Source organism: Scytonema sp. HK-05 (assembly GCF_963872035.1).
In the GTDB taxonomy this organism is placed as follows: Bacteria; Cyanobacteriota; Cyanobacteriia; order Cyanobacteriales; family Nostocaceae; genus Kalymmatonema.
On the sequence record NZ_CAWMYC010000127.1, the window covers coordinates 1 to 57,671 of the forward strand.

The 57,671-nt window shown below is 44.5% G+C and carries 57 protein-coding genes and 5 pseudogenes (1 of these 62 running past the window's edge); 36 read left to right on the top strand and 26 right to left on the bottom strand.

The window, feature by feature from the left end:
• The 3 genes from tnpC to AACT52_RS27880 all read left to right on the top strand — a co-directional run.
• On the top strand, positions 1–1,401 hold a 1,401-nt coding region (tnpC, locus tag AACT52_RS27870; RefSeq protein ID WP_143172894.1), incomplete at its 5' end, for an IS66 family transposase.
• Positions 1,402–1,493: 92 nt separating this feature from the next.
• The gene (locus tag AACT52_RS27875) at positions 1,494–1,679 is read left to right on the top strand and encodes a hypothetical protein (RefSeq protein ID WP_073634139.1); all 186 of its coding nucleotides are present in this window, start codon (positions 1,494–1,496) and stop codon (positions 1,677–1,679) included.
• 134 nt (positions 1,680–1,813) lie between these two features.
• Complete coding sequence (locus AACT52_RS27880; protein ID WP_143172895.1) at positions 1,814–2,617, top strand: DUF4886 domain-containing protein; 804 nt, start codon at positions 1,814–1,816, stop codon at positions 2,615–2,617.
• An 11-nt stretch (positions 2,618–2,628) separates the two neighbouring features.
• Here AACT52_RS27880 and AACT52_RS27885 read toward each other — a convergent pair whose 3' ends face one another.
• The 4 genes from AACT52_RS27885 to AACT52_RS27900 form a co-directional block, all read right to left on the bottom strand.
• Complete coding sequence (locus tag AACT52_RS27885; RefSeq protein WP_073634093.1) at positions 2,629–3,330, bottom strand: carbonic anhydrase; 702 nt, start codon at positions 3,328–3,330, stop codon at positions 2,629–2,631.
• Between the two features lie 28 nt (positions 3,331–3,358).
• The gene (locus AACT52_RS27890; RefSeq protein ID WP_073634094.1) at positions 3,359–3,670 is read right to left on the bottom strand and encodes a P-II family nitrogen regulator; all 312 of its coding nucleotides are present in this window, start codon (positions 3,668–3,670) and stop codon (positions 3,359–3,361) included.
• 4 nt (positions 3,671–3,674) lie between these two features.
• Positions 3,675–4,649, bottom strand: coding sequence for a sodium-dependent bicarbonate transport family permease (locus AACT52_RS27895; protein ID WP_073634095.1), 975 nt, complete (start codon positions 4,647–4,649; stop codon positions 3,675–3,677).
• 1,181 nt (positions 4,650–5,830) lie between these two features.
• Positions 5,831–7,159 carry a glycoside hydrolase family 10 protein gene (locus tag AACT52_RS27900; protein ID WP_083630572.1) on the bottom strand — a complete coding sequence of 443 codons (1,329 nt, stop codon included), beginning with the start codon at positions 7,157–7,159 and terminating at the stop codon, positions 5,831–5,833.
• 587 nt (positions 7,160–7,746) lie between these two features.
• Here AACT52_RS27900 and AACT52_RS27905 point away from each other — a divergent pair.
• A complete protein-coding gene (locus tag AACT52_RS27905) occupies positions 7,747–8,727 on the top strand; it encodes an aldo/keto reductase (protein ID WP_073634098.1) in 981 nt (326 codons plus the stop codon).
• A gap of 372 nt (positions 8,728–9,099) precedes the next feature.
• On the opposite strand, the gene AACT52_RS27910 is transcribed toward AACT52_RS27905, so the two are convergent.
• The gene (locus AACT52_RS27910) at positions 9,100–10,422 is read right to left on the bottom strand and encodes a dihydroorotase (protein ID WP_073634099.1); all 1,323 of its coding nucleotides are present in this window, start codon (positions 10,420–10,422) and stop codon (positions 9,100–9,102) included.
• A 252-nt stretch (positions 10,423–10,674) separates the two neighbouring features.
• Here AACT52_RS27910 and lepB point away from each other — a divergent pair, with 252 nt between their 5' ends.
• The gene (gene lepB / locus AACT52_RS27915; RefSeq protein WP_073634100.1) at positions 10,675–11,319 is read left to right on the top strand and encodes a signal peptidase I; all 645 of its coding nucleotides are present in this window, start codon (positions 10,675–10,677) and stop codon (positions 11,317–11,319) included.
• A 61-nt stretch (positions 11,320–11,380) separates the two neighbouring features.
• On the opposite strand, the gene AACT52_RS27920 is transcribed toward lepB, so the two are convergent.
• On the bottom strand, positions 11,381–12,658 hold the full coding sequence (locus AACT52_RS27920; RefSeq protein WP_073634101.1) for a CCA tRNA nucleotidyltransferase: 1,278 nt from the start codon (positions 12,656–12,658) through the stop codon (positions 11,381–11,383).
• A gap of 86 nt (positions 12,659–12,744) precedes the next feature.
• Here AACT52_RS27920 and AACT52_RS27925 point away from each other — a divergent pair, with 86 nt between their 5' ends.
• Positions 12,745–12,993, top strand: a complete 249-nt coding sequence (locus AACT52_RS27925) for a Ycf34 family protein (protein ID WP_041035262.1) — start codon at positions 12,745–12,747, stop codon at positions 12,991–12,993.
• Between the two features lie 214 nt (positions 12,994–13,207).
• On the opposite strand, the gene AACT52_RS27930 is transcribed toward AACT52_RS27925, so the two are convergent.
• Positions 13,208–13,333: a hypothetical protein gene (locus AACT52_RS27930; RefSeq protein WP_158054790.1), complete on the bottom strand. Its 126-nt coding sequence runs from the start codon at positions 13,331–13,333 to the stop codon at positions 13,208–13,210.
• A gap of 209 nt (positions 13,334–13,542) precedes the next feature.
• Positions 13,543–14,751 (bottom strand): RNA-guided endonuclease InsQ/TnpB family protein, encoded by a 1,209-nt coding sequence (locus tag AACT52_RS27935; protein WP_073634140.1) that lies wholly within the window; start codon positions 14,749–14,751, stop codon positions 13,543–13,545.
• Positions 14,752–14,935: 184 nt separating this feature from the next.
• Between AACT52_RS27935 and tsaB the strand changes: the two genes are divergently transcribed.
• The 14 genes and pseudogenes from tsaB (at position 14,936) to AACT52_RS28000 (ending at position 23,103) form a co-directional block, all read left to right on the top strand.
• Positions 14,936–15,604, top strand: a complete 669-nt coding sequence (tsaB, locus tag AACT52_RS27940) for a tRNA (adenosine(37)-N6)-threonylcarbamoyltransferase complex dimerization subunit type 1 TsaB (RefSeq protein WP_073634102.1) — start codon at positions 14,936–14,938, stop codon at positions 15,602–15,604.
• Between the two features lie 1,146 nt (positions 15,605–16,750).
• A complete protein-coding gene (locus AACT52_RS27945; protein WP_073634103.1) occupies positions 16,751–16,942 on the top strand; it encodes a helix-turn-helix domain-containing protein in 192 nt (63 codons plus the stop codon).
• 12 nt (positions 16,943–16,954) lie between these two features.
• A pseudogene (locus AACT52_RS27950) lies at positions 16,955–17,269 on the top strand (helix-turn-helix domain-containing protein); the annotation flags it as partial.
• 298 nt (positions 17,270–17,567) lie between these two features.
• Positions 17,568–17,747 carry a hypothetical protein gene (locus AACT52_RS41540; protein ID WP_083630576.1) on the top strand — a complete coding sequence of 60 codons (180 nt, stop codon included), beginning with the start codon at positions 17,568–17,570 and terminating at the stop codon, positions 17,745–17,747.
• Positions 17,748–17,780: 33 nt separating this feature from the next.
• Positions 17,781–17,984 (top strand): annotated as a pseudogene (locus tag AACT52_RS41545) (transposase); the annotation flags it as partial.
• Between the two features lie 996 nt (positions 17,985–18,980).
• Complete coding sequence (locus tag AACT52_RS27960; RefSeq protein ID WP_083630578.1) at positions 18,981–19,304, top strand: transposase; 324 nt, start codon at positions 18,981–18,983, stop codon at positions 19,302–19,304.
• Entirely contained in the window at positions 19,301–20,065 is a 765-nt protein-coding gene (locus AACT52_RS27965; protein ID WP_073634105.1) for an SDR family NAD(P)-dependent oxidoreductase, read from the top strand. Before AACT52_RS27960 ends, AACT52_RS27965 begins: the two co-directional genes overlap by 4 nt.
• 232 nt (positions 20,066–20,297) lie before the next feature.
• Positions 20,298–20,552, top strand: coding sequence for a zinc ribbon domain-containing protein (locus tag AACT52_RS27970; RefSeq protein ID WP_073634106.1), 255 nt, complete (start codon positions 20,298–20,300; stop codon positions 20,550–20,552).
• A gap of 205 nt (positions 20,553–20,757) precedes the next feature.
• Positions 20,758–21,324 (top strand): quercetin 2,3-dioxygenase, encoded by a 567-nt coding sequence (locus AACT52_RS27975; protein ID WP_339375007.1) that lies wholly within the window; start codon positions 20,758–20,760, stop codon positions 21,322–21,324.
• A gap of 115 nt (positions 21,325–21,439) precedes the next feature.
• Positions 21,440–21,526 (top strand): annotated as a pseudogene (locus tag AACT52_RS27980) (catalase); the annotation flags it as partial.
• 157 nt (positions 21,527–21,683) lie between these two features.
• Positions 21,684–22,412, top strand: a complete 729-nt coding sequence (locus AACT52_RS27985) for an IS4/Tn5 family transposase DNA-binding protein (RefSeq protein ID WP_083630582.1) — start codon at positions 21,684–21,686, stop codon at positions 22,410–22,412.
• A gap of 37 nt (positions 22,413–22,449) precedes the next feature.
• Complete coding sequence (locus tag AACT52_RS27990) at positions 22,450–22,653, top strand: hypothetical protein (protein WP_073634109.1); 204 nt, start codon at positions 22,450–22,452, stop codon at positions 22,651–22,653.
• On the top strand, positions 22,644–22,814 hold the full coding sequence (locus tag AACT52_RS27995; protein WP_143172898.1) for a transposase: 171 nt from the start codon (positions 22,644–22,646) through the stop codon (positions 22,812–22,814). Before AACT52_RS27990 ends, AACT52_RS27995 begins: the two co-directional genes overlap by 10 nt.
• Before the next feature lie 64 nt (positions 22,815–22,878).
• A complete protein-coding gene (locus AACT52_RS28000) occupies positions 22,879–23,103 on the top strand; it encodes an IS4 family transposase (protein WP_445263931.1) in 225 nt (74 codons plus the stop codon).
• 124 nt (positions 23,104–23,227) lie between these two features.
• Here AACT52_RS28000 and AACT52_RS28005 read toward each other — a convergent pair whose 3' ends face one another.
• Complete coding sequence (locus AACT52_RS28005; RefSeq protein ID WP_073634111.1) at positions 23,228–24,493, bottom strand: aspartate aminotransferase family protein; 1,266 nt, start codon at positions 24,491–24,493, stop codon at positions 23,228–23,230.
• A 139-nt stretch (positions 24,494–24,632) separates the two neighbouring features.
• On the opposite strand from AACT52_RS28005, the gene AACT52_RS28010 reads away from it, so the two are divergent.
• Both AACT52_RS28010 and AACT52_RS28015 read left to right on the top strand, forming a co-directional pair.
• Positions 24,633–25,697, top strand: coding sequence for a potassium channel family protein (locus AACT52_RS28010; RefSeq protein WP_073634112.1), 1,065 nt, complete (start codon positions 24,633–24,635; stop codon positions 25,695–25,697).
• 183 nt (positions 25,698–25,880) lie between these two features.
• A complete protein-coding gene (locus AACT52_RS28015) occupies positions 25,881–26,891 on the top strand; it encodes an NAD-dependent epimerase (RefSeq protein ID WP_073634113.1) in 1,011 nt (336 codons plus the stop codon).
• Between the two features lie 22 nt (positions 26,892–26,913).
• Here AACT52_RS28015 and AACT52_RS28020 read toward each other — a convergent pair whose 3' ends face one another.
• The 3 genes from AACT52_RS28020 to AACT52_RS28030 form a co-directional block, all read right to left on the bottom strand.
• Complete coding sequence (locus AACT52_RS28020) at positions 26,914–27,474, bottom strand: methylmalonic aciduria and homocystinuria type D protein (RefSeq protein ID WP_073634114.1); 561 nt, start codon at positions 27,472–27,474, stop codon at positions 26,914–26,916.
• 532 nt (positions 27,475–28,006) lie between these two features.
• Positions 28,007–28,213: a hypothetical protein gene (locus AACT52_RS28025; protein WP_041035271.1), complete on the bottom strand. Its 207-nt coding sequence runs from the start codon at positions 28,211–28,213 to the stop codon at positions 28,007–28,009.
• Positions 28,214–28,290: 77 nt separating this feature from the next.
• Positions 28,291–28,413: a hypothetical protein gene (locus tag AACT52_RS28030; protein ID WP_272937121.1), complete on the bottom strand. Its 123-nt coding sequence runs from the start codon at positions 28,411–28,413 to the stop codon at positions 28,291–28,293.
• Positions 28,414–28,543: 130 nt separating this feature from the next.
• Between AACT52_RS28030 and AACT52_RS28035 the strand changes: the two genes are divergently transcribed.
• Positions 28,544–28,696, top strand: coding sequence for a lmo0937 family membrane protein (locus AACT52_RS28035; protein WP_096549466.1), 153 nt, complete (start codon positions 28,544–28,546; stop codon positions 28,694–28,696).
• A 78-nt stretch (positions 28,697–28,774) separates the two neighbouring features.
• Here the strand turns inward: AACT52_RS28035 and AACT52_RS28040 are convergent, their stop codons facing one another.
• From AACT52_RS28040 to AACT52_RS28065, 6 genes are all read right to left on the bottom strand, one after another.
• On the bottom strand, positions 28,775–29,524 hold the full coding sequence (locus tag AACT52_RS28040) for a DevA family ABC transporter ATP-binding protein (protein ID WP_073634115.1): 750 nt from the start codon (positions 29,522–29,524) through the stop codon (positions 28,775–28,777).
• A gap of 146 nt (positions 29,525–29,670) precedes the next feature.
• Positions 29,671–30,486 carry a class I SAM-dependent methyltransferase gene (locus AACT52_RS28045; RefSeq protein WP_073634116.1) on the bottom strand — a complete coding sequence of 272 codons (816 nt, stop codon included), beginning with the start codon at positions 30,484–30,486 and terminating at the stop codon, positions 29,671–29,673.
• 37 nt (positions 30,487–30,523) lie between these two features.
• Positions 30,524–31,690, bottom strand: a complete 1,167-nt coding sequence (gene devC, locus AACT52_RS28050) for an ABC transporter permease DevC (RefSeq protein ID WP_073634117.1) — start codon at positions 31,688–31,690, stop codon at positions 30,524–30,526.
• Between the two features lie 32 nt (positions 31,691–31,722).
• On the bottom strand, positions 31,723–32,085 hold the full coding sequence (locus AACT52_RS28055; protein ID WP_073634118.1) for a DUF2834 domain-containing protein: 363 nt from the start codon (positions 32,083–32,085) through the stop codon (positions 31,723–31,725).
• A 286-nt stretch (positions 32,086–32,371) separates the two neighbouring features.
• A complete protein-coding gene (locus AACT52_RS28060) occupies positions 32,372–33,658 on the bottom strand; it encodes an ABC exporter membrane fusion protein (protein ID WP_073634120.1) in 1,287 nt (428 codons plus the stop codon).
• Between the two features lie 16 nt (positions 33,659–33,674).
• Positions 33,675–34,268 carry a TetR/AcrR family transcriptional regulator gene (locus AACT52_RS28065; RefSeq protein WP_073634121.1) on the bottom strand — a complete coding sequence of 198 codons (594 nt, stop codon included), beginning with the start codon at positions 34,266–34,268 and terminating at the stop codon, positions 33,675–33,677.
• A gap of 139 nt (positions 34,269–34,407) precedes the next feature.
• Here AACT52_RS28065 and AACT52_RS28070 point away from each other — a divergent pair, with 139 nt between their 5' ends.
• Together AACT52_RS28070 and AACT52_RS28075 are read left to right on the top strand one after the other, a co-directional pair.
• Positions 34,408–35,196 carry a tryptophan-rich sensory protein gene (locus AACT52_RS28070; protein WP_073634122.1) on the top strand — a complete coding sequence of 263 codons (789 nt, stop codon included), beginning with the start codon at positions 34,408–34,410 and terminating at the stop codon, positions 35,194–35,196.
• Between the two features lie 369 nt (positions 35,197–35,565).
• Positions 35,566–38,493 carry a methyl-accepting chemotaxis protein gene (locus AACT52_RS28075; RefSeq protein ID WP_073634123.1) on the top strand — a complete coding sequence of 976 codons (2,928 nt, stop codon included), beginning with the start codon at positions 35,566–35,568 and terminating at the stop codon, positions 38,491–38,493.
• Between the two features lie 124 nt (positions 38,494–38,617).
• Here AACT52_RS28075 and AACT52_RS28080 read toward each other — a convergent pair whose 3' ends face one another.
• Positions 38,618–39,649, bottom strand: a complete 1,032-nt coding sequence (locus tag AACT52_RS28080) for an aldo/keto reductase (protein ID WP_073634142.1) — start codon at positions 39,647–39,649, stop codon at positions 38,618–38,620.
• Between the two features lie 280 nt (positions 39,650–39,929).
• Here AACT52_RS28080 and AACT52_RS28085 point away from each other — a divergent pair, with 280 nt between their 5' ends.
• Positions 39,930–41,720 carry an ABC transporter ATP-binding protein gene (locus AACT52_RS28085; protein ID WP_073634124.1) on the top strand — a complete coding sequence of 597 codons (1,791 nt, stop codon included), beginning with the start codon at positions 39,930–39,932 and terminating at the stop codon, positions 41,718–41,720.
• Between the two features lie 168 nt (positions 41,721–41,888).
• Here the strand turns inward: AACT52_RS28085 and AACT52_RS28090 are convergent, their stop codons facing one another.
• The gene (locus AACT52_RS28090) at positions 41,889–42,800 is read right to left on the bottom strand and encodes a LysR family transcriptional regulator (protein WP_073634125.1); all 912 of its coding nucleotides are present in this window, start codon (positions 42,798–42,800) and stop codon (positions 41,889–41,891) included.
• Positions 42,801–43,077: 277 nt separating this feature from the next.
• Between AACT52_RS28090 and AACT52_RS28095 the strand changes: the two genes are divergently transcribed.
• Positions 43,078–43,845 carry a glucose 1-dehydrogenase gene (locus tag AACT52_RS28095; RefSeq protein ID WP_073634126.1) on the top strand — a complete coding sequence of 256 codons (768 nt, stop codon included), beginning with the start codon at positions 43,078–43,080 and terminating at the stop codon, positions 43,843–43,845.
• A gap of 28 nt (positions 43,846–43,873) precedes the next feature.
• Positions 43,874–44,197 carry a hypothetical protein gene (locus tag AACT52_RS28100; RefSeq protein WP_073634127.1) on the top strand — a complete coding sequence of 108 codons (324 nt, stop codon included), beginning with the start codon at positions 43,874–43,876 and terminating at the stop codon, positions 44,195–44,197.
• Between the two features lie 55 nt (positions 44,198–44,252).
• Here AACT52_RS28100 and AACT52_RS28105 read toward each other — a convergent pair whose 3' ends face one another.
• The gene (locus AACT52_RS28105) at positions 44,253–45,332 is read right to left on the bottom strand and encodes an RNA-guided endonuclease InsQ/TnpB family protein (protein ID WP_073634128.1); all 1,080 of its coding nucleotides are present in this window, start codon (positions 45,330–45,332) and stop codon (positions 44,253–44,255) included.
• Positions 45,333–45,572: 240 nt separating this feature from the next.
• Here AACT52_RS28105 and AACT52_RS28110 point away from each other — a divergent pair, with 240 nt between their 5' ends.
• From AACT52_RS28110 to AACT52_RS28135, 6 genes and pseudogenes are all read left to right on the top strand, one after another.
• Positions 45,573–46,337: a gluconolaconase gene (locus AACT52_RS28110; RefSeq protein ID WP_233154092.1), complete on the top strand. Its 765-nt coding sequence runs from the start codon at positions 45,573–45,575 to the stop codon at positions 46,335–46,337.
• 143 nt (positions 46,338–46,480) lie between these two features.
• Positions 46,481–47,470, top strand: a complete 990-nt coding sequence (locus tag AACT52_RS28115; protein WP_073634129.1) for an aldo/keto reductase — start codon at positions 46,481–46,483, stop codon at positions 47,468–47,470.
• Positions 47,471–49,054: 1,584 nt separating this feature from the next.
• Positions 49,055–49,357: a TonB family protein gene (locus AACT52_RS41550; protein WP_443216670.1), complete on the top strand. Its 303-nt coding sequence runs from the start codon at positions 49,055–49,057 to the stop codon at positions 49,355–49,357.
• Positions 49,347–49,520, top strand: coding sequence for a hypothetical protein (locus AACT52_RS28125; RefSeq protein WP_158054794.1), 174 nt, complete (start codon positions 49,347–49,349; stop codon positions 49,518–49,520). Before AACT52_RS41550 ends, AACT52_RS28125 begins: the two co-directional genes overlap by 11 nt.
• A 162-nt stretch (positions 49,521–49,682) precedes the next feature.
• Complete coding sequence (locus AACT52_RS28130; RefSeq protein WP_083630583.1) at positions 49,683–50,171, top strand: hypothetical protein; 489 nt, start codon at positions 49,683–49,685, stop codon at positions 50,169–50,171.
• Between the two features lie 82 nt (positions 50,172–50,253).
• Positions 50,254–50,508, top strand: a pseudogene (locus AACT52_RS28135) (dienelactone hydrolase family protein); the annotation flags it as partial.
• Positions 50,509–50,589: 81 nt separating this feature from the next.
• Here AACT52_RS28135 and AACT52_RS28140 read toward each other — a convergent pair.
• On the bottom strand, positions 50,590–51,732 hold the full coding sequence (locus AACT52_RS28140; protein WP_073634131.1) for an RNA-guided endonuclease TnpB family protein: 1,143 nt from the start codon (positions 51,730–51,732) through the stop codon (positions 50,590–50,592).
• A gap of 125 nt (positions 51,733–51,857) precedes the next feature.
• Between AACT52_RS28140 and AACT52_RS28145 the strand changes: the two are divergent.
• Positions 51,858–52,340, top strand: a pseudogene (locus tag AACT52_RS28145) (dienelactone hydrolase family protein); the annotation flags it as partial.
• Between the two features lie 126 nt (positions 52,341–52,466).
• On the opposite strand, the gene AACT52_RS28150 reads toward AACT52_RS28145, so the two are convergent.
• On the bottom strand, positions 52,467–53,168 hold the full coding sequence (locus AACT52_RS28150) for an MFS transporter (RefSeq protein WP_073634132.1): 702 nt from the start codon (positions 53,166–53,168) through the stop codon (positions 52,467–52,469).
• A 516-nt stretch (positions 53,169–53,684) separates the two neighbouring features.
• Between AACT52_RS28150 and AACT52_RS28155 the strand changes: the two genes are divergently transcribed.
• The gene (locus AACT52_RS28155) at positions 53,685–55,844 is read left to right on the top strand and encodes an acylase (RefSeq protein WP_073634133.1); all 2,160 of its coding nucleotides are present in this window, start codon (positions 53,685–53,687) and stop codon (positions 55,842–55,844) included.
• A gap of 83 nt (positions 55,845–55,927) precedes the next feature.
• On the opposite strand, the gene AACT52_RS28160 is transcribed toward AACT52_RS28155, so the two are convergent.
• From AACT52_RS28160 to AACT52_RS28170, 3 genes are all read right to left on the bottom strand, one after another.
• Positions 55,928–56,155, bottom strand: coding sequence for an MbtH family protein (locus tag AACT52_RS28160; protein ID WP_073634134.1), 228 nt, complete (start codon positions 56,153–56,155; stop codon positions 55,928–55,930).
• A gap of 68 nt (positions 56,156–56,223) precedes the next feature.
• Complete coding sequence (locus AACT52_RS28165) at positions 56,224–56,541, bottom strand: hypothetical protein (protein WP_073634135.1); 318 nt, start codon at positions 56,539–56,541, stop codon at positions 56,224–56,226.
• A gap of 122 nt (positions 56,542–56,663) precedes the next feature.
• On the bottom strand, positions 56,664–57,671 hold the 3' portion of the coding sequence (locus tag AACT52_RS28170) for an aspartate aminotransferase family protein (protein ID WP_083630585.1). The gene runs 459 nt beyond the window's last position; the window shows 1,008 of its 1,467 coding nt (coding positions 460–1,467); its start codon lies beyond the right edge, outside the window; it ends in the stop codon at positions 56,664–56,666.

Here is a 57,671-nt window from a genome sequence, read left to right on the forward strand (position 1 = left end):
CAGTACTCGAGCCAACATCTATCACTGGTCAGTTATTTTTGCCAGCCTGCACTAGATAGTAAGACTTCCTCAAAACCGCCATCAAGTGACTTACTGAAAAAATCAGAAAACAAGAAAGCTGAAAGTGAATCGCAAACCAATGATCGAAAGCGAAAACCAGGGGGACAGTTAGGGCATACGGGAAAAACGCGTAAGGGATTTGGGAGAGTAGACAGATACGAAGTACTGCGTCCCCAAGTTTGCTTGGCTTGTGGTCATACAGAGTTTGTAGCTTCCGCAGTTAAAGTCGAAAAACAGCAAGTAGCGCAGTTAGTAGAACGTCCAATAGAAATAGTTGAGTATCATCGTCACAGTTGTCAGTGTCGGCATTGTGATGCAATACAAACTGCCGAGTGGTCAAACGAAATTATTCCAGGTCAAGATTTGGGAGTAAGATTACAAGCTTTTCTGGGATGGATAGGAAATTATGGTCATTTGCCCTACGAAAAACAACAAGAAATGTTGTGGGAGTTGGGACAAATTGACGTTGGCGTAGGAACTTTGGTTGCGACCAATCAACGGGTGGAACAAGCGATTGCATCTCCTGTCACACAGTTGGGTGAGTGGGTAAAACTGGAACAACCTAACGTACACGTCGATGAAACCCCTTGGTCAGTTAAGGGCTTAAAAGAATGGTTATGGGTGATAGCCCATCCGCAATTCTGTTTGTTCCGAGCGGCAGATACGCGTTCGCGTGCCGAATTAGAAACCTTCTTAGGAACAGAGTATCGTGGGGTACTTAGCAGCGACGATTACAGTGTTTACAACGGCTACAACGCTGCCGCCCAGCAGAAATGTCTGGCACATCTGCGTCGTCATTTTTTGAAGCTCATTAAACTTCCGGGACAACATAATCGCGCAATTGGCGTTCGCGTAGCGTGCGCTTTGCGCTCAGAATTTGTCAACCTGATTGACGAAGCTTTCCGCAATTATCGTCAATGGCAGTTTTCCAGAGATGCGCTCAGTTACAATGATTGGGCGCAGCAGTTTCAAACCAAGGTGCAATTGACGCTCAATCGATGGATTGAGCACGCCGGAGCAACCGCAGGCAATCTGTTACGGAACTTACACCAAAAAGCTAAACAATGGTGGTATTTTCTTAACCACCCTGAAGTACCTCCAGATAATAACTTGGCGGAGCGAGAGTCCTTCGGACACGCTTCGCGAACGCTACGGCTAGCGGTCACAAAACGTAAAGTTAGTGGTGGTTCCCGTTCAATGGAACGATTTCAACATACTGCTAATTTGTTGACGGTGGTACAAACTTGTCGCCGTCAAGGTCGGTCTGTGATTAATTTTTTCGTACAAGCTTTGAAAGCACACTCTGGTAGTTCTTTCCCAGGTCCGTCTCTTATGTTTTAATTCTAGACCTGAATCCTTACGTACTTCGTGGCAGATCTAATCACCTCCTTGTTTCTTATATACTATATTTAGCTTAATGCATGGTTCTAAAAGTGACAACCAGTAAAGGGAAAAAACGAGTAAAAAATAATCCAGTTCTCTATGATTCTTTGAAAAAACAGAAAGGCATATGGTTAACAACTGAAACATGGGGACTAATAGAACAACAAGCGGTCTTAAACAATCTAAGTCGTAGCGAATATATTGAGCAATTAATAAGAAAATATCACGGCAGATAAATCTGCCCGTGTCAGCATTCCACCCCGATATAAATAACGTAAGAGGTTCAATTCATTTAATTTATTGAACCTCTTACTTCGGGGCTATCTGCCTCCCGCATCATTTTAGGTATGTTACAAAAGTCTCAGCAGTCATGAAAAAAAGAAGGATAGGATATCGGATTGGGTTAATTCTATTTTCGGTGGTTACCTGCATGGGGATGATGGGGAAACAGGTTGATGCAAATGCTTTTAGAGTATCCAATGAGCAGCCGCTGAGAGTTTTATTTATTGGTAACAGCTATACCTATGTCAATGACCTTCCCTGGTTGACGCAACAGTTGTCCGTCTCGGCGGGAGAAACTAGAACGCTGGAAACTGATATGGTTACAGTTGGTGGGGCTACGCTGAAAAGTCATTGGGAGCGGGGTGAAGCACTTAGGCGAATTCAGAATGAGCGATGGGACTACGTAGTGCTGCAAGAACAGAGTACTTTACCCATTACCCATCCGAAGGTCATGTATCAGTATGCCCGTTTGTTTGATACCCAGATTAAGCGAGTTAACGCCCGAACGGTTTTCTACCTAACCTGGGCAAGGCAGAATCGACCAGAAACGCAACAAATACTGACCGATTCCTACACGAGGATTGCCAGAGAACTGAGAGCCAAGGTTGCACCTGTAGGACTTGCGTGGCAAAAAGTTCAGGAGGAGAATCCAAAATTGGATCTTTACTATCCGGATCAAAGCCACCCTAGTCCTATTGGATCGTATGTAGCAGCGTGTGTGTTCTATGCAACATTCTATCAAAAGAGTCCAGTAGGATTGAGTTATCGTATCTACGACACTCAATTTGGGACTCCACAAGAAGGAAAAACACTTGAGTTAGAGAGTTTGACGCAAATAGATGCTGCAATAGTTCAACGCTTGGCTTGGGATGTTGTCAGCAAGATGTTGTAAATTATGTAATTTTACGTAACAATAGTCACGCTTCCTGTATCTAAATCATAACGACCTCCGACAATTTTCAATTTGCCGGATTGCAACCGCTCAGTCAAGAGTGGCGATCGCTTCAACCGTTCAATTTGATACTGCACATTTGCTACCACAGCGTTTTCAACTGCGTCCCCCGACTGACCCTTGACTTTTTCCACGGCTGGCTTAATTGCCTTAACAAAGCTACTAATATCACCGAGTAGGGCTTCGTTTTGTACAGCTGCGGTAACTGCCCCGCATCGTTCATGACCCAGCACCATAAGCACAGGAGTACCTAACAGGACAACCGCATATTCAATACTACCGATTGCTTCGGGGATGGCAATATTTCCGGCAATACGAACATCAAAGATGTCTCCGATGCCCTGATCAAAAACAATTTCTGCCGGCACTCGTGAATCCGCACAACTCAGGATGGTTACAAATGGATGTTGAGCTTGAGCGACTTCCTGCAATCGAGCCTGAGATTGATCGGGATATTGAGGGTGATGCTGAGCAAACCGCTGATTTCCCTCCATTAGCTTTTGCAATGCGGCATCGGGACTGAGGGATTGAGGAGCCGCAGAGGGCAATTCGGCGGCTTTAACCTGTTCAACCTGCCACACCAAATCACTCGCAGTGACCACTAAACCAAATGCCCCCGTGACTCCCAACTTCAAGAAGTTACGACGTTCCATAAAATGCTTCATTGGCTTCATGATTGTCTTACATCGACGCGACACATCTTACAGAACGAACTTCCATGACATCCGAGATATAACAAGTACCTCCAAACTTATTAAGCAGGGGTTTGATCTTTTCCACAACAGGCTTGATTTGCTCAGGCATACAGAATGCAATCACATAAACATTATCAAGCATCGTCATGTCTAAATCTTCCCTCGTGCCTGATAATCCTTTGCCGGCAACATTTCGGATCACAATATGAGCATTTACACCAGACTTATCTAAACCATCTAAAATTTTGCCAAGCTCAAAGGAGTTAGCAATAATTTCTATCTTTTTAACTAAGTGCATATTATTACCTCCACAACAGGTTAATCCCGTACAGATATAGCGGAATTCCCACAATAATATTGAACGGAAATGTCACTGCTAAAGCAGTAGAAACATACAGACTGGGATTCGCTTCCGGGACAGTCATCCGGATAGCTGCTGGGACAGCGATGTAAGAGGCACTCGCACACAGCACAGCGAACAACAGCGCATTTCCCTGAGACATACCAATCAATCTGGCAATCAATAACCCAATAGTTGCATTGAGTATTGGAATTAGTATCGCAAATGAAATGAGGAAAAATCCGGTTTTTTGCAAGTCTTTAATTCTTCGAGCAGCAACCAGTCCCATGTCCAGTAAAAAGAAGGTAAGAACCCCATAAAACATCCCCTGAGTAAAGGGTTCCAAAACCTTCCAACCGCGTTCTCCCGTCAAAACGCCAATCACGAGGCTACCAACCAGGAGAAAGACTGAACTGTTTAGAAACGCCTCTTGCAAAACTTCAGACCAGGCAGTTTCCCGTGGTTTGCCTTGGTCAACAGTAAATAAATTTACCAGGATCAGACCAACAATGATAGCTGGAGATTCCATTAGGGCAAGAGCTGCCACCATGTAGCCATCAAAAGCAATGCCAAGCTGAGTTAAAAAAGCACTAGCTGTGATGAACGTGACAGCACTGATAGAACCATAGGTTGCGGCGATCGCTGCAGCATCATAAGTATCCAGCCTTAGTTTGAGGATAAAAAAGGTGTAAATTGGGACAAAACATGCCATCAACATGGCTGCCAAGAGCGTCAGGGCCACTTCCTGAGTGATTCCACTTTTGATCAGTTCAACTCCTCCCTTAAACCCAATCGCCAACAGCAGATAAAGCGACAGGAGTTTGGGTACAGGTGCAGGAATTTCCAAATCAGACTTGACAAAAACGGCTGTCATTCCCAGGAAGAAAAACAGGATTGGCGGATTCAGAATGTTGGATATGATCAAGCTGGCATCCATGTCTATCGCTCCTTGTGCTGATGAAACCGAAAATTAAAAAAACTTTGCATTGTAAGAAACTTAACCATAGACATTGAATTCATGAGTATCGTGTAGGGTGACCTCATGTCAATTGGGTGATGATGTATCTATAAAACGATCAGAATCGGAGGTCGGTTGCTTCAAGTACACAGATTCAGCTTAACAAGTTCGCTGCACTCCTATTTGGCTTTGTTTGTAAAGCGATCGCCTCGGATATTGGGGTGCGGGGCAGTATCAGTAGCTCTTGAAGATAACGCCCTTCCTTCATAGTGCAAGGAACTCATTCACATAAATTAAGCTGCTAACTGTCACTGGTGAGCTAAGCCGTTAGATTTTCCTGCAGTTGGGGAACACTAGAAATTGAGCAGCAAGTTGCCTAAAAGACTGATTTACTTTTGAGGAACGGTAAATTCTGTCGTTCCCTCCTAAGATCAGAAACTTTGTGCTGAGCTGTTGCAGTCGTGTCCCCTACTTCAGAATGAGGTTCAAAATGGCTTAACCAGAAAGAAAGCTAGAAAAGATGTCAATTACCCATGCTCTTGAGTACTACAAGAACCACTGTGAATTTTTGGGGTATTCTGTAGAGGAAGAAGATCAATTCTCTATTGTTTGTCGTCACCCAAGAAGGGATTTGCTCCAATTAATTCTACTGAAGCAAAATATTGGTGTGATGGCTCAAATTATTTATGCGTTTCCAAAAAGGTTTTACAATGACCTCATTCCGCTATATATGTACGTCAATGAACTAAATAGTATCTTCTTATTCGTGAAGGCACACATTTGTTCCTTCGAAGATAGTCCCCCTATTATTGTTTTGACTTCAGTTCTAGAGGGAGAATATAGCCGACAAAGCTTCGCTATCTTTTTGGACAATATTGATTATGATATGAAGAAATTCCACTCATATCCTAAAACTCCCGATATGTGGGGTAATTAGTAGAAGTTACGCACTTTACAAAGTAACCATTATGTGAATTCTAAGACTTGGTAGTTTCTGGCGCTTCAGGGCACCCTGAAGCGATTGGCTCCGGCACTGGCACCTTTGCGATCGCCTGTGTTACTCAGCTACCGACACATCAAGCAATCCCTCTGTTGTATGATCTTGGGCAAGAGCGATGGCGCGGAGCGCCCGCATAATTGCGATCGCTAATGACAAGCCGCTATGGTTCTTGTGCACGTGTGTCGAGTGATTCAATTCTGCCTCTAGCGCGAACCACGAAAGCGGGAAAGAGGGTTTGAAATCCAGCTTGCCGCTGTGCAACTGGCTCTGGAGCAGAGTTCCAGAGGCTTTCGTAGTAAAAGAAGGCTACGCCCAAGCCTCGTTGTTGGGCAGCCCGCACCTGGGACTGAATTTGTTGCATTGAAACTGGGTTAGTTCGTAACCCTGCCATAACACCAACTCCAGTTGGAATGATTTGTTGCGCTTCTTGAATTTCTGAACGGGAAATATTGGCGATAAAACTTTGGAGATTAGGACGATAAATTTGCACAATCAGCTCGTCCACAATATTCAGCCGCACCCAGGCAAGCCAGTCTTGGAGTTGGAACTTGTAAGCAAAGTCATAGTAATTGGGAGAAATGGAGAAAATCGCGTTGGGTTTTCTCGCTTTCACAGCTTGATTGAGTTGTACCATGAATGCCGTGATTTTATCTGCCCGCCAGCGCATCCATGCCGGATCTTGGGGATCAGTCGGAGGACTATTCTTGGTTTCCTGAGTATACAACGCAACTGTGTATTTATCGTAGCCAAATTCGTGGGGCAAACTCATGTGATCGTCAAACTGAATGCCATCAACATCATATTGGGTGACGGTTTCCAGTACGAGATCGGTGATAAACTGCTGCACTTTTGGATGGAAGGGATTGAGCCATGCAACCTCACCAGCCGCACTGATCGAAGTTTCGCTGCCATCCCGCTTTTGCGTGAACCAATCCGGATAATTCAAGGCAAGTTCCGACGTCGGGGGAGCCATGAAGCCAAACTCAAACCAGGGAATCACCAACAAGCCTTGGCGATGTGCCTGGGTAATCAGGTCTGCGAGAATATCACGTCCATCTGAACCTCGCAAGACAAACGGTTGGATACCAGCACGTTTTGCCACGGCGCTGGGATACATCACATACCCAGAATTCCACACCACTGGATAGATCGTGTTGAAGTTCAGCCGCCTCAATTGACTCACGCCATCCTGCACTTTGGCTCGATCCTTGAGGATGTCAAAATCATTGTTCGTCATCCAAACCCCGCGAATCTCCTGACGGGGTAGCTGGGCGATCGCAGGAGTGAGGCTATCGACCAACAGTACTGTAACGAACGATATCAGAACCAGGAGTGGAAAAAGACTCTTGAGCGATCGCCCTTTAGGGCGCTGCACAGAGTGCAATCGCCGCCAACCTTGAGCAATGAAACGTAATTTCATGGGCTTGAATGATGTATCAGCTACCCACACGCGCCATCGCATGCTTTTGTGATGAAATCTACTCGTCATATAGTCTACAAGTATTTATGCTTATTAGAGACTTGGTTAGTTGGTAGTTGTTCATTCAATGCGACCCATCAAATCGTTGCATCCGAAAAATTGAACCAGACTTAGCACAGTAAGATGGTAGACGCAGTTGGTAGGTTAGTAGTGCCCACTACAGCTTTCTTTGTAAATAGCGATCGCTAATAAGTCATTAGAACTTACGCCAGAAGTTTGCTGCATGTGAGTCTAGCCCTACCTTATTTGCTGAAGACCAGTTGAGCGAGTGAAAGCTTTGCTTGTTTAGCTTCCATCAAGTTCTCGAGTTTGACAAGGCAAAATAGTCTTTTTTAGCAGTAACTTAAAATCTGATTCAGTAGTAGGCTTTTTCCATGTCTCATATTTTACCATTAAATCTGTGAAACGAAGATACTGCGTTATATCCCAAAGATTAATTACTCACTCGTCGGCTGTTGTAACTATGCAAAAATATGGTCAGAGGGCGTTATCTCCTTGTTCCGGCAACCTCGCCCAGCCTGTAAGAGGGATGGGGAATTTCGCGGAATTACTTAAAAAGTATTTGTAAAGATTGTGAAAATCTACAAACAGTAAATATGCAAATTAGCCAAAAACTCTACCTTCCAACTATGGGCTGCGGAACTTGGGCATGGGGAAACCGTCTGCTCTGGGGATACGACGAAAGCATGGATGACCAGTTGCAAGCCGTTTTTAACCTTTGTGTAAGTAACGACGTAACCTTATTTGACACGGGTGATTCTTACGGAACTGGGAGATTGAATGGGCGCAGTGAGCAACTCCTGGGACGCTTTTCTAAGGAATATCTTGGTTCAGGTAAAGAAAATATTTGCATTGCCACAAAGCTTGCTGCTTATCCGTGGAGATTGACACGCTCCTCAATGGTGTCTGCTGGCAAGGCGTCTGCCAAGCGCTTGGGAAGAAATGTAGATCTGGTACAGATGCATTGGTCTACGGCAAACTATGCTCCTTGGCAGGAAGGAGCGCTTTTGGATGGTCTTGCGGATTTGTACGAGCAAGGACTGGTTAAGGGAGTGGGCTTATCCAACTACGGACCGAAACGGCTCAAACAGGTGCATCAAAAATTTGTTGAGCGAGGAGTTCCAATCGCTACTTTACAGGTTCAGTACTCTCTGCTGTCCACTTATCCTGTGACGACATTAGGGCTGAAAGACGTTTGTGATCAGCTTGGGATAAAACTCATTGCCTACAGCCCTCTGGCATTAGGAGTGTTGACAGGGAAGTACTCAGAAAACGGTCCTTTTCCAAAAGGCATCCGAGGTTTGCTGTTTAGGCAGATATTGCCAGGAGTGCGATCGCTTTTGTCATGTTTACGAGAAGTCGCTCAATCAAGAAACAAGACGATGTCGCAGGTGGCAACTAATTGGTGCATCTGTAAAGGAACCATTCCGATCCCTGGAGCAAAGAGTGTGGAACAGGCAAAGGAGAATATTGGTGCTTTGGGTTGGCAATTAGATTCTAGCGAGATTGCCGAGTTGGATAAAGCGGCTGTGACTGTGGATAAAAAAATGGTGCAAAATATTTTTCAGACTAAGTAAATATTCTATAAAAAATATCTTTTGTTACACTAAGATAATTTCTTTTGTTTGAGGTGTCGCTTATTATGAAACAAGATGTAGCGTCAAATATGACATATGCCGATGTCTCCAGAAGACGTTGAAAAAACAATACGACAAAATACCAGTTTCAGTGAGTTAATTGAGGTTTGGGCAAGAAATCATGACGGCTAAAAATAACGCCGCGTCGCATTTCCACCCCGATATAAATGACGTATGAGGTCAATTCCTTTAATTCCTTGACCTCATACTTCGGGGCGTGACCTCGCTCCCGCGTGATTTTAGGTGTAGCGGCTACGCCCTATGTCCCTATTCTGGATTGTTGACTGCACCAAGCGAAGCTCAGTGGCTTGACTAATGACGAAAAGTTAAGGCTTGACCCCGTACTTGTGTATGTACTTTTCCTTTTTCATACACAATCTGACCGCCTACTATAGTGGTCACAGGCCATCCAGTGAGGTTCCAGCCTTCAAAAGGACTCCAACCACATTTGGTCAACAATTCCTCGCGTAACACAGGGCGATAGGTATTCAAATCTACAAGCACTAAATCGGCATCATAGCCAGGAGCGATCGCCCCCTTATTTGGAATACCATATCCCTGAGCTACGGCTTGTGACATCCAGTGAGTCACTTGAGCAACAGTACATTTTCCCTGCATTGCAGCTGTCAACATCAGAGGTAGGGAAGTTTCTACACCAGGCATCCCGGAGGGAGTGTTTGGGTACTCTTGAGCTTTTTCTTCCAAAGTATGCGGTGCGTGATCTGTGGCAATGAAGTCAATCACCCCATCACGCAAAGCTTGCCAAAGGACTTCGTTATCGTGGGGCGATCGCAAAGGTGGATTCATCTGCGCCAAGGTGCCAATCTTTGCATACGCACTGGTATTGAGAAGTAAATGCTGGGGCGTCACCTCTGCTGTGACCCAACTTGGTTTATCATGACGCAGTAAGTCTGCTTCTTCTGCTGTTGACATATGCAGAATATGCAAACGACGTTGGTATTTTTTAGAAAGTCTTAATGCTTGCTGAGTTGCCAGGAGCGCTGCCTGATTATCTTGAATTTGGGAATGAACTGCAGGATCATGAATTCCAGCGAATTCCTTGCGGCGTTCCTTGATTCTAGCTTGGTCTTCAGCATGAACGGCAATCAAACGCTCGCCTTCAGAAAATATAGCTTCCAAGGCAGCATCTTGGTCAACCAGCAACTGTCCATGCATTGAACCCATGAAAATTTTGATCCCACAAGTTGGCTTTGCCTGAACTAAATCCGGCAAATTTTCTGCCGTTGCCCCGATAAAAAAGCCATAATTAACCAAGCACTTTTGCGAAGCTCGTTGTAGCTTGTCATCAAGAGCTTCCTGGGTGCTGGTTATGGGGCGTGTGTTCGGCATTTCCAAAAATGAGGTGACTCCCCCTTTGGCACAAGCGCAACTAGCGGTAAATAAATCTTCCTTGTGTTCCAGTCCTGGTTCCCGGAAGTGGACTTGTGGATCAATGACTCCTGGCAACAAAGTTAACCCTTCTGCGTCAATTTCTATGGTTGACGTTGCAGGAGAAATTTCTGGTGCAACTTCGACTATCGTGCGATCACGCGTCAGCACATCCCCAACAAACGATTCACCATTGGGTAATATTATGCGAGCGCGACGAATCAGCAAACTCCTAGGAGATGACATGCGGTCAACTGCGTTAAAACAAGAGTTGAGCTTAACACATAACTATGCTTATAGGTTAAACTTAGTTGAACTCTTCCCTGAAGATTTGTCTTGTTTATTACAAAAAGTTTATTCTTCTTAATTAACGGAGAACCTTGTGAAGATGAGTACATAACCTCAAGAGCTAATTTGTAAAGTTAAGATAAACAAATACACGATCTCTGCTTGAGCAAGTGAATCACCTGCTTCTATTGCCATTACTTTTGTAATTTCATGCAAAATCAAGTGTCTGATAATAACTCTAGCCACCCACAACCTAATAATTCTTCTTGGCTTGCAGAACTCAGTAGGACGGTTGTATTAAGCATCGTCCTAGCCCTGGGAATTCGCACCTTTGTTGCTGAAGCGCGTTGGATTCCCTCTGGTTCGATGGAACCAACCCTACACGGTACTCCAAACCAGTGGGAGGCAGACAAAATTATTGTCGATAAATTAAGTTATAAATTTTCTAACCCAGAGCGAGGCGATATTGTAGTATTTTCCCCTACACAAGAGCTACAAAAAGAACAATACCAAGATGCCTTTATTAAGCGTGTCATTGGCTTACCAGGAGAAAAGGTAGAACTTAGGAATGGCAAAGTTTATATCGATAACAAAGCCCTGCCAGAAAAGTACTTAGCAACTGGACAGCGTACAGCCATCGATGTTTGCACATCAGGTCAGCAACCACCTTTCCTATCGCAACCGGTCACCATACCAGCCAATTCATACTTAGTATTAGGAGATAACCGTAACAGTAGCTATGATAGTCGGTGCTGGGGTGTTGTTCCCCGCGAGAACATTATCGGACGTGCTGTTATTCGCTTTTGGCCTCTGAATCAAGTTGGAGGAATAGATAAATCACCGCTGTATCGCTAGATGAAATTTTTTTAAATTCAGAAATCGTGAAGGGGACTGTTGACTCTTGAGTGGGAATTCCCTAATCGCTAATCCCTAACAACCCAGATGCAAACTCTATCGCTTGTTCTGCCGTGGAAACCTTCCCCTCAATCTGTGCCACGGCAATTTCTGTAAGAAGTTGACCGACGAGTGGCGAAGCAGGAATTTTCAGTGCTAACATAAGATCTTTCCCACTAAGTAATACTGTGGGATGAGCAACCAGATCATCAGGGTTAAAGTAGCGGGTAATTAAGGGTGCGTACATATTTAAGGCGTTGTCGTCAGACATGGCGTCTACGGATATGGTGTGTGCGACTGCTAAAGTGGCGATCGCTGGAAACACAAGTCCCGCTTCTTGGAATAAGAAATATTCTTCTCGCAAGGACATCAGGGGTGCTTTAAGTTGCGGTAACAGCCTTAAGACGGTAGTTACCGCTTTTATTTCTGCACGACTATAGGTGAGTTCCACCAACTCTATTTCGGCTGTTTCTGGTTCCGGGTTGACTAGACTTGCAAGTTTAGCTATTCCCAACCAAGTTGTTTTGACGGTATCGCGTACATATTTGGCAAGTTCCACCCCAAGTTGTGGCCAAATTTCGGCAAGTTGAGAACCTGCTTTGTCAACCACCGCCAATGAAGTCACACTTTCTTTTGTGGCGGATTTAAAGAAAGGAGTAAGTAAACCATCTTCCCAAGCACTTGCAATCCAGGGACTTCCTTGAGCATTTGCCAGCATATAGCCTAATTCTACCCGCACTCTTTCGGGGGCAACTTTTGTGATGTGTGATGCCAAAGAGCGAATTACTGCCTGAGTATCTGGCTCAATTGTAAAACCGAGTTGGGCAGCTTGGCGATATGCCCGCATCAACCGCAAGGGGTCGTCTTCCAAGTTCGCAGGTGATATCATTCGCAAAAGACGCTGTTGCAAATCAATAGAGCCTTGCAGAGGGTCAATGATTTCTTGAGTGTGGGGATTGTATGCTATAGCATTTACTGTGAAATCCCGCCTATGCAAGTCTGTTTCTAAGCTATTGCCTTCAGCTTGTGCAAAATCTGCTGTAGCGTGGGGAAACACAACACGAGCAATTTGTCGTTGTGGATCTAATAACACAAAACCAGCTTTGTAATGTGTCGCTATTTTACGGGCGACTTCCACCGCATCAGATGGTAGAACAAAATCCAGATCCAAATATTCGCGAGTCCTTCCCAAAATCGCATCCCGCACAGCACCACCCACCATGTAAGTAGGTTGTGGCAATAATTCCAAACTAAAAGGCCAATTTTCTGGGGAAAGCATAGAAGGAACTGAACAGTCCATCGTAATAAAAATAAACCCAGCGACTAGTGAATAACAATGGGGCTTAAGCTAGATTATCAATAAAGATCCCCGGAGTTGGTTGAATTATGTGTGTTTGTGTCAATTGCCACTATGTAGACCGCTGTATTACCTACCATGCGGTAGAAACGCAGCACCAACAACCTCACTTGACCGAAACGCCAAATTTTGAGCCGAATGAACCCTCCATCAATGTCAACATCCGCACACGCGATGATGTCATTGAAATGGAATGGGATGTTGTAGGATGTCTCAGCTTTAAGCGCGAAATGGGTAAGTGGTCGAAGTTACGTCCTGGTGAGTTGGTGCCAACTTGATAATGAGTTGTGTTGTGTGTGTTAAACGCGGCTACTGCTGTTTAGTGTGGTAGTCGTGATTATTTTTATGTTTGAATCAATGCGCAAAGAAGTTCTAACGACAACTTTATGACTTCCTCAAACGAGTCAGAAGTGCTTTGAGTTCAGCAAGTTGAACAGATGGGCTTATTGGCTCTCCATTCATTGCAAGCATAGGAGTACCATCAACTCCAATCTATTGCGTCAATTTAACATCTTTCTCAATTACCGCACTCGCAGCACTGCTATGACAGTCCTGGTTAAACCGCTTGAGATCCAAATTCAGGGCTTTAGCAGTTGTGACATAGAGAGATCCACTCAACTTGTCTTGGTTTTCAAACAGGGCATCTCAGATAAACTTCACTCCATTCGTTCTGATCTCAGTTTTTGCCATCAACTGGTTATAGTCGATACAGCTAAGCTCTGGAAAAGTTTAGGTAAAGTTCAGGTAAGTCTTGCTGATTAAAGTTTCCACCTTAACAAGCGTGCCATTTGGTTCAGGTTGTTTGCCTTTTGACACTCTCCGCCCTTCTAGGGCGGAGATTCTTCGTTCACAGACCCAACTTGCTCAGGCAGGATTGCTCCAACCTGAGTAGAGGTCGAATCTCCCGAAGCGTTCCGGTCTTTGACCCAAGTTCCCACATGCCCTGTGGTACTTAAGGCTGACTTCAGAATATTAATGGCTGCATTCCAGTCTCTGTCTAACACAAATCCACATTTACAAACATGGGTTCTTGTTGACAAAGACTTTTGGATTAGAGTGCCGCAATTAGAGCATTGTTGGGAAGTGTAGGCAGGATTGACTGTTACAGTTATTCTGCCGAACTTAACTCCGAAATACTCCAGCCATTTTCTAAATTGATACCAACCTGCATCATTAATCGATTTGGCGAGACAGTGATTCTTGACTAAGTTCTTAATCCTCAAATCTTCGTAGGCAACCAAATCGTTAGATTGGATTACGCAACGTGCCACTCTCTTGGCATGTTCTTCACGCTGCCTACTTATTTTGAGGTGTACTCGCCCTAATCTATTAATGGCTTTCTTGCGGTTGGTAGAGCCTTTTTTCTTACGAGAAACGCGGCGTTGTCTAAACTTCAAGCGTTTTTCGCCAGTTCGATAAAACTTAGGATTCGGTTCGGTATGACCATTGCTATCAGTGTAGAATTCCTTGATTCCTACATCTAATCCAATAGTCTTGCCTGTTGGCTTCGTATCTATTTTGTTTTCGGCATCAACCAAAAACTGAACGTAGTAGCCATCGGCACGACGTACCAACCTTACTCGTTTTATCTGCTCTATTTGGTAAAAGTTTAGATCCCACGTCCCTTTGAGTTTAAGCTTACCAATTCCATTTTTATCCGTGAAAGTAATCTGCTTCCTATCTATCGAAAGTTTCCACCCTGAAGTTTTGTACTCAACTGAGCGGCAATTCTTCTTAAATTGTGGATAGCCTTTCTTTCCTGGAATAGACTTTTTCCAGTTATCGTGTACCCTTGCTATTGAGCTATAGGCTCTTTCGATAGCCGCTTGGCAAGCACTGGAGTTTAAGGTTTTAGCAAAAGGAAACTCCGCTCTCAACGTCTTGCTAAGGCGATACAACTCTTTCTGTCCTACGCCTCGGTTATCCATCCAGTAGCGGATAGCCTGGTTGCGGACAAATTGAACCGTCCTAATCGCCTCATCGATGGCAGAGTATTGAGTTGTTTTTCCTTTAGCCTTAAACTCTACAACTAGTATTTTACGTGGAAAAACCCTACGCAAAATATTCTATCATAGAGAAAGCCGTCAAACGAAGGACGGGGCTTTAAACCCATTTTTTCGGTAAATATGCATGAAAACTCAGATCAAAATGAGCGAAAAATGAGTTAATACTTATAAAAAGGTTTTTAATTGTTAGCAAATACTTATATTTGAATTAGCTTTGACCACCCAACTGGAACATCTCCAACCAACGCAATACGGACTAGGGCTGCACACCACGACTCGTGAATTGGGTTTGGCAATCAATAACTTTGCTGGCGAAACCCGTTCTAAAGTTTGGGATTTAGATCGTGATTTATCCAGTCATTTGCATCAATATTTAGTTGAATTTATTAAACCGCAAACTTGGGCAGACTTGGCATTCATTGCTGTAGCAAAGGGACCAGGAGGTTTTACTGGAACTCGCATTGGGGTTGTTACCGCCCGCACTTTGGGGCAACAGCTAGGCATTCCTGTATTTGCCATTTCTACTTTGGCAGCTGTGGTATGGTCACAAATCCCCCCTAACCCCCCTTATAAAGGGGGGGATCAGGTCATAGCCGTACAAATGCCCGCCCAACGAGGTCAAGTTTTCGGGGCTATTTATCAACCCACCCCAGATGCTTCTGAACTTAAGGTTTTAGTACCAGATACTGTGATGACACCAGAAGCATGGCAGGACAAATTAGCAACCTGCAATACCGATTATCAACTCATTGAAGCCCAATCTGGATTAGCAGCGACAGTGACAAGCGTGTTGCAACTAGCATATTTAGACTGGCAACGAGGGCAGCGTCCTAACTGGTCAGAAGCATTACCATTTTACGGGCAACATCCTGTGGAGATGTGAAAACGATGCCCCATCTGATTGCAAAAGTTATACTAATTTTGACAAACAATGCGACAGATACTTGCTTAGGGGCGTAAAGCCTTGCGTTCATCAAGTCGTGGGATGAGTACTGTTATTTTCTCCTGTAGGCTAAGGAGCAGAGAACAAGAGAAGGGGAATTGAGAAATAAGGTAAAGGCAAAAAGAGAATAAAAAGTTAACTTTTCGCCTTTGCCTTTTACTGAGGTATGCGGCATTAAAGAAGAGAAATACTATCATTAGTATTATTTCGCTTCAAACCTGTCTTTACCAGCGAAGATCCACACGTTAATGTTGAACTTAAGGCTGTTGATAAAGTTTTCTGAAAAATAGTTTTACCCAACCGCGGAAACAGCGTGTATTCTCAATTGCGCAAGAACATTGTAATGCTATAGGAATCCGGTTTGATTTGTGAATTGACTCGTAGAGGTAGGCAACAGGCAACAGGCAACAGGAAATAAGGGAGGTAGAGGTGTACGGATTTTACGCAGGCGATTGCACTGTTGCGCAGTGCCCCGAATCGCAATCGCACGACCTGTTTTGCCAGTCGAGGGAAAAACCTGCACAAAACGCAAGGGCCCTATTACGATTAATCGTTCTGCGCTGCACGAATACTCGTGGAGGCAGCCAAATCAAGCAGGATTTTTAGAATAAATTCTCAATTATCCTAAAAATCCTGCTTGATTTGGTGAGACAGAGAAAGCAGGCGGGTCTCCCACGCCCAGAGGACTGCGAACCCGAAGGGCGAGGGCCCTTGCGTTTTGTGTAGATAAATGCGTCGTCCTTTAAGTAGGTGCAGGTAAATAAACTAAAAATAACTGTATGCTGATATAGTTATTTAAGAGAAACGTGTGCTAAGAATCAGCTCGTTGGTAAGTAATGATGATGATTATAAAGATGAAGAGCGGCAGTTGCGATCGCCAACTACAATATATGACAGTAAAATCTTGTCTAAAGTCTTAACTAAAAAGCTTTTAAGGGTGAAGGGGTGAAGCACGATACGCCCTTCACCTTCCTATATGATGATCATTATATTTAAGTTCTAAGCAGAGCTAACTGTAATTGTTTTGAGAGTTTCAAGTTTTGGGATAATTAGGTTGAGTTGCAGATGTTGTTACTTTGTAAAATCATGCCAGCGCCCTTAAAAGTTGACTTGACACCTCAACAAGATGAACTTCTACGATTAGTATCGCAAGCAAACGATATATCGCCAAGAACTCGTTGCCGTGCTACAGCACTACGGTTATCAGCACGCTCATGGACAGTGAGACAAATAGCAGAATACTTAAAATGGAATCCTCAGACTGTGCGTACACTTTGACATCGATGGTATAGAGGCGGATTCGATAGTTTGTGGGGTGCTTCGCGTCGAGGGAGACGTTGCCGATGGCAAAGCCAAGACATAGAGTATTTAGAAGAAAAACTTTTAACTGAGCAACGTACCTACAGCAGTCGTCAGCTGAGGGAACTTCTAAAAAAGCATCGACAGGTGAATTTGAGTGAACATCAAATTCGAGAAATTCTCAAAAAGCGAAAGTATATCTGGAAACGGACAAGAGCTAGTACCGCAAGGCGGAAGTCACGCATTCACGCATTCACGCATTCAAAAGTATTATGGAATCGGCTTTTTGGGGATTTTAAATGGTGATCCAGCGCTATGCAGGAGGGTTTCCCGACCTAGGCGACTGGTGAACCCGAAGGGTTGCTCTATTTACGCCATAGTGTACTAGTAACAAAAACAAACAAAATCAAACAAGAAAGAATTATAAACAAGCAGACTTTGATATAGCACAGTGCTAGCCGCTTGTGGAAAAATGCGAATTAAATATTTAGATGAATCCGGCTTTAGTGGTTGATCAAGTGTTAGTTAAACTTGGGCAAAAAAGGGAGTACAAAAATGTTTATTTCAAAGAAAACGCCGTCCTAGAAGAATCAGTATTTTAGGAGTGTTTCAGCCGGGAGTCAGTTTTGAGTATGGTTTGGCAGTCAAGGGAATTAGTAGCGCTAGTTTTATAAAAATCATGGAGTCACAAGCTAAGAGCGCCCATACATGGTGGCATATGACACAACAAGACACAGTTATTGTTCTAGACAATTACTCAATTCATAAAAGTACTGCTGTTTAAGCAAAAACTCAACAGTGGGAGCAGCAGCATCTTTTCTTATTCTATTTACCAGAATACTGTTGTGAGTGGAATCGGATTGAGAATGAGTGGCATCAAATCAAAGAACATGAAATAGCTGGACGTATGTTTGAAGATGAATATGAGTTGGCAATGGCAGTGATTGCAGCTGTGGAAGAACGAGGTCGAAAAAACGGTTATGCCTCCCAAAGATTCCGCTTTCATAAAATCAGTACCTGATAATGTTACGAAGTTAGTTAGATTCAATATTCAATTCACTAGTAGGGAGTTATAATTATAAACCTATTTAGTACATCATAGCCTCAGTCTGTGTTTGGAACGAAAATATTTCTATGAAGCTATCTATTAAGTTCTGTTTATTATTGACGGAAATCTATTTGATTTGAGAACAACAAAGACAATCTATTTTAAATATACATATTATCTATAATGCTCATCAAATAAGAGGGGGGTGAAGGGCGTATAGTGCTTCACCCCTTCACCCTTAAAAGCTTTTTAGTTAAGACTTTGGACAAGATTTTACTATCATATATTGTAGTTGGCGATCGCAACTGCTGTTGGCATCTTTATAATCATCATCATTACTTACCAACGAGCTGATTCTTAGCACATATTTCTCTTCAATAGCTATATCAGCATACAGTTATGTTTAGTTGATTTACCTGCACCTACTTACCACTTTTTCTTGTGCAGCCGATACGGCTTAAGCCGTTGCCTTCGGCATCGCACTCCACGTATTGCAAGGGTAGTCGATCTTGCTGTGTGCCAGTTGCGTAAGTCCTGGTATAGTACTTTGGCTCTGAGTCAGCAATTTGCTCTAAGATTACTCGGGTAGATATTTTCTGTTTTATTCAAATCCTTAAGTTCTTCCTTAACTTGTTAATGTTTACTAGTTATAAAGTTTATAAACTATGAAAATAGTTATATCTTTCGTGCCTATTTAAGGTATGCCTGCATATGAACGATAATCTCTTCAATATGGCTAGACTCCTAAGATGCAGATTTTATAACGCTTACAGAGCAAGGCGAGAAGAAAGTGAAGAATGCAGGTGCATCTTTCAAAAGTTGCTAGCGGCGATTTTCGCGGCTAGTCAGAGGCTCATATCTTGCACCTAACCGTATATATCCGTACAATATAAAAATCTGCACTCTAATCGCTACATGATTTATATTGGCTTTTATCGCGGTCAGAAAGGATTTTTGGTTTAGTACTGAGTGACTAAAAGCCATCAATTTTTCTTGGTGCAAGTTGTGAGTAGAGATATTTTGACCGACCAGCAGTGGGAGAAGTTGTTATTGCTACTCGCTCTACAGAAACCAAGAACAGGACGCCCAAATAATGACCACCATCAAGTCATTAACGGAATCTTATGGATTTTACGTACAGATGCATCGTGGCGAGATTTGGCCCAAGAGTTTGGCTCTTGGAAGACAGTATCAAGTCGCTTTTACCGATGGCAGAAAGCGGACATCTGGGAAAAAATTTGGGAATATTTACAGCCAATTTGCGGATACAGCTTTAGGAGAAGTTCAAAGTGAAAAGACTGGAAGGAAAAGTAGCTATTGTTACTGGGTCGAGCCGTGGTATTGGAAGAAGTATCGCCATGAAGTTGGCGCTTGAAGGCGCTCAAGTAGTCGTCAATTACAGCAGTAGCCTTGGTAAAGCAGAAGAAGTTGTCAACGAAATCAAGAAACAGAACGGCGAAGCGATCGCAATTAAGGCTGATATGAGCGATGTAGCCCAAAGCGAGCAATTAGTTGCACTAACTGTCGAGAAGTACGGCAAACTGGACATTCTTGTCAGCAATGCGGGTATCGAACATTTTGGACCATTTGAAGAGGTCACACAAGAGGAATTTGACAAAACTTTTGCTGTTAACACACGAGGACAGTTTTTTGCTATGCAGAAAGCAGCCAAGCAGATGAAAAATGGTGGACGACTGATCTGCACTTCGTCCATAAGTGCAAGCAAGGGTTTTGTTAATCATTCTGTTTACGGCGGTAGCAAGGGCGCAATCGAAGCATTTGCTCGCAATTTAGCAGTTGACCTTGGTCCACGCGGAATCACAGTCAACGCGATCGCGCCGGGAGCAACCAAAACCGATATGTACGAACAGAACGCGGCTCTCTATCGCGATCCAGATTCAAAATTGTCCGTTGATCAACAAATGAAGAAGTTTTCGCCTTTAGGACGAGTTGGAACGCCGGAAGATATCGCCAATGTAGTTGCTTTCCTTGCTTCTGACGAAGGTGGATGGATTACCGGGCAAGTGATTCATATCACCGGTGGAATGGCATAGGAAGAGTCAGGGTAAGGGTAAGAAAAGCCAGCCCTTAGGGCTGGTAAGAAAAGCTTACCCAAAACCCTTAACCTTTACTAAACCTTAGCTTGTTGACCACTGTATTGAACATCAGATTGGTGTAGTTGTTTTTGGGTGGAACCAAGGACAACGACAAGAAGCACAACTTGGTAGAACAACTCAATCTTTTGTACAGATACCAACAGCAAAACTCAAAGAACGAGTAAAGCAATTGTGCGAGTACTACGGTATCAAATTTGTTGAAACTGAAGAATCCTACACTAGCAAATCGTCTTTTCTAGATGGTGATTTTCTGCCTACTTTCGGCGCAAAACCTGAAGGGTGGAACAAGAGCGGAAAACGAGTTAAACGCGGGATGTACCGCACTGGTACAGGAAAACTTATCAACGCTGATTTGAACGGTGCAGCAAATATTCTCAAGAAAGTAGAGACACAATTAGGTTTAAGCCGGAGTCTTGGTCTGTAGGCAAGTTTTGACCCTTGCTACCAGATTTCGTATCTGGGAAACCAAAACTAAAAAGCCCAGAGGGATGGCAATAGATGCTCCCTCGTAGCAAGAGTTTAGAATCCCTGCGGCTTTAGCCGCAGGGAGAGGTCAAAAAAGTTTATATTCATTTGTTTAATAGCACTGACCTACTTATATGTGTCGAGTGTAGTGAAGAAGGTTATTCGTGGAGAATGATATGCACAACAGTAACAAAGCGAAACCTTATTTTGTAAGTTCTACCGACGCGCCTGCCTTCTGGCACGTAGATATCCTCTGGTTCATGCTCGCCACTGGCGACCAGACAGCAGGACAGTATTCGTTAATGGAGGAACTTTGCCCAAAAGGCTCGGGTGCTCCGCCCCACATACACGAGTGGCAGGACGAGGCGTTCTACATAATAGAAGGAGAAGCTACCTTCGTTGTTGGAGAGCAGACCATAAAGGCATCGACGGGAGCGTTTGTTTCGATTCCGCGTAATACGGTACACAGCTTCCGCGTTGACACTGAAACAGCGCGTGTTCTCAACTTCTACGAGCCGGCAGGATTTGAGCAGGTGGTGATGGAACTGGGAGTGCCCGCCACAACACGTACTCTGCCACCTTTAAATCTGCCAGAGATGAACTCACATAAGGTGCAGGAACTCTTCAAGAAATACGGCATGAAAACCGTCGATGCTCCCGACATTCTCCGGGAGCCGCCGGGTGAGCCAACATGCCTATCCTCTGATTCCCATCGGTCGGCTCGTTCTTGACGCCGTCTTGCGAAGAGAAAAACAGCAAAGCTGAGGTGTTGATCGTCAAGCCCCCTCGTTTACGCGTGGTAAATACGCTCGTGCTGTTTTTCGCTCGCCGGGACCTCGTGACCGCAATCCCCAAAACTATTTTGCAGAAGTGGAACAAGCTGCTTTTTCCCCTGCTAGTGTTGTTCTGGACTTTATACCAATTCAAAATTGAAATCCCTATAACCGAAATTGGGGGCTTGAAACAAGGACGCCTTTTTTCCTCGCGCTATGCGTCTCGGAAAAAATCTTTTTACCAAAAAACTGGGTCTAAAGCCCTTGTCATTACCAACATTTTTTAAAGTGGTAGTGGGGGAGTTCTATATGAGACAATGATGTTGGAAAACTTTACAGATGTCCGGAGTTGGGCACAGGCGCAGTGGGGAGCAGCGCAGTTGGGAGATAGCCGACGTACAAAACGAGCGAGAGTGCTTCGCACACGCTTCGCGAACGCCATCGGCGCAGCAATGGCAGAAAATCCGCAAGCGAGTCTACCGGATATCATGCAGGGTTGGAATGAAATTAGAGCGGCGTATCGATTGTTTGCAACTGAAGATGTGACTCACGCCGCCTTGCTCGAACCACATATTAACTTGACGACAACAACGGCTGAGAATCACCAAGGCAAGGTTGTACTGTTTGTTCAGGATACAACCGAACTTGATTACACACACCAAAAACAGGTTCAAGGGTTAGGACACATTGGTGATGGTAAGGGAAAAGGAATCATGCTACATAGTTGTCTTGCAATTGTACCGACACCAGCAAACCCTCTAATTTTGGGACTAGCAGGACAAATGCCGTGGTTGCGTGGATTTGACAACAATGATAAAGCTGAGGTTGTCCCAGAACTGTTGAGAACTGATAGTGAAGGCGAGATTTGGGCAGAGATGGTTGAATCTATTGGCTGCGCACCTGCACCAGAAACGGGTTCGCAGTGGGTGAGCGTGGGAGATAGAGGTAGTATTTTCGTCTTATCTTCGACGATCTCGCGCCAAAAACTGGCAGTGTTTGCTACGCATCACTCAAAACCGTGTAATTACGCAACCAGATGGCACTAAAGGACATCTTAAAGCCTTTGCTCGTTGTTTAGAACCAATGGCAGCAAAGACAATTGCACTGCGTGGTCGTAACGGTGAACCCAAACGTGATGTGTACCTACAGGTTGCTTGGTCATCACTAACGATTCAACCACCTGCAACTGGTTGTGAGCGAATCTTCAGCCCATTCCAGGTTGGTGGATTCGTTGTTGGGAACCTGATGGCGATTTGGAATGGATTCTGTTTACTACCGTGCCTGTGACTGATGCTTGTGACGCCTTGATACAACTCGATTGGTACAGCACACGTTGGTTAATTGAGGAATATCACAAGTGTCTTAAAACTGGTTGCGCTCTGGAAAAGCGTCAACTCGAACAAGCTACTTCTTTGGTGACATTACTTGGCTTTTTTGCGATTGCCTAAGTGCGATTGCTACAGCTACGTTCCCTAAGCCGCACTCATCTATCATGCCAAAGCTTCTTTTTTTGTGCCAAAAGCCATGTTACAAGTTCTCGTCGCCCGCTTGCGCTTGTCTTCCCCTGAACTCACCCTTGCCGAGTTTTGGGTGGCGATCGCTCGTCTTGGTGGTTTTTTAGCACGCAAAGCAGATGCCCTTCCTGGTTGGCAAACTTTATGGCGAGGTTGGATGCGATTACAAGATATGTGCTGGGGGGCTGATTTTGCCACCCAGTCACTACAAAGATGTTGGTAATGACAAGGGTTAAAAACACAGGGGTTCTCGCGCTCCCATTATGTTTTGATAGGGGAAAAAGAGAAAAGAATGAAGATAGAAGAAAAAAGAAAGAATAAATTCTTCTCTCTTCATTCTTTTATCTTCACTCTTTTGTCACAGCCGCCATTGCTTTGTCAACAGCTTGTAACGCTTGCTCTACTTCTGCCTGTGTCACAATTAAGGGTGGCACAAACCGTACGACTTTGGGACCTGCTGGAACGAGCAATAAACCCTCATCTATCCCCGCTTTGACAACGTCCGCCGCTGTTAACTGGGTATCTGGGTTCAACACCAAACCATTGATCAAACCCCAACCGCGTACTTCGGTGATGTGATTGGGGTATTTTGCGGCGATCGCCCGCAAACCATCTCGCAACTGTTCACCCCGATCCTGTACATTTTGCAAAATGTTCTCCCGTTCCAAAGTTTGGCAAACGGTGAGAGCAACTCCACAGGCAAAAGGATTTCCGCCAAAAGTGCTAGCGTGCTCTCCTGGTTGGAAAACATCGCAGAATGATTTGCACATCATTGCCCCGATGGGGATACCACCGCCCAAGCCTTTGGCGCTGGTGAAGATATCCGGTTCAACGCCAAGACACTCGTAACCCCATAACTTGCCGCTGCGTCCCATACCGACTTGCACTTCATCGAAAATGAGTAAAACGCCAGTTTCATTGCAAATCTGCCGTAACTTTTGGAAGTAGGCAAGATCCCCTGGTCGTACGCCGCCTTCGCCCTGCAATGGTTCTATCAAAATTGCTGCCACGCGGTAATCGCCTTCATCCAGTTCGCTGATCGCTGCTTCCACCGCACCAATATCATTGTAAGGCACATAGTGGAAACCAGGCATCAAAGGTTCAAAGTTCTTTTGATACTTCGGTTGAGCTGTGGCGGTAATTGTTGCCAAAGTCCTTCCGTGGAAACTGTCGCGTGCCGTTAAAATGATTGGTTTTTCAATTTGTAGTACTGTGTGTGCGTATTTTCGCACCAGTTTAATTGCGGCTTCATTAGCTTCTGCCCCGGAGTTGCAGAAGAATACGCGTTCAGCACAGGAATGTTGCACTATCCACTTTGCCAACTCTCCCTGCTCAGGGATGTAGTACAAATTAGAAACGTGGTGTAGCTTCTGTATTTGCCGTGTCACTGCTTCCACCAAAGCAGGGTGGGCGTGTCCGAGAGTGCAAGTGGCAATCCCAGCCACAAAGTCGAGATATTCTCGCCCCTGTGTATCCCAAACACGGCATCCAGCGCCCCGTTCTAGGGCTATAGGAAACCGTGCGTAGGTGGACATGACAGCTTGATTGAAACTATCTGTGTCAAAGGGGCTAGACGCTATCGTCGCTTGTTCAACCAGAGTTTGTATGCTCACTACTGACTTAACTCCTAAAAACTTGTCATCTTATCGTTGGTTGCTGGTTTCTATGAGAATCTGGAAAAAAATCTTCTTACAAACTTCATATTAAGCTAGCACTCAGATATTCTCAAACGAGTGGTGATGGGAAAAAACTGTGTACTCAACACTTGAGCAAAAATATCAACGTATCCAGCAAGAGTTAAAGGCGGGGATTATCGCCCTTGCTGGTGTCTTCCTGATTGGCACTTTGTGGTATCGATTTGTGGAGCATTGGTCTTGGGAGGACGCAGCTTACATGACTGTCATCACGTTGGCGACTGTTGGCTACGGTGAAACCCAACCGCTAGGACCGAGAGGAAGATTATTTACCATCGCCTTAATTTTGATGGGAGTTATCAGTATTGGTTACATTGTGAACAGATTCACAGAAGCTGTCATTCAAGGTTACTTCCAACACGGAATTATAATACGACAACAGAGGCGTTTAATGGAATCCTTAGTAGAACATTATATCATCTGTGGATTTAGCCGGACAGGTCGCCAAATTGCCATAGAATTTCGGGCAGAAGGCGTTCCTTTTGTCATTATTGACTCGCGTTTAGAATCTGTACAAATCGCCCAAGCTCAAGGTTACGTTGTATGCCAAGGAGACGCGACTCTGGATGAAACATTGTTTAAAGTTGGTATTGAACGGGCAATTTGTATCGTTGCGGCACTTCCTTCAGATGCTGAAAATTTATACGTAGTTTTATCAGCGAAAACATTGAATTCAAAGATTAGGGCGATCGCCCGCGCCAGCACAGAGGAAGCTTTACAAAAATTACAACGTGCCGGCGCAGATGCCGTCATTTCTCCCTACATCACTGGCGGAAAACGTATGGCGGCAGCAGCCCTCAGACCCGAAGTCATGGACTTTGTAGACGGGATCATCTCTGGTACGGACCGACAGTTGTACATGGAAGAATTTTTGCTAGCTCCTGGTGTTTGTCCTTTTATTGGTCAAACTTTAGAAGAGGCACAATTACGAGCGCAAACAGGTGCCCTGCTTTTGGCAATTCGCCGCGCCAATGGTGAACTCATCGGTGGTCCTACAGCTGAAACGGTCTTTATGCCGGGAGATGTTCTGATCGCTATGGGGACAGCCGAACAGCTGCGCGCACTCAACCAAGTTTTAGGACCTATTCGTTCTAAGAAGTTGCGACGACCTCGTAAGGGTTAGTTTATAGGAGAAAGGGAGGGTAAGAGGGAGAGAGGGTAAGAGGGAGGGAGGGTAAGATGTAGGAACGCAACTTGGTATTCATTTATTTGGTATAGCGTTATTGATGATCCTTCGACAAACAGCACACCCCTACTTCGGTGAATGAATATGATGTCTATTATGGACTTTTGAGTGGTGTTAACGATGAGGGTACTGGTTACTGGTGTTGCTGGATTTATTGGCTATCACTTAGCACAGCGTCTTTTGCAACAAGGAATCGAGGTCATAGGGATTGATAATTTGAATGACTATTACGATGTCAACCTAAAAAAAGCTCGTTTGGCGCAGCTTCACCCGCAGCCTGGGTTTACGTTTCAGTTTTTAGAGTTGAGCGATCGCCCCAAAGGGGGACGCCCAGACGGCGATCGCCTTGAGATTGCTCAACTCTTTCAAGACTACAGCTTTGACTATGTCGTTCACCTTGCTGCCCAAGCAGGCGTGCGCTACTCTTTGCAAAACCCTTGGGCTTACTTAGATAGCAATGTTACAGGCTTTGTTAACCTCTTAGAAGGATGCCGACAAAGTCAAATCAAGCACTTGGTATTTGCTTCCTCAAGTTCTGTTTATGGTGTCAATACCAAAGTTCCCTTCGCCGTCAGCGATCATGTTGACCACCCGATTTCGCTGTATGCTGCAACCAAAAAAGCAAATGAATTGATTGCCCATACTTATAGTCATCTCTATCAAATTCCCACAACCGGGCTGCGCTTTTTTACAGTTTATGGTCCTTGGGGAAGACCCGACATGGCGTATTTCAAATTCGTGAAAGCGATAGAAGAAGGTAAGCCCATAGATGTCTACAACTTCGGCAAAATGCAGCGAGATTTTACCTACATTGACGATGTCATTGAGGGCGTCTTGCGGGTGATGCTCAAACCACCTGAATCCAACACAGCGAACAGTAATGCCCGTTACAAACTTTACAACATCGGTAACAATAATCCTGTGGAATTGATGACGTTTATTGAGGTGCTAGAAAAGGCGCTTGGCAAGAAAGCAGTGAAAAACCTATTACCGATGCAACCCGGAGATGTTCCCGCAACTTATGCTGATGTAGATGACCTGATGCGTGATGTTGGATTTAAGCCCAGTACTCCCCTTGAGCAAGGTATAAATTCTTTTGTGCAATGGTATCAAGAGTACAAAAAATTATGAAGTCTTCATCCTTTATTATTCTTCAGTCTTCAGTCTTCATTTTCCAACCATGCAAGGGAGCTATGCTCCTGATCACCCATTCGATCAAGAATGGGGGAGCTTGTGAGATCAAAATGCCGGGATAAACTGCCATTCCCCAACTGGGATGGATGAGCACGCGGCATTTGTTTTGAATGACTGGGTAGCGCAGTAAAGCTTTCACCGCTGCAGTGTCGTCGTGCAAAATTTTCCCCGGACGCGAAAGCAAAGGATAGCCTGTGCGGGGGTCGATCACGTCTGTTAAATAGTTGCGATCGCGCAGATTAAAGGCAACATCACAACCAAATCTCATAAACTTTTCCCGCAACCGTTCTTTTTCTGTCTCAATTTCCGGGGTACTTTCCACTAATTCATATCCTGATTGCTGTAAAACAATCACGACCCACAAAGAAACTTGTTTTTTCCAATCTGGTAATATCTGCTCGCGGTTGGCACAGATATACTGACTAGGAGAATGAATTGAAATTTGAACAGCTTGTCCCGTTTTGCCAACCAAATGGATGGGAGAGCCTGGAAGAGCAGTGTAAACTGTTGGATAGTTCACTCAACTTTCTTTCTTTTTTACAAGTTTTTTTTTCAATTCATCTTTTGTACCGATGATAACTCTTAAATAGTCAACAAACACATCTATTTTCCATAATAGATTAGTTTATTTGAAGCTTTTCTAATATTATATTATTTTCTTAATATTTCTTTAACCTTATCTTCGCTCATATTCTGATATACCTGCTGTGGTTGTGCCAATATAGCGGTAAGAACCCGGAGTAAGGTACACCAAAGAAATAATGAACCACTTATGCAACAATAAATAAAAGTTTTTCCTCTGTCTTCCACCCTCTTGTAAGGGGAATGAGGGGGGTGGACACGAGATTTATAATTACTTTGTTCAATTGAGTTGCGCTATAGAAACTAAGGCAGTAGAGGCGCAGTGGCTTGCGCCCCTATAGGAATCGGTAAAAGAAACGAAAAATTAAGAAGAACGCACAATACAGTTGCGTCCCCACAAATAAAATATGTTCTATTTGGCAAGGAAAGAATTCTTTTTTTCCCGATACCGTAAGGAACGAATATAACTGTTAATCCAGCTTTAAAGCATTGACTGGAACGTCATCCCAAGAATTGACCGTCCGCAATCGCGCCACCCAACCCCATGCCTTTTGCTCTTCAGTCAAATTTTGCTCAAAGGACTGATGGCAATCTTTGGCTTGAGACTCGTTACAGCAAGCAATACAAGCATGAATCATGCCGGATGAATCAATTTGTTCATTTACCCAAATGGTCATGACTTATTCTCCTTAAGAACTCAAGCTGAAAAAGCAATATGCCATCCTAGAATACTATTAGAGTCATGAAATTGTTGTCAAAAGCCGTGGTAAACAATGGCTAAGAGTGGGTGGCAATAGCTCCGTGTTGCTCCCGCTACCTCACGCAGGCGATCCATAACTGCTACCACCTGACTATGACTAAAATCATCGGGTTGCACTTTCGCTCTAATTGCCTCGTTGGATACAACAGGGACGAGTGTTGTTAAAAATTTGTGTCTAAATTATTTTTTGTGGTCAACTAAAAGTACTCTGGTAGAAATCCTCTAGTTGGAACGGGAATCAAAAATTATGTTGGGCATACTTTGGGGTCTTGTCGTTCTACTGTTTGCTTTTTGGGTATTAGGGTTGGTACTTCATATTGCGGGGAATTTAATTCATATAGCGCTAGTTTTAGCTATTACTCTTGCTATCTATAATTTTTTCAAAGCGCGTGATGTGTAGGTGTAGCAACTTGCTTGCCAGAAATGGCATTATCGCCTCTTGACGCAAGTTTCAAGTCGTGGGAGGCGTATGAGCGCATTAACCCACCTTCGCAGCAGCATCTACACCATCGCTGACGAGACGACCATCTTCCATATACACAATGCGATCGGCTATATCAAGAATACGGTTATCATGAGTCACCAGCAAAATTGTACAGCCTTGTTCTTTCGCTAACTTCTGCATCAATTCCACAACATCACGCCCAGATTTTTTATCGAGTGCAGCAGTGGGTTCGTCTGCTAGGACTATCTTTGGTTGACTAATCAGGGCGCGGGCGATCGCCACCCGTTGCTTTTGTCCACCTGATAAATTCTCTGGGTAGTAATCTGCACGATTTCCCAAACCAACACTCTCCAACATCATAACTGCTTGAGCATCCATGTCCTGATCTAAAAACTCGTCATGTAACTCTAACGACATCCGGACATTTTCTTTCGCTGTCAAAAATGTCATGAGGTTATGTGCTTGGAAAATATAGCCAACTTGACGGCGAATATCTCGCAGCTGCTTTTTACTCGCACGACAGATTTCCTGTCCTAAAATCTTTAAACTTCCTTCTTGGGCAGAACGTAGTCCTCCCATAAGAGTCAACAAAGTTGTTTTTCCTGAACCTGAAGGTCCAGTCATAATCACAATTTCACCAGAGTAAATATCTAGGTTGATATCAAATAAGGCTTGTTTGCGAAGCGTACCTTCACCAAAGTAATGATTGAGGTTACTGGCAGAGATGACGGGTTGAGTTGTGACTAAGTGAATTGAGTTATGAGAAGAAGTTACTTTTTTCATAGTTTGTTCTCGATGTGAATGTTATTGACTAACTGCCTAGGATTTGCGTAACAATTAGACTTCTTGCATTCATTCCAAAAAAAAGAAGAATTAACCACAGATGGACACAGATGGACACAGATGGAACTCACATTCCGCAATCTTGTCTATTCATCAGAAAATCTCAACCTGGCAACAAGCGCAGGTGGAATTTGGGTAAAGTTAGACCAACTGTAAAAGCGAGTGTTAGAAGGATGGTCAGATGGAAAAGCAGGTTCTTCCAAGCCATCCAGCACAAACCCAGCACGGAATGCTGCACCTAATAGGACGTGCAACGGTCGATGAAAGTACAGATGTGGTTTTGGTTGATTTTCAAGTGCTAATCCTTTTGTGGTGGAGGGTTGTAGATACCCAGACACTTTGACTGAGTATTCACTCACAAGCTGACCTTCACAATCCTTGACTTCTGCAGCCATACTGACATATGTGTTGTTGAAGCAAGGATGCATCACGGCAAAGACGAAGCAACCTCCAGGTTGTAGTAACTTTGTCAGTGCCCGTAGCAGGGGATCAATTTCTGCCATGTCCATAAGTGCCATCGCGGATACAGCAGCATCAAAGGAACGTTCCCCCAGCCCAAGTAAAGCTGTCTCATCCGTAGCATCTAGAACGTGATACTCAATTGATGTTTCATGCTGTTGAGTTCTCCTGCGGGCAGAGGCAATCATCTCTTCGGCAAAATCTATTCCTACCACCTGTGCGCCCAAGCTGGCTAATCTGCGGGTTGTCAGCCCATTACCACAGCCTATGTCCAAAATGCGAGTGCCTGTTTTTACCTCCAGCAGCCTTTCGATCGCTGGACGAATCAGTACTTGATGAAAGTCGTTCCCGTCATCACCCATGCGGGCGTCCCAAACAGAAGCGTTACTGTTCCACGCATCACGAGTTTCATTGTTCAATGCATTTGTCGAGTCATTTGACATTGATGTCTACCTTGAACATAATTTCTGTCATCACTCACTAAAACACATCTGCAGGGTCGGCAGATTGTAACTTCCGCATCGCGACTGCCCCAGAAAAGCTGCACATCACTATCGTTATGATAAATACAGTAATTGCACGGGCAAGCGTCATGGCAATGGGTAGCAGTGTTGCCGTGTATGTCAACTGGTAGAGTGCGATCGCAATCAAAAATCCAGGCACATACCCCAACGCCGCCAACAGCAATGCTTCTTGAAATAAGACACCGAGAAGATAGCCGTCGCTATAGCCCATTGCCTTCAACGTGGCATATTCTGGTAAATGGTCGGAAACATCACTGTAGAGAATCTGGTACACAATCACGATTCCCACAATAAATCCTACAATCACACCAAGTCCGAAAATGAATCCAATCGTCCCTTGGCTTTCCCAGTAGTATTTTTCCACCGCCGCAAAACCTTCTGGTGTTAAAACTCGCACATCTGGTGACAATTCTTTAGCAAGCTGTGCTTGGACTTGAGTTGGATCGAAACCAGGTTTGAGTTTAATTAAACCGACTTCTATTTGATTGGGTTGACGTTCTGGAAACAATTTCAGAAACGTTGAATCACTCGTAATCACATTACCATCAGCTGCAAATGAAGCACCAATGGTAAACAGCCCAGTGACTTGAATGTTCTGATTATTAAGTTCTGCTTCCAGCGTTCCGTGCTTTTGCACACCGTCGGCTACAGCCCCGTACTCTGGACGTCCAGCACGGTCAAACAATACTCTATTTAAAAGTTTAAGATGCGTTGCATTTTGCTTCACTTCTGGCAAATTCAAGCTAGGAGCGTCTGGCTCAATTCCCCAAATCAAAATGGAGCGGTTAATCCGAGTTTCTGGATTTTTCCACTGTCCCAAACTGATGTAGACAGAACTCACCGACTCAACGCCTTGATGACTCAACGTTTGATAAAGTCGTTCACGAGAAAAGCTTTTGACAGAGAACAGGGTTTGAAGTTGGGGATTAGTCATCACCAAATCTGCTTCTAGCAGGCGATGAGGCTGTGTCGCACTGTCAAAAAGTGCATCTTGAAAGCCCATTTGCACAAATATCAGCATATCTGCAAAGGCAATACCTGCTACTGCCACTGCTAGACGAGTTTTTTCTTTCATCACCTGCCGCAATGCCAGCGGGGTTCTACGAAGCCATTTACGAAACATTTCAAAAAACTCCTTGACACACTAAGATCGGCTTAGATTCCCGACTTCTTCAAGAAGTCGGGAATCTTGTTGTTTACTGTTGTTTCTTCAAGTTTGCGTTGTCGCATAAGGAGAAACAAAGGCAAGCCCAAAGAAACACCAACTAACAAATTACTTGCAATATAAATCCACAAATTTTGCATCTTCAAACGCGAACCTTCCCAATAGACAAATACCCACAGAACCAGTGATGAGACAATCACATCCATACCAAAAAATGCGGAAATTCTGTTAGTGAAAAGCTGTTCTACGAAAAGGTTCACATCCAGCCCATGTTCTAAAAGAAAGGGAACAAATTGTGAATACGGTAAAACAGTACCTAAGATGCAAAGAATTAAGTAGATAGTTTTCAGCATTTTGATACCTTTTCTCTAGTTAATTCAAAAAAGCATGTCATTCATGAGCGATAGAATGCTTGCAAAGTCGATCCTGAAGTAAGCCATCAAAAAACGATTTTTTTCTCTATTCCTTTTGACACCGTTTAAGTATGTGAGTCTACAAGCTGTAATTGCCAAAACTGTCCAAGGATAAGTTTTCCTGAGAATTCGGATTCGAGACGTTTTACACAGCATTTTTTAGAAATCTCCTCCTTGTCACACCAATCTATAACGAACATCCGTTATATTTTTTCCCAATGAAAATTTACAGTTCAATCGCTGTCTGCACTTGCAAGTTGGTCAAACCTGCAACTCGCTTGCTATCTTCCGGTGTGAGGCGAATTTTCACCTCGATGACTCGCTTATCCAGATTTTCCCCTGGTTGATTACTGAAAACGTTCTGTCGGTTAACCTGCAAGCCAATGAGCGAAACGGTTCCTTGCAATTCTCCGTTGAACCCTTGACCTTTGACAACTGCTTTTTGTCCAGTTTTCACTTTACTAATGTCGGATTGATAAACTTCTGCAACAGCAACCATTTGCTCAGTTTGCCCTAAGTCAGCAATGCCAGAGTCACTTATTTTTTCTCCAACTCGCGTATGAATTTTCAGTATCCTTCCTGCTGTTGGTGCCTTGATATAAGCTTGTTCCAAGTCAGTTTGTGCGCGTTTGACAGCTGAAAAAGCATTATCCACTTCCGCTTGCGCCGCTTGCACATCCACAGGACGAACTTCCGCAATCTTATTCAGGGTGGCGTTGGCTTCTTTAATTTGCTTGACACCAGTAATATTAATTCTTTGTAGCGCCACGTTCGCTTCACGAACTTGTTTGCTAGCAGTGGTATTAATTCGGTTAAGAACTGCTTTGGCTTCGTTGAGTTGCTGTTGTGCGCTTTCTAAAGCCAAGCGTTTGCTATCAAATAAGGAACGAGATTCGGCTCCTTCTTTGTATAACTGCTGATAGCGTTGATCTTCGGCTTGAGCATTGTTGAGTTGCGCCTCAAGTCTGCGAATTGTTGCTTCTTGGGCTGTCCTGTCGCCTAGCCACTGCGCTTCTAATCGGGCGATCGCTTGTTCTTGCGCGAGTCTATCACTTTGCAACTGCGCCTGCAATCTCTCTATGGTTGCTTTTTGAGCAACGATTTCCCCAGATTTCGCCCCAGCTTTTACTTGTGCGAGTTTGGCTTGAGCCATCTTAACTTGCTCTTGTGCTTGCGATAGAGCATCTTGGAGTTTATCTCGTGAGTCGAGAAGCGCCACAACTTGTCCAGCTTTTACATTGTCACCCTCTTTGACAAGCAGTTGAGCTATGCGATCGCCATCCAATGCTAGAGGTGCAGACAAGTTAATCACCTCAGCTTCCGGTTCGAGTCGTCCTAATGCTGTGACTTTTTTTACTGGAGGAGCAGTTTCCACTTTAGGTGCGGGTTTTTGACTAACCATCCCATATTGAGAAATGCCATAAAAAACAATTCCACCTGTGATTGCAGTTGCACCTACAACTAGCCCAATTAACCATCGATTCCCAGGTTTTGATAATACTTTAACATTCATAAATTTTCCTCACTCATTAGCTGTTAGCAGTATGATTCGATAGTTGTTTTTCTAAATATGCCGTTAGCATTTTGCTCAACAAAGCAAATTGTTCGGTAATAGAAACCATTTCATTATCCATAAGTCGCTCTAGGATTAAGCCATCCATCAGACTAAAAATAAACCAAGCTAGCACTGGGTCTTGAATGCCTAAAATATCACAGATTGTCTGTTCATATCGCTTCGTTGCACGTTGAAACGCATTACTACCCTGCATTTCCTTAGAGTCTTGATGCTGACAAAAATCAACTTGTAAATAAGTCCACTTAATGTAATAATTTTCGTTTTTAGCTAAAAATTTTCCTAAAGCTTCCATCCGTTCCGGCAAAGTTTGCTTTCCTTCCAACTCAGCCTTTGCCAGCAACACATCTCGCTCACATATATCTTCCACCAATTGCTCAAATAACGCGTGTTTACTAGGAAAATAGTGATACAGCGTCCCAGTAGAAACACTTAACCCTTCAGCTATTTGGCGCATGGTAATGGCAGCATAGCCTTTCTCAGCGAATAAGTCAAAACACTTACTGAGGAGTTCTTTGCGGTATTGATCATGGTCAACAATCTTTGGCATCTCTCGGTTTACTTATTTTTTTATATCGAACGTTTGTTATATTAAACTTATGCTCGTTGCTTCTGAGTTGTCAAGCTGCAATAAAGAAGATGTAAGCTAGAAGCACAACAGAGTATCTATAAGTGGTGCAATAGTAGCTATGCAGCAATCCAACTCTAGCTATGACCAAGATTTACTGCGACAGCTTGTGACCCTAGCTGCAATTATCGGCGCTTTTGTCGTCAATGTCGTGTCGAATATTTTTCCCTTAAATGGACTCAGTATTGGTGAAATTTCTAACACTCTGTTCAAGAACGTGCAGATTATTCCTGCTAACTACGCCTTTGCTATTTGGGGATTGATTTACCTTGGTCTTTTTGCATTAGGAATCTACCAAGTTCTGCCAAACCAAAGGCATGATTCCGATTTACGTAAAATAAGCTACTTGCTAGTGATTGCTTGTTTTGCCCAAAGTATCTGGGTTTATCTGTTCCTGTCCCGGCTTTTTGCTCTTTCGGTCGTAGCAATGCTAGGAATTTTGCTACCTTTGATGACTATATATGTACGGTTAGGGATTGGCACAAATCCTGTATCTCGTTTAAAGAAGTGGTGCGTCCACATTCCTCTAAGCATTTATCTAGCGTGGATTAGTGTAGCAACGATTGTGAATGTGGCGTGTGCGTTGTATTTTGTGCGTTGGAATGGTTGGGGAATTTCTGCCGAAGTATGGACAATTATTTTGTTGCTAGTTGCAGCCGCAGTTGCTACGTTCATGACTGTCCAGCGCCGAGACATTGCTTATACAGGAGTCACAGTTTGGGCAATGGTAGCAGTTGCTGTGAAACATTGGGACAACCCAACGCTAAGAATAGTGGCTTTGCTATGTGCAGTTGCGCTTATTTTACTCATTTTTGTAAAAAGTTCGCGCACACAGCTTTTGAATGGTTAATAAAAAATTCACGTAAGAATATAATATACTTTAATAATATTGAATACTCATATAATAAAGTTATTAATTTGGAACATCAGACCCTTGAGGAAAGGCAAAAAGGCTAAGGAGTGAAAAGCAAACCATGTAAGAGTTTTAGAGCTATTTTGCCCCAATTGCTGGAACTCTAATACCCCTAGTTGTGGCGCTTCTTTAGCCCTACACAAAAGCCCTAAATAAAGTCAGGACAAGGTTGCAGCTTTTTAATCTACCTTTAAGTCAGTAGCAATTCCAACGGTGCATTACCCTACCTCCTTGGTTAAGGAAATGGATGTAGTGAGCGATACTTTTGTCCTCAATAACTTTTTGCAGCAGAACTAGATATCGTGTATGAGTCAGCCTTCTCAAAAGCAAGCCGAGCAAAAATTTAATCAGGCAAAAAAGCTTCAAGAGGTTCCTCAGCAGCAGCGAAAGGAATCGAGCTTGAAAACTAAGGCAATAGCTTGGGCGCTAGGTGTTAGTATGCTCCCTGTGTTGGCAGTTGGTACAGTCACTTACTATTTTGGTAGCCAGTTGACTTCCAAAGAAATTTCCCAATCTAGACAAACGAATGCTGCAGGTTCAGCAAAAAGTGAAGCAGTAGACAGACTACTGTCACTTCTGTTAATTGAAACGGGGGTGACGGCAGCGTTGGCAGGTGCGATCGCAGCAACTCTAGCGAATCGCGCCATTCGTCCAGTCCTGAACGCGACTGCAGTCTCTAGCAGTATGGTGAATAGCCTGCGTCAAGAAGTTGGTACTCGCGCTCCCATCGCGAGCAAAGATGAACTGGTTGTCTTAGAGACAAACATGAGCTTAGTAAAAGAACAGCTTCCGGATTTGCTATGGAAACAAGAAGCTGAAGCTGAGCGATCGCGGGTGTTGATCAACATTACCCAACGTATTCGGGAATCGCTTAGTGAAGAAGATGTCTTCAAAACGACTGTTGAAGAAGTTCGCAAGGCTCTAAGAATTGACCGCGTGGTCATCTTTCGTTTCGATTCCAAGTTGGATGGAACCTTTGTAGAAGAATCCGTTGCCCCTGGGTTGCCGAAAACATTGTGGACGACAATCTCAGACCCCTGTTTTCAGGGAGGGTATGTCGAACAATACCGAAATGGTCGTGTTCGTGCTATTGATGATATTTATAAAGCTAATCTCGGTGATTGTCATATTGGGTTGCTAGAACGATTTGCTGTCAAGGCAAATTTGGTTGCGCCGATTATCAAGAACGACCAGCTATTCGGCTTATTAATTGCACATCAGTGTTCCGGACCCCGCTTTTGGCAGCGATCCGAAATTGATTTCTGCACCCAGATAGCTGCGCAAGTGGGATTCGCTCTCGACTACGCTAAGCTGCTAGAACGGATAGATACGAAAGCTGATCAAGCTCAGATATTTATAGATATTACCCGCCGCATTCGGGAATCGCTCAACGAAGAGGATGTCCTTAAAACCACCGTTGAAGAAGTTCGCAAAGCATTGAGCGCTGACCGAGTCGTTGTTTATGGCTTTGATGCCGACTGGTATGGAACCGTGATTGCAGAATCCGTGATTCCAGGTTTTCCGAAAGCGTTGCGAGCCAAAATCAAAGACCCCTGCTTTGTAGAGGGCTATGTAGAACAGTACCAAGCAGGTCGAGTGCAAGCGACTAATAACATTTATGAAGCAGGTTTGACCGATTGTTACATTAGTCAACTCGAACCGTTTGCTGTCAAGGCAAATTTGGTTGCGCCCATTCTCAAGGACGAGCAGCTATTTGGCTTATTGATTGCACATCAGTGTTCTGGACCCCGTAATTGGCAGCAGTATGAAATTGATTTAGTGACCCAGATCGCGATGCAAGTGGGATTTGCTCTCGACCATGCCCGGCTGCTTCAACGAATCGATGCAGAAGGTGTGCGAACTCAATTGCTTGGGGACATAACGCGCCGCATTCGCGAATCGCTCAACGAAGAAGATGTCCTTAAAAGCACTGTTGAAGAAGTTCGCAAAGCACTCAGGGCTGACCGATTGCTCGTTTATGGCTTTGACGCGGATGGGTATGGAACTGTGATTGCAGAATCAGTTGTTCCTGGTTTTCCGAAAGCGTTGCGAGCCAAAATCAAAGACCCCTGCTTCGCACAGGGCTATGTAGAAATGTACCAAGCAGGTCGAGTGCAAGCGACCAATAACATTTATGAAGCAGGTTTGACCGATTGTTACATTAGCCAACTCGAACCCTTTGCTGTCAAGGCAAATTTGGTTGCACCCATTCTCAAGGACGACCAGCTATTTGGCTTATTGATTGCACATCAGTGCTCCGGACCCCGTGATTGGCAGGAGTATGAAATTAATTTATTCGCCCAGATAGCTACGCAAGTGGGATTTGCTCTGGACCATTCCCGGCTGCTATACCAGGTAGAGCAGGCGTACGAACTTGCTGAAGCTGCAGAACGTGAGCAGCGTCAACAAAAAGAAGCACTCCAGCGTCAGGTGTCAGAACTGCTCACAGGTAGTGAAACAGTTGTCCAAACCCTTTCAAGCGAGGCTCTCGGCCAGATGGAGTCTGTTACAAATGCCTACAATCAAATTCAAACGTTGGCTGATTCGGCTTTGAGAATGCTGATTTGTGCGCAACAAGCAGAACTCCAGGATCAGCGGCTGAGCCAGTTAGTACAGGATGGGCATGAGTCTATGAACCCGATTTTAGACACCTTCAGTGCTATCCAAACAACAATTGTGGAAGCTGCCGAAAAAGTCCAGCGTCTAGACGAACCTTCCCAAAAGCTCTCCCAGGTAGCCAGCCTCATTAGTAATATTGCATCTCAACTAAAGCTGCAAGTCATGAATACGGCACTTGAAGCAAGTCGCAGCCCTGAAGCTGGTCAAAAATTGGCAATGCTTGCTGACAACGCACTTTCTCAAGTGCAGGAATTGAACGCGAGTATTGCAGAAGCAGAAATAGAATCACTCGTTGCCCAAATTCAGACACAAGCCAATGAAGCTATTGCTGTTATGGAGTCTGGGGCAGAACAGACAATGCTTGGGACTGAATTGGTAAAAGAAACTCAGCTCAAGCTCAATGAGATTATCACTATAACTGACCAAATGAAAAAACTGGTCGAGGAGCTTGCCCAAACCGCTCCTGTGCAAGCAAAGGCTTCAACCTCCGCCAGCCAATCTGTTCTGGAATTTGCTAATATTGCCAGCAAGACTTCAGAACAAGTCATGGCAGTAGCTAACTCCTTAGACAAGCTGTCACCATTTGCACAAGACTTGCAGGAGGGTGGTGATTAATCTCTTCTACGAGCCAGATTTTATCAAAAATGCCTGCAATGATGCCCTTAGATCACAGAAATTAAAGGCGGAAGCCACGAGAGTGTGGGTGACTGAGAAACCCACACTTGTCCTATGCCTACAGTTATCCTAACCATTCCGGATTCTTAGCTGTACTATCAAATTGACTACTAGTCTTAAATGGCTCGTACTGACCTTTTGCAGCGACAGAGCGAGTTCGATTGAGCAGCGCCCTGACTTGTTCTTGGCTCATTGGCTTAAACGTGCGTACTGCCTCAAACGCTTGGTTTAGAATTTCCATGCTTTCAATACCTGTAATCACGGTTGAAGTTGGCAGGTTCATGGCGTAGTGGAGGCATTCGATGGGTTTCACTGTATTGCTCTTAAGAATATTTTGGTCACCCATTGATTTCATACCCAGTACACCAATGCCATCCGTTACTAGTTTGGGTAGAACTTGCTGTTCAAAACTTCTGAAATGAGCATCCATCACATTCAGTGGCATCTGCACTGTATCGAAATGGAAGTTATTTTGAGTGGCAACTTCCAGCATTCTCAGGTGAACTAGAGGATCTTTGTGTCCGGTAAAGCCAATGTAGCGAATCTTGCCTGCTTTTTGAGCCTCTACCACAGCTTCCATTGCACCACCAGGAGCAAAGACACGGTCTGGGTCTTCCATGCGAATTATTTCATGATGCTGTAGCAAATCAATACGATCTGTCTGCAAACGTTTTAGAGAATCGTCAATTTGCTGAGTAGCCGCCTGTTTAGTTCGACCGTCTATTTTAGTCATGAGGAAAACCTTTTGACGGTAACCGTCCCGGAGAGCTTTACCCATGCGAATTTCGCTTCCTCCGTTATGGTAGTCCCAGCTGTTATCCATGAAATTGATCCCACGATCTATAGCAGCCCGGATGAGACGAATACCCTCTTGCTCATCTTTTGGTCGTCCAATATGGTGACCTCCTAAACCAATCACAGATACTTTTTCTCCGGTGCGTCCTAAAGTTCTGTAGATCATTTCACCGCTTTTCGTCTGAGCAGGTCTATTTTGGGCTTGTAGTTGTGAGAAGAACCCTTCTGCACCTGCCAATCCTGCCGCAACCAAACCTGAAGTAGAAACTACCTTCAATACATCTCGTCTGCTGATATCCACAAATTTGTCTTTCCAAAAAATTGTCAAAACTCGCTCTCATAGCGTTACACGATGCAAAATAGAGTGCATCTAACTGTTGAGAGAAACAGCAGTGATAGGGGTAAAACGATCACAGTCATTAAACTACTGACACAATACAATCTATCGGTGCTGTATTTTTTTTAGGATTGGTACATATGCCAAAAAGTTAAGCTTGCGCGCGAAAACATATTTGAACGGCAAGGCGTTTTCCGTGAATTCAACTAAAGTTGTACCAAAGGTAGTGTAGTTAAGTTGTTCCATGAACGGACCAAACCACAAGCGACAATCCAACACAAAGCTGCTATTGCCTTTTTACCGCAGTCATGCACCATTTAAAACGTTACTTTTGCTGTACTCTCATGACTGGGATAAGCTAGCACTGTCAATGGTGTTCTACGTTATCAAACACAGTCCGGAGTGGATTCGACCGGTTGTCATTGCCAACATCATCGATATCATATCTCGCCCTCAAGAGCATTCCCTAACACAGCTATGGCTTAATGGGGCGATTTTAGCCGTATCCATCGTCCAAAATATTCCCACTCACTATTTGCACATCATGAGTTTGAGTGCAGCAACCCGCCAAATGGAAACTAATGTGCGCGATTTATTGACGCGACAATTGCAACAGCTTTCCATCGGATTTTACAAGCAACGTAGTATAGGCGTACTACAAGTTAAGCTGCTGCGAGATGTGGAAGAAATTCAGCAACTGACTAGCTCGATTTTTCAGTTTCTACCTTCAGCGTTATTGACTATTCTGATTGCGATCGCCATTACTGCCATGCGTGCCTGGAAGTTTTTGTTCTTCTTCGCTGCAACAGTGCCGGCGGCAGTGATTTTAGTGCAAGTCCTTAAAAAGCCGATTCAACAACGAAACCATATTTTCCGCCGACAAATGGAGGGCATGTCTTCTCACCTGATTGAGATGATTAAGCTTGTTCCAGTCACGCGGGCGCATGGGATCGAAGAAACCGAAATTGATCGGACACAACAGCGTCTTATCTCAGTAAAAAGGGCGGCAATGAGTTTAGATGGCATTAACGCTATAACTAATGCATCGAGCTGGGTGACGCTGCGCCTGTTTAGTGCGATCTGTCTGGTAACCTCTGCTTATATGGCTTACACTGGTAAGATGGGAATCACTTCTGGTGACGTGATTCTGTTAACAGGTTATTTTGACGCCCTCACGAATTCCATCGTCCAAATTCTGGCAGTACTCCCACAGATTGGAACAGGTTTTGAGTCGATTCGGTCGGTGGGTGAAATTTTGGAGTGTCCAGATATAGAACTCAATCAAGGCAAGCAGCCAGTCAGGCAAGTGCGAGGAGAATTTTTATTTGATGCTGTTAGTTTCATCTATCCTAGCAGCGAGCATCCAGCAGTTGATAATATTTCGCTTCATGTTAAGCCTGGTGAAACAATTGCGTTTGTAGGTCCTTCAGGAGCCGGAAAGTCCACCTTGCTGAATCTTGTGATTGGTTTTCTGCGACCAACACAAGGACAGATTTATCTCGACGGGCAAGATATGAACGCCCTGGATTTAAGAACTTATCGCCAGTTTGTGTCAGTAGTTCCCCAAGAAACGATTCTGTTTGAGGGGACTGTGCGGGAAAATGTTCTTTATGGGTTGCAAGGGGTGAGTGAACGGCAATTACACCAAGCAATTCAAGATGCTAACGCACTAGAATTTATCCTCAACTTACCACAGGGACTTGATACTCTGATTGGTGAAAATGGAACAAAACTCTCAGGTGGGCAGCGTCAACGCCTGGCGATCGCCCGTGCTTTGGTTCGTCATCCCAAAGTGCTGTTTTTAGATGAAGCAACGGCTTCAGTAGACACTGCATCGGAAGCTTTGATTCAAGAGGCTCTTGAACGGTTAATGAATAATTGTACCACATTTGTCGTCGCCCACCGACTTTCTACAATCCGTAAAGCTGACAGGATTGTTGTGTTGGATAAGGGACAGATTGTTGAAATTGGCAATCATCAACAGTTGCTGGAGAAAAATGGGTTGTATGCACGCTTGATTGCATTGCAAGCTTAATAACTTCTAATCCTGTGTTGTATGGGAGCAACGCGAAAAAGTGAGAATAGATTTGTTGCAAAAATCTGGTTTTTGGCTCTTTGAAACCGCAGATGGGCGTAGATAAATTATCTGTGTCCATCTGTGGTTTAATTTCCAAAAAAATTGACGGCAGAACAGAGAAAACATTCAGTTTGGGGATTTGATTTTCTTTGCCATCTCCACAAAGGAACGCACAACCGAAGATGTATTATTTTGTTGCCAAGCAAGACCAATTTCCAGTGGTGCGATCGCCGGAGGCGGGGCTTTGCCCATCGCGTCACTAATCGTTCGGAAGACAACACCAGAGTTCTGCTTTTCTTGATGGATAGCAGTCACGAGTGAAACTCCTACCCCAGCCGCTACAAAACTGATCGCGACTTCTGGCGGCGTAGCTTCTTGAACTATACGTGGCGTGAAACCAACTTGCTGGCAAGTATTGATGATTTGGTCGTAAAAATCGGGTTTGGCTTGTCTGGAGAACAAAACAAACGGTTCTTCGGCGAGCGATCGCAATGATAACTGGGGTAGTTTCGCTAACGGATGATTTTCTGGTAAAACTGCGACGAATTGATCTAGAATAACGACTTCTGTCTGTAAATCATCTGCATGGATAGGCAAGTGCAGGAACCCAACATCAATTTCACTTGCTTGCAACGCTTGTACTTGCGCTACAGTAGTCATTTCTTGCAGATTGACTTCTACATTAGGAAAATCTTGGCGAAATGCCTGTATCATTTCCGGCAGTATCCGATTAAAGGTACAAATCGAAAACCCAACTTTAAGCGTGGTTTGTTTGCCACGACTTGCCAGCTTTGCTGCTTGTACTGCTTGTTCTGCTTGTGCGAGTGTGAGCCGCGCCTCCTCCAAGAATGCTTGTCCTGCTTGGGTAAGGGTGACACCGCGCTTTGTACGGTGGAATAACTCTACACCCAGTTCTTCTTCCAAATGGCGAATTTGACGGCTCAGTGGCGGCTGTTCCATGTATAGCCGTTCGGCTGCGCGACGGAAGTTTAATTCCTCAGCAACAGTGACGAAATATTTTATCTGTCGCAGTTCCATAGCGGTGATACCTATTTGGTATCACCTTAGCGCAAAAAAGGTCTTGGACAGAACTTTGAGAGCTATTGCATAATAACAATGAAAGCTGCAAGTGATTGAAACGCAAGCAAGACAAAATCCTGATCACATTATTAATCTTCTGTCTTTATAACTATTCTCAGTTGTATTGAATACAGTTTTTGTAAGGTGGGCATCTTGCCCGCCCCGAAGTTAGGACGGCTCGTGTCTTATTCATTCATTCAAGTCATTTACACCACGTAGCAAAGGGAAATATATTATGCGATTCCAAAATAAAGTTGCCCTAGTCACTGGGGGTAGCTCAGGTATTGGTCGTGCGACTGCAATTGCATTTGCAAGAGAAGGCGCAAGCGTTGTCGTTGCTAGTCGCCGTGAGGATGAAGGTAAACTGACGGTGCAAATGATTCGTGATGCTAATGGAGAAGGCACTTTCATCCAGACGGATGTCGCCAATAGTGCCGAAATTCAGAAGCTGATCGACAAAACAATTGATATATACGGTCGATTAGATTGTGCCTTCAACAACGCTGGCACTGAAGGGGTATTCGCTCCCATGACCGAGCTTACGGAAGAAGTCTGGGATCAGACTATTGCAGTCAACTTGAAGGCTGTTTGGCTGTGTATGAAATATGAAATCGAAGCCTTACTTAAGCAGGGAACTGGTGGTGCTATTGTTAACACCTCTTCTTGGCTTGCTGTTGGTGGGCTGGCTGGTTCAACCATTTATTCTGCTAGCAAAGCCGGAATCGATGGACTGATACGACCAGCAGTTCTTGAATTTGCCCAGCATGGCATCCGTATAAATAACATTAATCCTGGCATCATAGATACACCTATGTTGCGGCGATTTGGTGATGATGAGGCGCTTCTCAAACCCTTTATTGCTCATACTCCGATGCAACGTTTGGGAACTCCCGAGGAAGTCGCCGAAACCGTTCTTTGGCTGTGTTCGGATGCTGCTTCATTTGTAACTGGTCAAACCATTTTAGTTGATGGCGGGTGGACTATTCCAGGTTTAAGGAATTAATGGCAAGAACCTGAAGAGGTGAAATTTAATGCTTAAAACATTCCTTTCTACGGCTGCACTTGTGGTGTTTGTCTCTAGCTCTGTTCAGTCTATCGCTGCGCCTGCACAAGTGCTACCCCCTATCGAGTTGCCTGCTGATTTCCAGTATCCAAACGGAATTGCACGCGCTAGCGATGGAACGCTGTATGTCGGTTCGGTCACAAGCGGGCGAATACTGCGTATTAATCCCCAAGGCAAGAGCGAGCCTTTCTTCGTTGGAAGCGACGAAATCTTTGCCGCTACAAGTCTACGACTAGACGAACCGCGAGGAATTCTTTGGGGAACCTGCTATATAAATTCTAGACAAGTCTAGACATTTACTTCTTTCTTCATAGGGAGCATGGGAGCGGTTATCCCTCAGAAAGCATTCACGCCTTAGCCAAACGCGATAAGTTGATTGCAGCGTTCAAATCCCTGTCCATTACATGTCCGCAATGTCCACATGAATAGACGCGTTCACTTAATAGCAGAGATTCTTTCTTGCAGCCACAATTACTACATGTTTTGGAAGATGCATACCACCTATCCGCAACAACTAACTTGCTTCCAAACTTCTTGCACTTGTATTCAAGTTGCCGCTTAAATTCATAGAATCCGCAATCGGCGATGGATTGAGCAAGCTTATGATTTTGCATCATACCCGAAACATTTAAGTCCTCAATCACCATCACGGCGTGGTTTTTGCATAAGTAATTGGTGACTTTATGGAGCGAGTCTTTACGAATGTTTGAAACGCGGTTATGATGCTTTGCCAACTTAATTTTTGATTTGTGGCGATTGTTACTACCTTTGGTTTTTCGTGCCAAAGACTTAGACAATCGCTTTAGCTTTTGGATGCTTTTCTTGTAGGCTTTTGGGTTGGGGAACACGATACCAGTACTTAATGTAGCCAGTTCTTTTATCCCCAAATCTACGCCAACAGCTTCTTGTGACTTTTGCGTCGGTTCGCATTCCACCTCGTGTGCAAATGCAATATACCAGTCATCAGCTATCCGAGATATTGTTAATTTGGTAGTCGTCGCATGAGGCAATCCTTCATAAGTCTTGACCCATCCAATCGTCGGTAACTTAACTCGCAAGCCACCTACCGGAATAGGTTTTCCGCTGGCGTCTATTGTGAAAGAATCGTTGACGCCTTTCTTCTTGAACTTTGGATATCCACCCAACCCTTTAAAGAATCGGTCAAAAGCTGCACCCAACTGATCGAAAGCGTATTGAGTGATTTTCTGACAAATACCTTTCTCTTTAATCCATTCCAACTCTGTTTTGACTGAGTTGTTGAAGAACTTCTTGAGCAGATATTTATTAGGCTTGTATCCATCTTGATATAAGCTTTTCCAAGTAGCCAAACCCCAGTTGTAAGTAAACCGCGCTATACCTGCATGTTTACTCATTACGGTTTTTTGTTCGGCAGTTAGTTTTAACTTAGTCTTGATGGATAAAAGCATTGTTCGACCTCAAAACTTGTGTTATATCTATTAGTATACTAATAAATAAAAGTAAAATTAATGACTTTTCAAAAAAAACATAAGCTAGGTGCGCTTCCTTTTAATGAAGAGCCTTTCGACAAGTCACCCGTATGCTTGAAAGTACGCTTTATGTGTTAAAGAGAAACTAAGAGCCATCCCTGACTGGCAAGAACGGCTAAGAAATCTTATTGATGAATTGATTGAAAATGCGAGGAACGATTGTCGATAAATGACTGGGGTTGCCTAGGTTTTTGGCTGCTTAGGACAAACTCTCCTGACTTTCTTGGAGTTCCTGGTGCAAATGGTGAAACTATTCGCCGTCCGCATCGGATTTTCGCAATCGATACCCGCACGGGCAAGGTTTTGCGCGTCTCCTTGATGCCTGATGGTGGCTTTGGCAATGACATGGCGCTTGATGCAGATGGCGGCGTTTACCTCACAGACAGTTCGCGCCCCCGCATCTACTATCTCGCGCCTGGGGCGACTCAGCTTCAAATTTGGACAGAGGACACACGCTGGGCTACCAAGGAAATAGGACTCTCGGGTATTGCCCGTAGACCGGATGGTGTTATGGTCGTGGGGCTATTCTATAGTGGAGAATTGTTTAAGGTAGTACAAGAGCCTCAGGGACGTGTAAAAGTTGAGGCTATACCTCTGACACGCAAGCTGGAAAACCCAGACGGGATGCAGTTTGCACCAGATGGCAGATTGCTGGTTACTGAAGGTGCGATCGCCAGTGGAAATGGTCGCCTCCTACGTATCGATGTTCTTTCGCCTGGGACTCAACCCAAGTCGGTGGAAACCATAGCAACAGACATGGAGTCACCCGTTAACTTGACTGTAGCAGGTCGCAATGTCTGGGTGACTGAGGCGCGTATCCGTCATCGCCTTTTGCCAGGACGAGAAAAAGACATCCCTAATCGCTTTTTCATCCGCCGTTTTACTTTGCCAGCGGATATGACGACTGGCTTAATGTCGTTATAAGTTGGTGCAATACGGTTCGGTAATCGCTTTTATTGTTATTCACATTTTCTCAAAACTTCCTTGATTTGGAGGATGGAACCACAGATGGACACAGATGGACACAGATAAAGATTCAAATGTCTGAACTTTGAGGAGAAATGAACATGAAAACCAGAAAATTAGGTAACAGTGGACTCACCGTTTCTGCTCTTGGACTCGGTTGTATGAGTATGTCGGGAATCTATGGCACTCATGACGACCAAGAAGCAATTGCTACCATCCATCGCGCAATTGATTTAGGTGTGACCTTCCTCGATACTGCAGATGCTTACGGTGGAGGACATAACGAAGAGTTAGTCGGTAAAGCGATTCGGGATAGACGTGAGCAGGTGATTATTGCTACTAAATTTGGATTAGGAGGAATTAGCCAGAGCCGTCAAGCGATGCCAGTCAATGGTAGACCAGAATACGTGCGTGCAGCGTGTGAAGCTAGCTTAAGCCGTCTTGGTGTTGATGTCATTGACCTTTACTACCAACATCGGGTAGACCCTAGTACACCAATTGAAGAAACTGTTGGGGCAATGGCAAAATTGGTACGTGAAGGCAAAGTGCGGTTTCTCGGTCTTAGCGAAGCATCTGCTAATACTATCCGCAAAGCACACGCTGTTCATGCAATCGCGGCGCTGCAAAGCGAATATTCATTGTGGACGCGGGATGTGGAAGCCGAAATTTTACCCACTTGTCGGGAATTAGGCATTGGTTTTGTCTGTTGGAGTCCATTAGGGCGAGGTTTTTTAACCGGACAAATCAAAAGCTCTAATGATTTAGCCTCTGAAGACTGGCGGCGGAACTCTCCCCGCTTTCAAGGCGAAAATTTTCAGCACAATTTACAGTTAGTCGAGAAATTGCAGACAATGGCTGCCCAAAAAGAATGTACTCCTGCCCAACTCGCGATCTTCTGGTTGCTGGCACAAGGAAACGATATCGTTCCCATTCCGGGTACCAAGCGACAAACTTACCTTGAAGAGAACGTTGGCGCCTTAGAAGTTCAACTGACTCCGGATGAATTACTTCAAATTGATGCTATCATGCCACCAGGAATAGCTGCTGGTTCGCGCTATCCTACCGCATTGATGCAGATGGTTAATCTGTGACATGAAAGATTGCTTGACACAACAACCCGGCATTGCTGATGTTTGCCAGCCACCACACCTACATTGTTAAATAAACTGTTGAGGGTGCTGTCAAGAAGGCACAATAACATGGCTAAGTCTGATAAATTACAGGGCTACAGAAGCGATCACACTTGGCGCAGCTTTGCAAGAGGCGATCGCCCAGAAGATCTGGTTTTTGGTGTAGTAATTTCCGTACTGCTGCACTGTATTCTCTTTCTTGGCAGCGATTATTGGCTGCGAGCTTTTGCGCCTAAGCAAGAGCTTTCCGAACCAATACCAATTGAGTACGTTGAAGTTCCTCCCAACACGACAAAAACGCCCCCCCAAACTTCACGACGCGCTGCCAAAGATTCTGTTGCAGGTGGAAAAGCAAAACCTCAATCACCTATTTCGACTGCTCAGTCGGGATCATCAACTGCTCGCACCTCTGCTGCTTCTAAACCTTCTGATATATTACTGCCAGAACAAACCCAACAAAAAGCAGGATCACCAAATCGATCTCCTCAAAAACTACAACCCGAACCTCAGAAAATTGCGGTTGCTCCTACTACTAAACAACCAGAACCACTACAAAGTGCCATTGGGCAAAGCCCAGTGCCGGCGGCAATCGCACCAACTCCAAAACTGCCAGAACCACAACCAGAACCAACCGCCGTTGCACCGACAACCAAACCATTAGCATTCAAACTGCGACAAAGGACAGCTACACCAACCACACCAGCAGAACCTCAACCAGAACCAACCGCCGTTGCACCGACAACCAAACCATTAGCACTCAAAAGAAGGCAAACGACACTTCCACCTACAACTAAACCACCAGAACCACTACAAACACCCGTCGCACCTACACCAAAACCGCCAGAACCTCAACCAGAACCAACCGCCGTTGCACCGACAACCAAACCATTAGCATTCAAACTGCGACAAAGAGTAGCTACACCAACCACACCAGCAGAACCATTACAAACNCCCGTCGCACCTACACCAAAACCGCCAGAACCTCAACCAGAACCAACCGCCGTTGTACCTACCAGCAAACCATTAGCACTCAAACCTCGACAAACGACAGTTGCACCTACAACTAAATCACCAGAACCAGTACAAACACCCGTCGCACCTACACCAAAACCGCCAGAACCACAACCTTTACCAACCGCCGTTGCACCCACAACGAAACCACTAGCACTCAAACCTCAGCAAACGACACTTCCACCTACAACGAAACCACCAGCACTCAAAAGAAGGCAAACGACAGTTGCACCCACAACGAAACCACCAGCAGCTTTAATTCGTCAGGGAAATAGGGATCGGCTGGCTGCAAAATCCTCTCCTCAACAGTTGGAGAATAGGACGACTTCGCAATCATCCCAAGGGGCGCGGGGCTTATCACCGCGAAAGGTGTCTCGAGTGCAACCATCTTCAAAATCGGGTGGAGCAAGTCGTTTGGGTGGTCCAATTAGTTTATCTAGTCGTGATTTTGCAAGCAGTAATCAGGCAGCGCTGCCTAATTCCAACCGCCTCAATCAATCTGTAGATGGCATTGATGCCCGTCAAGATGCAGACATGGGCGCTTATCTACAACAGCTACAGGAACAAGTGAGGCAGCACTGGATACCCGGACTCACCCAGTCTTCCCGGCGAACAGTGCTTCACTTTACTGTTAGCCGAGCAGGTTTGGTAAGCAATATCCGCATTGCACAAACTTCTGGATTGAGCATGACTGATGAAGCGGCAGTTAACGCTGTCAAGCAAGCAGTACCCTTTGCACCTTTGCCCACAGCCTACACACAAAATTACATTAACATTCAATTTACATTTAATATCAACATTTATGGGGAACTAGAACTAGGTCGAGATGGTCAATAAAGCACGCGGCTCTATGCGATCGCCCTCGCGGTACGGCACGGCGGAGCCAAACGGCAGTGCGCTCCCCGCGATTGGCTTTGCCACTGCCCCGAATCGCAATCGCCTCAAACAGGCTAGCAACAATGTACTCTATGCATTAAAATCAGATAAAGGTTTTTGCTGATATTCTAAAAAATCATCCCTCTTATGATAGGTATGTAAAAATAATAATGTTTGTAAAGTTTTTCTGGAAATCCACACTATCTTAGTGTTTTTCAACTCATGAAAAAGCTTGGAATACAGGATATTAGAATCACAAAGCAAGCATCATATAGGAAATTGAATTATGAAACGCTCACTGGCAGCCTTAGTTGTAATTAGTGCGCACACCTTACGGCGATCGCTCCGTGCAATCGCTCCTTGGGGCGCGGCGCTTTGCGCGATTGCCTCTGGCACTGCGCTTTGCGCAATCGCTGTGGCTCATCCTGCCTTAGCCAACGAAGAAAATGTTTCTCCTGCCCTAGCGGACCAAGGTCGAGCCGCTGCTCTTGTCACTCAACCAGCTACCATTACTGATGGAACACTTAACATCACAGACAGAACCAATAATTTCAAAAAAGTTTCTGAATCAATAGGGGTAGTACGTGAAGGATGCAAAAAGATTAACCCGCTTGAGATGATTAAATCTCCTGGCAATACCTTCAAACAATGTTTGGAGGAAACAAATAACCAGGCTGCTCAAATCAACCAGACTTCTCAACCTACTGAAAAATTTGAGTTTTTTAAGGTTCCAGAACTCGAATCTGGTATTAACGTAACAGTGACTAAGTTCTAAAATACTACAGTTCTTAATATGGAATGAGGAGAAAGTGCTCCAACTTTCCAGAACTGGTAGTGAACGCGTGGGAGACAAAAAAATGCAAATCACCAACCGCAATGTCGAGTTGAGAGTAGATGACAGTTTAATGCGTGTTTATGTAGCAGCTCCCAAAGCAGCAGGACTTTACCCTGGTATTGTATTTTATAGTGATATTTATCAGTTAGGTGGTTCAATAATTCGTTTAGCTAACTACTTAGCAGGATATGGCTATGTAGTGGCAGCCCCAGAAATTTTTCATCGCATTGAGCCAATTGGTTTAGCTATTGAACCTGATGATCTTGGTCGGATGCGCGTTGACACTCCCCGGCATAAATGCACGGGGATTCTAGTCGTTGCCATAGCGAGGGATAAATCCACTCGCTAGGGCGTTTTACTAGTTAAGGGGACTGTCATCGACCCCACCCTCTACATCGGCAGCAACCATTGCAGTTACTGCGGTCTGAAGATTTAGAGGGCATGAAAAACCGAGCCATTGACCAATATTTTGAGAAGCATTCCAATCAGCATTGCAACGATACCCATCAAATCCTTTGAACCAATCTCCATTGCGCTTACCAATCACGCCATTACGGTGGTCTGACTTGCTAGTGTATGGAGCGGGAACTGATTGAACGGGTACGCCAAAACGAATCGCTTTATAACGAGTAAACATTTCTAGCTGATAAAATGCCCAACTGTCATGGTTATTAGCAGCATCAGATTTTGTCTTTTTGTGCTGTCTCATCGTTTGACGACAACCAGATAAATCCTCGAACCGCAAACCCATTCCAAAGTCCTGTGCAAATTGCACAAGCTGCTTGGAAATGACGTGATTGATATGGGTCATAATGCGTCTTTCACGTTGCTCAAGTCGTTTCACTTCTTTGAGTTGTTTGGCGCTTTGTAGTTTGCGGCGAGTACGTTGAAACTGCCGTCTCAATCCTTTGCTCCGTCCACCTTTCCAAAACTTGCCAAATCCCTTGGGAAGCGCAGCGACAGCAATATTGTTTTGTCCTCGATCTACTCCAATCCAGTGTTCAACTGATATTGCATCGGGAACTTCCATCGATACAGATATCAGTGCATACCAAATTCCTTTTTTCGACTTATAAAGCTTGAGAGAGCCAAGCAAGGCTTTCCGTGCAATAATTTTGTCCAGGACTTGAGAATGCGAAGCACAGTGGATAGATAAAGGAAGGCGTCCTTTCCTGCCTCGTAGTAGATTGAATGCAATTGTGTATAAATCGCCTTGCTTGGATATCTCAAAGTTTTGGTTATTTGTTTCTAACCACATTTGTTTAAAATGCTTAACTTTCGTTTTAGCATTTGTATTCCGAATAGTTTGATTAATCCAAGCAGAGCCAATTTCCACATGCGCGAAAGCAGAACTAGTTAACTTTTTCCGCTCTTTTTTATCAAGACGCAATAATTCGTTTGCCACTTGAGTGTTGACGCTTGTCAGCCGTTCAAATTCAAGTGCTTTATTTTGGTTGAGTCGATAAAAAGGTAGCTTTAGAGTTAATGTTAGTTCTGCCATAAAAGTATTATAGTGCTATCTTACACAACTGTGTAAGATAGACACGAGAAGTTAAAACTTCTCGTGTCGTCCTTCATCCCTCCTTTAAAAAGAGAGGGCTTTCGGACTCCCGTAAAAGTTTTTGTAATGACAATGCTCGTCGAACCCTGATAGCTGATTATGACGCCGATTGCCGTGCTGTGATTGAATTTCTTGAAGCACAGAGTTCGGTTTCTTCAGGGAAAATAGGCACCCTAGGCTTTTGTATTGGTGGACACCTAGCTTTTCGGGCAGCCTTGCAAAGCGAAATTAAGGCAGCAGCCTGCTGTTACCCGACTGGAATTCCCACCGGCAAGCTGGGTAAAGGAGTAGCCGATACAATTGAGCGGGTGAGCGAAATCAAAGGCGAAATGCTTATCGTGTTTGGTACTCTTGACCCTCATATACCGGAAAATGACCGCCAAACCATAATTAAAGCCCTTGAGAACAACAGCGTACCTCACAAAGTGCTTTTGTATGAAGCAGAGCATACCTTCATGCGCGACGACGGTTATCGTTACGATCCTGCTGCGACTACCTCTGCTTGGTTTGAAATTATAGCTTTCTTTGAACGTATATTCGCAGTCTAAGGGAACTTGTCCCCCTGCAACCCAAGCGCCTCCCCTGCTCCCTCTGCTCTTTCAAGCCAGGGTGGGGAGAGGTTATACCAATTCAAAATTCAAAATTCGCTCATTCAAAATTAAGAAAGCCAGATATTAAGTTGCACTACTCTTATCAGTATCAAAAACTTTAGCAATAATGATAACACTGATGAGCGCGATCGCCCCACTTAGCGCAAACACTCCCCGATAGCCGATCGCCCCGGCAATCACACCACTGATAGCAGCAGCACCAATACTACCCAGGAGACCTACTGAACTTTGGACGGTGTAATCGGTGCCTGGTGATTCTAACGTGCTTTTATCCATCATGATGGTGAATGTAGCAGTCGTCATCATGCCGATAGTGAGAAAAGCAGCGCAGGCGACGAGATAGAGAACAGGCAAATTGGTGACACCGAACGCAGGAAGTAAGTAGATCATCATACTGAGTGTCCACAGCGAGCTGAATACAATCAGCGATCGCTTTCGTCCCAAAGGAGCAATGAGCAAACCTGCGACAATGCCACCAAGCATATTAGCAATGGTCCCTACAATTCCCAGCAGCCAGCCAATATCTGATAACGACAACCCAATATCTACCAGCAGGGAACGAAACATCGTCGGTGCCATGCTGCTGCTTGCTGAATACAGCAATAAAATCAGCAACCAGTATCCCATGCCTGGAAGACGACAGAACTTGATCAATGTCTTGAAATAGGAAATAAACAGTGGAGAGTCGGAACTTTGTTTAGTCACTGACTTTGTAGCAGATGTAGTAAATGAATTATCAGTCAAGCCGATAGATAATTCATTCACGACATCCCTTGTCAAGTCTGCACTCAGGACCCTTTCGCGATGCAACAAGAAGGGTTTAAGACCCCCACGCTCATTTCATTGCTGTGGCTACCGTAAGGTCTGGGTTTGAATCCCCGGTCTTACGGAACATAAATGCCCTCAGACGAGCGTACTTCTGCCTTCTTCAATAAGAATAATTACACTAAGTTGATATTTATTCCTATTAATATTAATTTACTTGAGAAATAAGTATCTCCTTTGCTAAAGGCATGAATTGGGTGCGTCAGGTTATGAAAACGACTGTGGTGATTGAGCTACGTGCAGCACTACTCGTAAGCAATCGCTCTTTAAAAACCCTAGTTAGTTGTAAACAAGTAGTAAAAATATGCAGAAAGGAAAGTTAAAAGTACAAAATTATCAGATACTCAAATCGGGCAGAACTTTCAACCCAAAAATCTAGTAATGACTCAAACGAAAGTGATTTTTAGCACACAAATAGCTTTTTAAGTTCGATCATCAATATTCACTAAAACTGTAATGTTTACTAACAGGGAGCAGTTAGTTCCCCTGAGAAGTCTTTTGCGTTTTTGCAAAAGTCGCTATGTACTCAGGGTGTTCAAAGGAAATTCATTCCGAATTTTACCGTTTATACTCAGTCTCATTTTTGCTTTAGTTCTAGGAAGCCAAAGTTTAAGTTCCCCGCCAAAATTAACTGAAGTACTTTGGGATACTTACGGCGTACCGCATATCTACGGTAAAGATAATCGAAGTGCGTTTCAAGCCTTTGGTTGGGCACAGATGCAAAGTCACGGTAACCTGCTTTTGCGTCTTTACGGTCAAGCACGCGGACGCGCTGCCGAATACTGGGGAGAAAAATATCTAGAATCAGACCGTTGGGTACTCACTATGGGAGTCCCAGAACGCGCTCGTTCTTGGTACAAAGGACAAAATTCAACTTTTCGCAGCTATCTCGATGCCTTTGCTGAGGGAATCAATGCTTATGCTAAAGAGCATGGCGAAAAGATTGACGACGAGGTAGAAGTTGTGTTGCCAGTTAAGGGGGAGGATGTACTGGCTCACTTACACAGAGTACTCCATTTCAGTTTTGTCACGAGTCCAGAGCAGGTTGCTCAGGTCAGCCAGGAGGAGCCAAAAGCAGGGTCTAATGGTTGGGCGATCGCCCCATCACGATCTGCAAGTGGCAAGGCGATGCTGCTGGCAAACCCCCACCTGCCTTGGTCGGATTTATATTTGTGGTATGAAGCACAAGTGACTGCTCCTGGTATAGATGCATACGGAGCAACACTCGTTGGAGTTCCGGTGTTGGCGATCGCATTTAACGACTATTTGGGCTGGACTTACACCGTTAACACTCTGGATGGGTGGGATGCCTACGAACTCAAACTAGTTGATGATGGCTATCGCTTTGATGGCAAAGTTCGTCCCTTTGAGACAGAAACCTTTTCTATAAAGGTGAAGCAAAAAGACGGCACGGTGCGAACAGAACCCTTAGTCGTGAAAAGTTCTGTCCACGGACCTGTGGTCTCAGAGAAAGGCGGTAAAGCCGTAGCGCTACGGGTTGTTGGTCTTGACCGACCAAATGTGCTCGAGCAGTGGTGGGATATGGCACGAGCAAAAAACCTCACGCAATTTGAAACCGCACTTCAGCGCTTGCAACTCCCGATGTTTACGGTAATGTACGCGGATAGAGACGGGCATATCATGCACGTATTCAACGGTGATGTTCCGGTTCGGCAAAAGGGTGATTTTCAATACTGGGAAGGCATTATCCCAGGCGACACTAAGAGCACGTTATGGACGAAAATCCACCCTTATCAGGATTTACCGCGCGTCATTGACCCACCCACCGGCTGGTTACAAAATGCTAATGACCCACCCTGGACAACCACGTTTCCACTCGCCATAAAACCAGATAATTACCCGCCCTATATGGCACCGCGTGGTCCAATGAGTTTTCGGGCGCAGAGTTCTGCAAGGATGTTGGCAGAAGATGAAAAAATTTCTTTCGATGAAATGGTGGAATACAAGCACTCCACCCGCATGGAACTGGCGGATCGCATCTTGGATGATTTGATTCCCGCAGCACGTAAGCAGGGGAGTGAATTAGCACGGCGAGCAGCTGATGTGTTAGAAACTTGGGATAGACAAGCCAATGCAGATAGCAAGGGTGCAGTACTCTTTGCCTCTTGGGTAGAAGAGATGGATTTAGATAAAGCGTTTAGCATAGCTTGGAGTGAAGACTCCCCGCGCACCACACCCGACGGCTTAGCTGACCCAAAGGATGCAGTCGCTAAACTGGAAGCAGCAGCGGCTAAGGTGGAGAAGGCGTATGGGGCGCTAGATGTAAAGTGGGGAGACGTTTTCCGGCTACGGTATGGCAATGTGGATTTGCCTGCGAATGGAGGTCATGGAAAGCTCGGTATTTTCCGCGTCCTCAGGTTTGCTCCTGCGTCAGAAGGGCGCTTCCAAGCAGTTCTCGGTGATGCGTATGTTGCTGCGATTGAATTTTCTCAACCAGTACGGGCAATGGCACTGACCAGCTACGGTAATGCTACTCAACCTGGTTCACCCCATGTTGGCGACCAGTTGCAGATGTTTGCCAAGAAACAATTGCGTCCGGTGTGGCGTACGCGTCAAGATATCCTAGCGCATTTAGAAGAGCGCAAGGAATTTTGAAGCAGAGAAACCCGGTCTCGTAAGAGTTACCGGGTTTCTTGAGCGATCGCATTTCAAAATCTAAAATCCAAAATCGTATTTAGTCATTGTTGAGCCACTTGTGCAGACTCCATCTTTTTGCGAAGACTGAGTGGTCTCATATCAGTCCACACTTCTTTAATATATTCCAAACATTCAGATTTTAGACCACTTTTACCTGCATCCCGCCAGCCAAGAGCGTTCTCTCGGTCAGCAGGCCAAATTGAATATTGTTCTTCGTGATTCACTACTACTTTGTAAATCGTGGTGTCTTCTGTGTCTTCTCTATTCATGTTTGTCTCCTTGTAGTTTATACTTGTAGATTATAAAAATTTTTACTGTTTTATGGCTCACCTTTGTCTTAACCTGCTAATGCTTGTACCTGCACAGGTTCAGAAACTGGAATTTCAAACAAGAGCGTATTATTGCAAAACTCTTTCCATTCGGGAGTTACATTGTCAAAAATAATATTTTCGTCCTGGAAAATTCCATCTGTGACCACATAGTTTTCTTGCAGATAAAGAAAGTCATCATCCGTTAGTTGCCGATTTATTTCGACTTCTTTTCCATCAACTTCTTTCTTTTCTTTTCTTGTATTTTCACCCTTCTCAGTCCACTGACTGAACTCACGTAACTTTTTGAGAGAGTAAGCTTTACAGTATTTTCCCATTGTTGCCATATTAATACCTCGTTTAAAATTCACAACCCCCTAAATTCCCCTTAAAAAGAGGGACTTTCAGGTGTCTGTCTCCCCCGAATTCATCGGTAAGTAAGGGGGTTCTAAGAGTTTGAAAACACATCCTAGGGCAAAAACCCTCCCTCTCGCAACTCCTTGACGCTATCTTTCACAGCCTGTGTTATGTAATTCAAATCTTCATCTGTATGGGCTGTAGATATGTAACCACTTGCACCCAGAAGATGCACTCCCCTATCAAGTAGGTGATAGCGTAACAAATCCATACCCACTGAAGCAGCACTATCCTCCACAGAGTTAGTATTTCTTGATGAAGCAGGACCAAATAGTGAGCCAAAATTCGCCATCCGGATAGGTACTTTATCCTCTTCAAAGTAAGCATTTAAAGCTACTACAAATTGAGATGTGCGTTGATTTAACTGCTGTTGAAGGACGGGTCCTTCAGTCTTAAGATGTTTAAGAACTGCTCGTGCAGCAGCCATAGCTAACGGATGCTTGCAGAAGGTACCTGCAAAAAACGTCTTTTTGGCACTTGGGTAGGAATCATCTCCATAATTCCACATACCGCCGTCTATAGCATCCATATAAGCAGCTTTGCCAGCAATGACTCCAATCGGCATACCGCCACCAACAATTTTGCCATAGGTTGCGATGTCGGCGTCAACGCCAAAATACGCCTGTGCGCCGCCTGGATGAATGCGGAAACCAGTAATCATTTCATCAAAAATTAAGGTGATCCCTGATTCTTTTGTTAATTGCTTTAGTTCTTGAAGGAACGTTTTTGGCTGTAAGCTAGGTCTGCTGGTTTGCACAGGGACAACTAAAACAGCTGCTAATTCCTGCTCATGCGCTTTTATTATTTCTAATGATTGCGGATTTCCATAATCCAAAACCAAAACATCTTTAACGAAATTTTGTGGTACACCGGGAGCAATAGGCACTGCATGCATTCCGTCCAGCATTTGTGCTTTAACTAGTGTTCCATCAAAATGACCGTGATAAGAGCCTGAAAAGATAACAATTTTGTTGCGACCTGTTGCCGTTCTTGCCAAGCGGATCGCGGTCATCACGGCTTCGGTGCCTGTATTACTAAAAGCTACCCGCTCCATCCCAGT

What these genes read in the sequence shown, in the direction of transcription:
- AACT52_RS27880 (WP_143172895.1), top strand. Translation starts at nt 1,814, where the DNA reads ATGAAAAAAAGAAGGATAGGATATCGGATTGGGTTAATTCTATTTTCG.
- AACT52_RS27885 (WP_073634093.1), bottom strand. Translation starts at nt 3,330, where the DNA reads ATGGAACGTCGTAACTTCTTGAAGTTGGGAGTCACGGGGGCATTTGGT.
- AACT52_RS27890 (WP_073634094.1), bottom strand. Translation starts at nt 3,670, where the DNA reads ATGCACTTAGTTAAAAAGATAGAAATTATTGCTAACTCCTTTGAGCTT.
- AACT52_RS27895 (WP_073634095.1), bottom strand. Translation starts at nt 4,649, where the DNA reads ATGGATGCCAGCTTGATCATATCCAACATTCTGAATCCGCCAATCCTG.
- AACT52_RS27900 (WP_083630572.1), bottom strand. Translation starts at nt 7,159, where the DNA reads ATGACGAGTAGATTTCATCACAAAAGCATGCGATGGCGCGTGTGGGTA.
- AACT52_RS27905 (WP_073634098.1), top strand. Translation starts at nt 7,747, where the DNA reads ATGCAAATTAGCCAAAAACTCTACCTTCCAACTATGGGCTGCGGAACT.
- AACT52_RS27910 (WP_073634099.1), bottom strand. Translation starts at nt 10,422, where the DNA reads ATGTCATCTCCTAGGAGTTTGCTGATTCGTCGCGCTCGCATAATATTA.
- lepB (WP_073634100.1), top strand. Translation starts at nt 10,675, where the DNA reads ATGCAAAATCAAGTGTCTGATAATAACTCTAGCCACCCACAACCTAAT.
- AACT52_RS27920 (WP_073634101.1), bottom strand. Translation starts at nt 12,658, where the DNA reads ATGGACTGTTCAGTTCCTTCTATGCTTTCCCCAGAAAATTGGCCTTTT.
- AACT52_RS27925 (WP_041035262.1), top strand. Translation starts at nt 12,745, where the DNA reads ATGTGTGTTTGTGTCAATTGCCACTATGTAGACCGCTGTATTACCTAC.
- AACT52_RS27945 (WP_073634103.1), top strand. Translation starts at nt 16,751, where the DNA reads ATGCCAGCGCCCTTAAAAGTTGACTTGACACCTCAACAAGATGAACTT.
- AACT52_RS27985 (WP_083630582.1), top strand. Translation starts at nt 21,684, where the DNA reads ATGATGTTGGAAAACTTTACAGATGTCCGGAGTTGGGCACAGGCGCAG.
- AACT52_RS27990 (WP_073634109.1), top strand. Translation starts at nt 22,450, where the DNA reads ATGGCAGCAAAGACAATTGCACTGCGTGGTCGTAACGGTGAACCCAAA.
- AACT52_RS28015 (WP_073634113.1), top strand. Translation starts at nt 25,881, where the DNA reads ATGAGGGTACTGGTTACTGGTGTTGCTGGATTTATTGGCTATCACTTA.
- AACT52_RS28025 (WP_041035271.1), bottom strand. Translation starts at nt 28,213, where the DNA reads ATGACCATTTGGGTAAATGAACAAATTGATTCATCCGGCATGATTCAT.
- AACT52_RS28035 (WP_096549466.1), top strand. Translation starts at nt 28,544, where the DNA reads ATGTTGGGCATACTTTGGGGTCTTGTCGTTCTACTGTTTGCTTTTTGG.
- AACT52_RS28040 (WP_073634115.1), bottom strand. Translation starts at nt 29,524, where the DNA reads ATGAAAAAAGTAACTTCTTCTCATAACTCAATTCACTTAGTCACAACT.
- AACT52_RS28045 (WP_073634116.1), bottom strand. Translation starts at nt 30,486, where the DNA reads ATGTCAAATGACTCGACAAATGCATTGAACAATGAAACTCGTGATGCG.
- devC (WP_073634117.1), bottom strand. Translation starts at nt 31,690, where the DNA reads ATGTTTCGTAAATGGCTTCGTAGAACCCCGCTGGCATTGCGGCAGGTG.
- AACT52_RS28055 (WP_073634118.1), bottom strand. Translation starts at nt 32,085, where the DNA reads ATGCTGAAAACTATCTACTTAATTCTTTGCATCTTAGGTACTGTTTTA.
- AACT52_RS28060 (WP_073634120.1), bottom strand. Translation starts at nt 33,658, where the DNA reads ATGAATGTTAAAGTATTATCAAAACCTGGGAATCGATGGTTAATTGGG.
- AACT52_RS28065 (WP_073634121.1), bottom strand. Translation starts at nt 34,268, where the DNA reads ATGCCAAAGATTGTTGACCATGATCAATACCGCAAAGAACTCCTCAGT.
- AACT52_RS28070 (WP_073634122.1), top strand. Translation starts at nt 34,408, where the DNA reads ATGCAGCAATCCAACTCTAGCTATGACCAAGATTTACTGCGACAGCTT.
- AACT52_RS28075 (WP_073634123.1), top strand. Translation starts at nt 35,566, where the DNA reads ATGAGTCAGCCTTCTCAAAAGCAAGCCGAGCAAAAATTTAATCAGGCA.
- AACT52_RS28085 (WP_073634124.1), top strand. Translation starts at nt 39,930, where the DNA reads ATGAACGGACCAAACCACAAGCGACAATCCAACACAAAGCTGCTATTG.
- AACT52_RS28090 (WP_073634125.1), bottom strand. Translation starts at nt 42,800, where the DNA reads ATGGAACTGCGACAGATAAAATATTTCGTCACTGTTGCTGAGGAATTA.
- AACT52_RS28095 (WP_073634126.1), top strand. Translation starts at nt 43,078, where the DNA reads ATGCGATTCCAAAATAAAGTTGCCCTAGTCACTGGGGGTAGCTCAGGT.
- AACT52_RS28100 (WP_073634127.1), top strand. Translation starts at nt 43,874, where the DNA reads ATGCTTAAAACATTCCTTTCTACGGCTGCACTTGTGGTGTTTGTCTCT.
- AACT52_RS28105 (WP_073634128.1), bottom strand. Translation starts at nt 45,332, where the DNA reads ATGCTTTTATCCATCAAGACTAAGTTAAAACTAACTGCCGAACAAAAA.
- AACT52_RS28115 (WP_073634129.1), top strand. Translation starts at nt 46,481, where the DNA reads ATGAAAACCAGAAAATTAGGTAACAGTGGACTCACCGTTTCTGCTCTT.
- AACT52_RS41550 (WP_443216670.1), top strand. Translation starts at nt 49,055, where the DNA reads ATGGGCGCTTATCTACAACAGCTACAGGAACAAGTGAGGCAGCACTGG.
- AACT52_RS28125 (WP_158054794.1), top strand. Translation starts at nt 49,347, where the DNA reads ATGGTCAATAAAGCACGCGGCTCTATGCGATCGCCCTCGCGGTACGGC.
- AACT52_RS28130 (WP_083630583.1), top strand. Translation starts at nt 49,683, where the DNA reads ATGAAACGCTCACTGGCAGCCTTAGTTGTAATTAGTGCGCACACCTTA.
- AACT52_RS28140 (WP_073634131.1), bottom strand. Translation starts at nt 51,732, where the DNA reads ATGGCAGAACTAACATTAACTCTAAAGCTACCTTTTTATCGACTCAAC.
- AACT52_RS28155 (WP_073634133.1), top strand. Translation starts at nt 53,685, where the DNA reads ATGTTTACTAACAGGGAGCAGTTAGTTCCCCTGAGAAGTCTTTTGCGT.
- AACT52_RS28160 (WP_073634134.1), bottom strand. Translation starts at nt 56,155, where the DNA reads ATGAATAGAGAAGACACAGAAGACACCACGATTTACAAAGTAGTAGTG.
- AACT52_RS28165 (WP_073634135.1), bottom strand. Translation starts at nt 56,541, where the DNA reads ATGGCAACAATGGGAAAATACTGTAAAGCTTACTCTCTCAAAAAGTTA.